The sequence below is a fragment of the Paenibacillus alginolyticus DSM 5050 = NBRC 15375 genome (genome assembly GCF_000422905.1).
GTDB lineage: Bacteria > Bacillota > Bacilli > Paenibacillales > NBRC-103111 > Paenibacillus_E > Paenibacillus_E alginolyticus.
On the sequence record NZ_AUGY01000038.1, the window covers coordinates 1 to 57,671 of the forward strand.

The 57,671-nt window shown below is 42.0% G+C and carries 62 protein-coding genes and 1 pseudogene; 51 read left to right on the top strand and 12 right to left on the bottom strand.

From position 1 onward, the window contains the following. The 22 genes from G519_RS0117425 to G519_RS0117530 all read left to right on the top strand — a co-directional run. Positions 1–1,907, top strand: a 1,907-nt coding sequence (locus G519_RS0117425) for a copper resistance CopC/CopD family protein (RefSeq protein WP_029195811.1), incomplete at its 5' end; no start/stop codon positions are given. 583 nt (positions 1,908–2,490) lie between these two features. Next, the gene (locus G519_RS0117430) at positions 2,491–2,943 is read left to right on the top strand and encodes a MarR family winged helix-turn-helix transcriptional regulator (RefSeq protein ID WP_029195812.1); all 453 of its coding nucleotides are present in this window, start codon (positions 2,491–2,493) and stop codon (positions 2,941–2,943) included. Continuing rightward, positions 2,933–3,247 carry a hypothetical protein gene (locus G519_RS0117435; RefSeq protein ID WP_029195813.1) on the top strand — a complete coding sequence of 105 codons (315 nt, stop codon included), beginning with the start codon at positions 2,933–2,935 and terminating at the stop codon, positions 3,245–3,247. The genes G519_RS0117430 and G519_RS0117435 overlap by 11 nt, the downstream gene beginning before the upstream one ends. Before the next feature lie 137 nt (positions 3,248–3,384). Next, complete coding sequence (locus tag G519_RS0117440) at positions 3,385–3,717, top strand: metal-sensitive transcriptional regulator (protein ID WP_029195814.1); 333 nt, start codon at positions 3,385–3,387, stop codon at positions 3,715–3,717. A gap of 16 nt (positions 3,718–3,733) precedes the next feature. After that, positions 3,734–3,937, top strand: a complete 204-nt coding sequence (locus G519_RS0117445; protein WP_029195815.1) for a copper ion binding protein — start codon at positions 3,734–3,736, stop codon at positions 3,935–3,937. A 96-nt stretch (positions 3,938–4,033) separates the two neighbouring features. Beyond that, positions 4,034–6,463 carry a heavy metal translocating P-type ATPase gene (locus tag G519_RS0117450; protein ID WP_029195816.1) on the top strand — a complete coding sequence of 810 codons (2,430 nt, stop codon included), beginning with the start codon at positions 4,034–4,036 and terminating at the stop codon, positions 6,461–6,463. A gap of 30 nt (positions 6,464–6,493) precedes the next feature. Continuing rightward, positions 6,494–7,108: a nitrite/sulfite reductase domain-containing protein gene (locus G519_RS0117455; protein ID WP_307720064.1), complete on the top strand. Its 615-nt coding sequence runs from the start codon at positions 6,494–6,496 to the stop codon at positions 7,106–7,108. Positions 7,109–7,132: 24 nt separating this feature from the next. Further along, positions 7,133–7,828: a response regulator transcription factor gene (locus G519_RS0117460; RefSeq protein WP_029195818.1), complete on the top strand. Its 696-nt coding sequence runs from the start codon at positions 7,133–7,135 to the stop codon at positions 7,826–7,828. Beyond that, on the top strand, positions 7,825–8,898 hold the full coding sequence (locus G519_RS0117465) for a sensor histidine kinase (RefSeq protein WP_029195819.1): 1,074 nt from the start codon (positions 7,825–7,827) through the stop codon (positions 8,896–8,898). The genes G519_RS0117460 and G519_RS0117465 overlap by 4 nt, the downstream gene beginning before the upstream one ends. A 103-nt stretch (positions 8,899–9,001) precedes the next feature. Then, positions 9,002–9,877, top strand: a complete 876-nt coding sequence (locus G519_RS0117470) for a hypothetical protein (RefSeq protein ID WP_029195820.1) — start codon at positions 9,002–9,004, stop codon at positions 9,875–9,877. 58 nt (positions 9,878–9,935) lie between these two features. Then, entirely contained in the window at positions 9,936–10,505 is a 570-nt protein-coding gene (locus tag G519_RS0117475; RefSeq protein WP_029195821.1) for a class I SAM-dependent methyltransferase, read from the top strand. A gap of 196 nt (positions 10,506–10,701) precedes the next feature. After that, positions 10,702–11,283, top strand: coding sequence for a response regulator transcription factor (locus G519_RS43390; protein ID WP_051253466.1), 582 nt, complete (start codon positions 10,702–10,704; stop codon positions 11,281–11,283). Then, positions 11,280–12,362, top strand: coding sequence for a sensor histidine kinase (locus G519_RS43395; protein WP_051253467.1), 1,083 nt, complete (start codon positions 11,280–11,282; stop codon positions 12,360–12,362). The genes G519_RS43390 and G519_RS43395 overlap by 4 nt, the downstream gene beginning before the upstream one ends. A gap of 93 nt (positions 12,363–12,455) precedes the next feature. Continuing rightward, complete coding sequence (locus G519_RS0117490; protein ID WP_029195822.1) at positions 12,456–12,665, top strand: hypothetical protein; 210 nt, start codon at positions 12,456–12,458, stop codon at positions 12,663–12,665. Between the two features lie 2 nt (positions 12,666–12,667). Then, the gene (locus tag G519_RS52205) at positions 12,668–12,940 is read left to right on the top strand and encodes a hypothetical protein (RefSeq protein WP_244280149.1); all 273 of its coding nucleotides are present in this window, start codon (positions 12,668–12,670) and stop codon (positions 12,938–12,940) included. Positions 12,941–13,028: 88 nt separating this feature from the next. Next, on the top strand, positions 13,029–13,193 hold the full coding sequence (locus G519_RS52210) for a hypothetical protein (RefSeq protein WP_244280150.1): 165 nt from the start codon (positions 13,029–13,031) through the stop codon (positions 13,191–13,193). Between the two features lie 615 nt (positions 13,194–13,808). After that, positions 13,809–14,150: an ArsR/SmtB family transcription factor gene (locus tag G519_RS0117500; protein ID WP_084160213.1), complete on the top strand. Its 342-nt coding sequence runs from the start codon at positions 13,809–13,811 to the stop codon at positions 14,148–14,150. A 338-nt stretch (positions 14,151–14,488) separates the two neighbouring features. Continuing rightward, the gene (locus G519_RS43405) at positions 14,489–15,877 is read left to right on the top strand and encodes an NAD(P)-binding domain-containing protein (RefSeq protein WP_244280151.1); all 1,389 of its coding nucleotides are present in this window, start codon (positions 14,489–14,491) and stop codon (positions 15,875–15,877) included. Positions 15,878–15,935: 58 nt separating this feature from the next. After that, positions 15,936–16,499, top strand: a complete 564-nt coding sequence (locus tag G519_RS43410; protein ID WP_051253468.1) for an MFS transporter — start codon at positions 15,936–15,938, stop codon at positions 16,497–16,499. 155 nt (positions 16,500–16,654) lie between these two features. After that, positions 16,655–17,194 carry a YdhK family protein gene (locus tag G519_RS0117520; protein WP_029195825.1) on the top strand — a complete coding sequence of 180 codons (540 nt, stop codon included), beginning with the start codon at positions 16,655–16,657 and terminating at the stop codon, positions 17,192–17,194. Between the two features lie 284 nt (positions 17,195–17,478). Then, positions 17,479–18,396, top strand: a complete 918-nt coding sequence (locus G519_RS0117525) for a YIEGIA domain-containing protein (protein WP_029195826.1) — start codon at positions 17,479–17,481, stop codon at positions 18,394–18,396. Positions 18,397–18,400: 4 nt separating this feature from the next. Further along, a complete protein-coding gene (locus G519_RS0117530) occupies positions 18,401–18,607 on the top strand; it encodes a capping complex subunit for YIEGIA (RefSeq protein ID WP_029195827.1) in 207 nt (68 codons plus the stop codon). A gap of 120 nt (positions 18,608–18,727) precedes the next feature. On the opposite strand, the gene G519_RS0117535 is transcribed toward G519_RS0117530, so the two are convergent. The 3 genes from G519_RS0117535 to G519_RS0117545 all read right to left on the bottom strand — a co-directional run bounded on the left by G519_RS0117535 (position 18,728) and on the right by G519_RS0117545 (position 20,550). Next, complete coding sequence (locus tag G519_RS0117535) at positions 18,728–19,069, bottom strand: four-helix bundle copper-binding protein (RefSeq protein WP_029195828.1); 342 nt, start codon at positions 19,067–19,069, stop codon at positions 18,728–18,730. A 258-nt stretch (positions 19,070–19,327) separates the two neighbouring features. Then, complete coding sequence (locus tag G519_RS47600; RefSeq protein WP_051253469.1) at positions 19,328–20,107, bottom strand: stalk domain-containing protein; 780 nt, start codon at positions 20,105–20,107, stop codon at positions 19,328–19,330. A 185-nt stretch (positions 20,108–20,292) separates the two neighbouring features. Continuing rightward, a complete protein-coding gene (locus G519_RS0117545) occupies positions 20,293–20,550 on the bottom strand; it encodes a hypothetical protein (protein WP_029195829.1) in 258 nt (85 codons plus the stop codon). A gap of 363 nt (positions 20,551–20,913) precedes the next feature. Here G519_RS0117545 and G519_RS43420 point away from each other — a divergent pair, with 363 nt between their 5' ends. Both G519_RS43420 and G519_RS0117555 read left to right on the top strand, forming a co-directional pair. Beyond that, on the top strand, positions 20,914–21,282 hold the full coding sequence (locus tag G519_RS43420) for a hypothetical protein (protein ID WP_051253470.1): 369 nt from the start codon (positions 20,914–20,916) through the stop codon (positions 21,280–21,282). Beyond that, complete coding sequence (locus tag G519_RS0117555) at positions 21,282–22,559, top strand: DNA polymerase IV (protein WP_029195830.1); 1,278 nt, start codon at positions 21,282–21,284, stop codon at positions 22,557–22,559. Before G519_RS43420 ends, G519_RS0117555 begins: the two co-directional genes overlap by 1 nt. 597 nt (positions 22,560–23,156) lie before the next feature. Here G519_RS0117555 and G519_RS50255 read toward each other — a convergent pair. After that, the gene (locus G519_RS50255) at positions 23,157–23,453 is read right to left on the bottom strand and encodes a hypothetical protein (RefSeq protein WP_127527704.1); all 297 of its coding nucleotides are present in this window, start codon (positions 23,451–23,453) and stop codon (positions 23,157–23,159) included. Between the two features lie 421 nt (positions 23,454–23,874). On the opposite strand from G519_RS50255, the gene G519_RS43425 reads away from it, so the two are divergent. From G519_RS43425 to G519_RS0117575, 3 genes are all read left to right on the top strand, one after another. Continuing rightward, on the top strand, positions 23,875–25,248 hold the full coding sequence (locus G519_RS43425) for a cation diffusion facilitator family transporter (protein ID WP_064743482.1): 1,374 nt from the start codon (positions 23,875–23,877) through the stop codon (positions 25,246–25,248). A gap of 63 nt (positions 25,249–25,311) precedes the next feature. Further along, on the top strand, positions 25,312–26,676 hold the full coding sequence (locus tag G519_RS43430; protein WP_036633266.1) for an MATE family efflux transporter: 1,365 nt from the start codon (positions 25,312–25,314) through the stop codon (positions 26,674–26,676). A 42-nt stretch (positions 26,677–26,718) separates the two neighbouring features. Next, positions 26,719–27,624, top strand: coding sequence for a hypothetical protein (locus G519_RS0117575; RefSeq protein WP_029195832.1), 906 nt, complete (start codon positions 26,719–26,721; stop codon positions 27,622–27,624). Between the two features lie 73 nt (positions 27,625–27,697). Here the strand turns inward: G519_RS0117575 and G519_RS0117580 are convergent, their stop codons facing one another. The 3 genes from G519_RS0117580 to G519_RS0117590 form a co-directional block, all read right to left on the bottom strand. After that, entirely contained in the window at positions 27,698–28,021 is a 324-nt protein-coding gene (locus G519_RS0117580) for a metal-sensing transcriptional repressor (protein ID WP_029195833.1), read from the bottom strand. 553 nt (positions 28,022–28,574) lie between these two features. Further along, positions 28,575–29,201, bottom strand: coding sequence for a TVP38/TMEM64 family protein (locus G519_RS0117585; protein ID WP_029195834.1), 627 nt, complete (start codon positions 29,199–29,201; stop codon positions 28,575–28,577). A 71-nt stretch (positions 29,202–29,272) separates the two neighbouring features. Then, on the bottom strand, positions 29,273–31,027 hold the full coding sequence (locus G519_RS0117590) for an ABC transporter ATP-binding protein (RefSeq protein WP_029195835.1): 1,755 nt from the start codon (positions 31,025–31,027) through the stop codon (positions 29,273–29,275). A 330-nt stretch (positions 31,028–31,357) separates the two neighbouring features. Between G519_RS0117590 and G519_RS0117595 the strand changes: the two genes are divergently transcribed. The 6 genes from G519_RS0117595 to G519_RS0117625 all read left to right on the top strand — a co-directional run bounded on the left by G519_RS0117595 (position 31,358) and on the right by G519_RS0117625 (position 35,967). Beyond that, a complete protein-coding gene (locus G519_RS0117595) occupies positions 31,358–31,852 on the top strand; it encodes a hypothetical protein (protein ID WP_029195836.1) in 495 nt (164 codons plus the stop codon). Between the two features lie 216 nt (positions 31,853–32,068). Continuing rightward, positions 32,069–32,410 (top strand): YolD-like family protein, encoded by a 342-nt coding sequence (locus G519_RS47605; RefSeq protein WP_161632932.1) that lies wholly within the window; start codon positions 32,069–32,071, stop codon positions 32,408–32,410. Positions 32,411–32,740: 330 nt separating this feature from the next. Next, the gene (locus G519_RS0117605; RefSeq protein ID WP_029195837.1) at positions 32,741–33,010 is read left to right on the top strand and encodes a hypothetical protein; all 270 of its coding nucleotides are present in this window, start codon (positions 32,741–32,743) and stop codon (positions 33,008–33,010) included. Positions 33,011–33,361: 351 nt separating this feature from the next. Next, positions 33,362–33,742 (top strand): hypothetical protein, encoded by a 381-nt coding sequence (locus G519_RS47610; RefSeq protein ID WP_051253472.1) that lies wholly within the window; start codon positions 33,362–33,364, stop codon positions 33,740–33,742. Between the two features lie 1,261 nt (positions 33,743–35,003). Next, entirely contained in the window at positions 35,004–35,456 is a 453-nt protein-coding gene (locus tag G519_RS0117620) for a hypothetical protein (protein WP_029195838.1), read from the top strand. A 19-nt stretch (positions 35,457–35,475) separates the two neighbouring features. Continuing rightward, a complete protein-coding gene (locus tag G519_RS0117625) occupies positions 35,476–35,967 on the top strand; it encodes a hypothetical protein (RefSeq protein WP_127527702.1) in 492 nt (163 codons plus the stop codon). Between the two features lie 206 nt (positions 35,968–36,173). Here G519_RS0117625 and G519_RS0117630 read toward each other — a convergent pair whose 3' ends face one another. After that, positions 36,174–36,440: a hypothetical protein gene (locus tag G519_RS0117630; protein WP_029195840.1), complete on the bottom strand. Its 267-nt coding sequence runs from the start codon at positions 36,438–36,440 to the stop codon at positions 36,174–36,176. 197 nt (positions 36,441–36,637) lie between these two features. Between G519_RS0117630 and G519_RS43445 the strand changes: the two genes are divergently transcribed. From G519_RS43445 to G519_RS0117660, 6 genes are all read left to right on the top strand, one after another. Continuing rightward, a complete protein-coding gene (locus tag G519_RS43445) occupies positions 36,638–37,102 on the top strand; it encodes a Holliday junction resolvase RecU (RefSeq protein WP_051253473.1) in 465 nt (154 codons plus the stop codon). A gap of 246 nt (positions 37,103–37,348) precedes the next feature. Then, a complete protein-coding gene (locus G519_RS51065) occupies positions 37,349–37,771 on the top strand; it encodes a hypothetical protein (protein ID WP_029195841.1) in 423 nt (140 codons plus the stop codon). A 31-nt stretch (positions 37,772–37,802) separates the two neighbouring features. Next, the gene (locus G519_RS0117645; RefSeq protein WP_029195842.1) at positions 37,803–38,258 is read left to right on the top strand and encodes a 3'-5' exonuclease; all 456 of its coding nucleotides are present in this window, start codon (positions 37,803–37,805) and stop codon (positions 38,256–38,258) included. Next, positions 38,239–38,352: a DUF3970 family protein gene (locus G519_RS53555; RefSeq protein ID WP_161632933.1), complete on the top strand. Its 114-nt coding sequence runs from the start codon at positions 38,239–38,241 to the stop codon at positions 38,350–38,352. The genes G519_RS0117645 and G519_RS53555 overlap by 20 nt, the downstream gene beginning before the upstream one ends. A 68-nt stretch (positions 38,353–38,420) precedes the next feature. Further along, positions 38,421–39,185, top strand: coding sequence for a PadR family transcriptional regulator (locus tag G519_RS0117650; RefSeq protein WP_029195843.1), 765 nt, complete (start codon positions 38,421–38,423; stop codon positions 39,183–39,185). Positions 39,186–39,482: 297 nt separating this feature from the next. Further along, positions 39,483–39,788, top strand: coding sequence for a hypothetical protein (locus G519_RS0117660; RefSeq protein ID WP_036633290.1), 306 nt, complete (start codon positions 39,483–39,485; stop codon positions 39,786–39,788). 126 nt (positions 39,789–39,914) lie between these two features. Here the strand turns inward: G519_RS0117660 and G519_RS47615 are convergent. Then, a pseudogene (locus tag G519_RS47615) lies at positions 39,915–41,252 on the bottom strand (copper amine oxidase N-terminal domain-containing protein). A gap of 215 nt (positions 41,253–41,467) precedes the next feature. Further along, positions 41,468–41,713 carry a response regulator transcription factor gene (locus G519_RS0117675; RefSeq protein WP_036633267.1) on the bottom strand — a complete coding sequence of 82 codons (246 nt, stop codon included), beginning with the start codon at positions 41,711–41,713 and terminating at the stop codon, positions 41,468–41,470. A gap of 230 nt (positions 41,714–41,943) precedes the next feature. On the opposite strand from G519_RS0117675, the gene G519_RS43455 reads away from it, so the two are divergent. From G519_RS43455 to G519_RS0117690, 3 genes are all read left to right on the top strand, one after another. Beyond that, positions 41,944–45,513: a DNA topoisomerase 3 gene (locus G519_RS43455; RefSeq protein WP_127527698.1), complete on the top strand. Its 3,570-nt coding sequence runs from the start codon at positions 41,944–41,946 to the stop codon at positions 45,511–45,513. Between the two features lie 69 nt (positions 45,514–45,582). Then, a complete protein-coding gene (locus tag G519_RS0117685) occupies positions 45,583–45,906 on the top strand; it encodes a hypothetical protein (protein ID WP_029195848.1) in 324 nt (107 codons plus the stop codon). Between the two features lie 320 nt (positions 45,907–46,226). Beyond that, positions 46,227–47,630 carry a helix-turn-helix domain-containing protein gene (locus G519_RS0117690; RefSeq protein WP_029195849.1) on the top strand — a complete coding sequence of 468 codons (1,404 nt, stop codon included), beginning with the start codon at positions 46,227–46,229 and terminating at the stop codon, positions 47,628–47,630. Between the two features lie 27 nt (positions 47,631–47,657). Here G519_RS0117690 and G519_RS43465 read toward each other — a convergent pair whose 3' ends face one another. After that, positions 47,658–48,356 carry an HD-GYP domain-containing protein gene (locus tag G519_RS43465; protein ID WP_051253475.1) on the bottom strand — a complete coding sequence of 233 codons (699 nt, stop codon included), beginning with the start codon at positions 48,354–48,356 and terminating at the stop codon, positions 47,658–47,660. A gap of 398 nt (positions 48,357–48,754) precedes the next feature. Here G519_RS43465 and G519_RS0117700 point away from each other — a divergent pair, with 398 nt between their 5' ends. The 5 genes from G519_RS0117700 to G519_RS51300 all read left to right on the top strand — a co-directional run bounded on the left by G519_RS0117700 (position 48,755) and on the right by G519_RS51300 (position 52,198). Beyond that, complete coding sequence (locus G519_RS0117700) at positions 48,755–49,225, top strand: hypothetical protein (protein ID WP_029195850.1); 471 nt, start codon at positions 48,755–48,757, stop codon at positions 49,223–49,225. Between the two features lie 45 nt (positions 49,226–49,270). Further along, positions 49,271–49,978 (top strand): hypothetical protein, encoded by a 708-nt coding sequence (locus G519_RS0117705; RefSeq protein ID WP_029195851.1) that lies wholly within the window; start codon positions 49,271–49,273, stop codon positions 49,976–49,978. A 42-nt stretch (positions 49,979–50,020) separates the two neighbouring features. Further along, positions 50,021–50,530: a hypothetical protein gene (locus G519_RS0117710; protein ID WP_127527695.1), complete on the top strand. Its 510-nt coding sequence runs from the start codon at positions 50,021–50,023 to the stop codon at positions 50,528–50,530. Between the two features lie 391 nt (positions 50,531–50,921). Beyond that, positions 50,922–51,950 (top strand): TIR domain-containing protein, encoded by a 1,029-nt coding sequence (locus G519_RS0117715; RefSeq protein WP_029195853.1) that lies wholly within the window; start codon positions 50,922–50,924, stop codon positions 51,948–51,950. Continuing rightward, entirely contained in the window at positions 51,947–52,198 is a 252-nt protein-coding gene (locus G519_RS51300; protein WP_036633268.1) for a hypothetical protein, read from the top strand. Before G519_RS0117715 ends, G519_RS51300 begins: the two co-directional genes overlap by 4 nt. Before the next feature lie 458 nt (positions 52,199–52,656). Here the strand turns inward: G519_RS51300 and G519_RS0117725 are convergent, their stop codons facing one another. Further along, entirely contained in the window at positions 52,657–53,742 is a 1,086-nt protein-coding gene (locus G519_RS0117725; protein ID WP_029195855.1) for a tyrosine-type recombinase/integrase, read from the bottom strand. A gap of 321 nt (positions 53,743–54,063) precedes the next feature. Between G519_RS0117725 and G519_RS0117730 the strand changes: the two genes are divergently transcribed. From G519_RS0117730 to G519_RS0117750, 4 genes are all read left to right on the top strand, one after another. Further along, the gene (locus G519_RS0117730; protein WP_029195856.1) at positions 54,064–55,029 is read left to right on the top strand and encodes a helix-turn-helix domain-containing protein; all 966 of its coding nucleotides are present in this window, start codon (positions 54,064–54,066) and stop codon (positions 55,027–55,029) included. A gap of 23 nt (positions 55,030–55,052) precedes the next feature. Beyond that, entirely contained in the window at positions 55,053–55,655 is a 603-nt protein-coding gene (locus G519_RS0117735) for a hypothetical protein (protein ID WP_029195857.1), read from the top strand. 270 nt (positions 55,656–55,925) lie between these two features. Beyond that, a complete protein-coding gene (locus G519_RS0117740) occupies positions 55,926–56,474 on the top strand; it encodes a hypothetical protein (RefSeq protein WP_029195858.1) in 549 nt (182 codons plus the stop codon). A gap of 388 nt (positions 56,475–56,862) precedes the next feature. Further along, complete coding sequence (locus G519_RS0117750) at positions 56,863–57,666, top strand: hypothetical protein (RefSeq protein WP_029195859.1); 804 nt, start codon at positions 56,863–56,865, stop codon at positions 57,664–57,666. The last annotated feature ends 5 nt before the right edge of the window (positions 57,667–57,671 follow it).

Consider the following 57,671-nt stretch of genomic DNA (forward strand, 5'->3'; position numbering starts at 1 on the left):
CCTTAGGATTTTCACATTTCTTAGTTCACAGTGAGGTTGTTATGCGTAACAGAGTTATTCCATTACTTGTATTTTTTGCTCTTCTTTTTCATACCCATATTGCTTTAGCTCATTCGCCCATTGAAAAAATGTTACCGCAAGCGGGAGCAGTGTTAGAAAATGCACCTACCCAAATTGAACTTTGGTTTGAGGATCCTGTTGAACTATTTCAAGGTTCGATTGTTGTAGTTGGCGAACAGAATAAAAATGTTACGCTTGAAAAACCTCAACTTGATCCAAACGATAAACGTCACGTTATAGCGATGCTTCCGAATCAACTATCTCCAGGTAAATTTTCAGTAAAGATTGAAGCCATTAGCTATGACGGACATCAAGTTAAGGAGAATTATCAATTTGAAGTTAAGAAGCCAGTTCGTTCACAAGAAGAGATGCTTCAAAATTTTAAATTGGAAAGGTCGAGTCCAGAAGATGGAACCATCCTATCTAAATCTCCTGAACAAATCGAACTTTGGTTTACAGATGCGACCAAAGTAACGGTTTTTGGTGTTTTTGATGACCAAGATAAAGTGGTTCCTATAGGTGAGCCGATTCAAGACCCTGCAAATCCCAATCACTTTACCGTAAAAATGAGTAGTCAGCTTCACAAGGGAACCTACTCTGTTCATTGGTATGCGACTGTAGGTCAGTTTGAGAAAAATAGTGTTTATTATTTCGCAGTTCAGAAGTATACGCCACTAAAAGGTTCTAATGGTATCTCAAAAGACTCTATATTTAGTCATGTTGGTTTTCTACAGTTTGCTCATTGGCTTGCTTTTGTAGGGCTGCTGTCACTGGCAGGTGGAAGTTTGTTTGAATTATTCGTGGCTAGAGGTAGAGGAAATGTTCCTCGTTGGAGAATGGCTTCAAATTTATTTTATGGTATGGCTTCCCTTGGCTTCATCGTTGAGTTCATTTTAAACAGAATCAATTATAAGCAAGTACAGTGGAATGAATTTTTCACGTTCTCATTTGTATGGATCCCGATCATTCAGATCATCCTTCTGACATTAGGATTTTGGATTTCCAAAGGAGTCTTCCGGTTAACATTACTTTCAACTACCGTGTTACTGTGGGCAATTACCGGGCATTCTTCCACTCCGAGCTACGGTGGAACATGGAGTATTTTATTGGATGGATTCCACTTGTTAGCTGTATCTGTTTGGTTAGGTGGTTTAATAGGCTTATTATTGATGATACCAAAAGAAAACTCATTGGATTGGCTTAAAGTCGTCGGAAAAACGTACTCAAAATGGGCATTAGGAAGTATCCTTACTATCGGTATATCGGGAGTATTGATGTCGAACAATTATGTAACCTCATATAGTATTGAATCTTTCCTCGCTAGCAATTGGGGGAAGCTCATTATTATAAAGATGGTTTTATTTATTGAAATATTATTCATTGGCTTTTTACAAATGAGATATTTAAAGAAAATATCTATAATGGGCTTACGCCTGTTAAAGCAATTGAAGATTGAAGTTTATGTCGCTGGTATCATCCTAGTTGTTGCTGCTGTATTGATTGACCTTTCACCAAAAGAGGCAGAACAAGGGGTATTTCCCAAAAGCGCAATAATAAAAGAAGTTAAAGCTACTATTGGAATTACTCCCTTGAAAATGGGGACAAATGAGATCTCTATCCGGTTTGATAATCAACCAGATTTTAAACAAGTACGTGTTAAATTAACGATGCCCCCTGACTGGATTGTCGAAGATAATGCGTTTTCGCTGGGTAACGGTGAATACCGTCTGACGGGAGATTTTTTGCACGCGGCTGGAGTTGTTCAAATGGAAGTTCATGCAGTCACGACTCAGGGGGAAGAAATTACTTTCCCATTTGAGATACGTGTCCCTGGAGTGATGTTTTAAGGCTAAAGAAATCCCTCACCTTTTGGGTTTATGGTGGGGGATTTTCCTTTGAAAAGGATTTTATTATGCTGCCATTGCAAAGGAGCGGCATTCTCTTGCACAAGCCAAACACATTTGGCCACACATTTGAGATTCGTGATCATTATGTCTCAAAAATTCATGGCCACACACCTCGCAAACATAAGCACAAAAATCACACATTGCTTTCATAACTGGGCTATGACTAGAAATAGACCTTGCACACATATGGCAGATTGAAGCACATTCAGTTAAAAGTCTAATTTGATGTCTTCGTAAATGAGCATCTGGTCTTTGAAGTAAGGAATGAACAGTATGTTCACACATAGCAGCACAGTCGTGAAGCATCTTTAACATCGCAGGCATCATTGTTTGAATTGGCATCTAAAGCACTCCTTTAAGGAACTAATAATTTACACTAAATAAAGTATTCAATGGGTGAATGTCCCGATACAATCGTTTAAGCTTTTTGGAGGATGATCAGTACTTTTACATTGTATTTCCATTTTCGGATTTTGTATGTATAATACAATATATGTATTATACACCAAAGGAGTTGGTTATTTTGGAAATAAACGATATTTTGGAACTTCGATTGAATGTACAAAAATTTATCAGGCTTTTTGGTTTATTAGAGCAAACTGTAACCCCATGTGGTTTTCAACTTTCAGTATCACAGGTATATGCTCTACAAGAAATGGAGAACTCAACTCTAATACTTGGGGAACTAGCAGATAGGCTGCATCTAGAACGAAGTTCAGTAAGCCGACTTGTTGATGGGCTAGTAAAGGGAGGCTTCGTAAGCCGGGAAATCAACGAACAAAATCGGAGAGAAATGTTAATTTCTCTTACAGAAAAAGGTGAACGGACAATTGAGCAGGTTCGTCAGCAGTCCATTCGATTTTATCAAAATGTTTTGCAATACATGACTGAAGCTGAGCAACAACTGGTTCATCAGGGATTTGAAAAATTTACAGAAGCTCTATTAAAAAACAAGGGGAAACAGGATGAAATATAAAAAAAGTCAAACAGCTACAAGTTTATTATCGTTTATTTTTTCTTTTCTGGCTTCATCCCATCACTGGCTTCATATGGGGATTTTACTTCTCTTTGGCGGCTCAACGAATATGATGGCGACAATGTCAGCAGCATTGTGGATTAGACGTATCATGATCATTGCAACTATTATAACAATGCTTGTATCGATGTATCGTTTATTAAAACATAAGTATAAGGTACGCTGGGTGATTATTATGACTATTCTCTCTGCCGCGATTTCATTGGGTTTTATAATGTATACACTTGTGAAGTTTGGTTGGTAAAGCCTGCTTGTTGTTTCAATATCAGCGTGGGTATAATTTCTAAAGGTGGGCTAATCAATTTTTATGGAAAAAATTTAAAAAGGGCTTGATATAGGGTATGGGGGTATGGTATATTCTAGATGTGAGGAGGAAATGATATGGAACAACATGATAAACAAGAATTACATGAGGACAGTTGTCATTCGGCCAGTGATCGAAAAAGTCATCATTCTGATAAAACAAAAAACAATTTGATTTCTAGGCTTAATCGCATCGAAGGACAAATTCGCGGTGTGAAAGGTCTTATTGAGAAAGATACGTATTGTGACGATGTGTTAAATCAAATCGCCGCAGTTCAATCTGCTTTAAACGGTGTTGGGAAACTGCTTCTAGAGCATCATCTAAACAGCTGTGTAATCGAACGCATTCAAGAAGGCGATAATGAGGTTATTAAAGAACTCATGGTTACCATGAATAAATTAATGAAATAATAAGGAGAGATTAGATATGCAAACAGTTACACTTAAAGTTGAAGGTATGTCCTGCGGTCATTGTGTGAATTCCGTTGAAGGCGCAGTTAAGAAACTTGGTGCTTCCGGCAAAGTTGATTTGAGTGGTGGATCAGTTACTGTAGATTTCGATGAGTCTAAAGTTTCATTGGACGCTATTAAATTAGCAATCGAAGATCAAGGCTATGACGTTGCGAAATAAAGATAAATGAGCCGCTGCATGCGGCTCCAATGTATCACCTATTTTTTTTCAATAAAATATACCCCATAGGGGTATGAATACGCTGGAGGGTATGAAATGGCGAAACCATTAGAGCAACAACAAGCGAGTTTGCAAATTACGGGCATGACATGTGCGGCATGCGCGAACCGGATAGAAAAAGGATTGAAGAAATTAGAGGGTGTTGCAGATGCCAACGTGAATTTTGCACTTGAGAAGGCTTCTGTAACGTACAATCCGAATCAGATCAGTGTATCTGCCATGGAAGAAAAAATACTGGATCTGGGTTACAGCACCGTGAAAGATTCAGTAGATTTTAATATCGTAGGTATGACATGCGCAGCGTGCGCCACACGTATTGAAAAAGGCTTAAATAAAATGCCAGGTGTTAGCAAAGCAACTGTTAACCTTGCATTAGAAACTGCTCATGTTGAGTTTAGCGCTGCCGAAGTTTCTGTAAGCGATATGGTTAATAAAGTTGATCAACTGGGATACAAAGCCATGCGTAAAGAGGAAGACGCAACAAAAAGTGATTATAAGCAAAAAGAGATACGCAACAAGAAAATACAGTTAGCGGTATCGGCAATCCTTTCGTTACCACTTCTATGGGCAATGGTGAGCCACTTTACATTTACATCGTGGATTTACTTGCCAGAGTTCTTGATGAATCCTTGGGTGCAGCTTGTACTTGCCACACCGGTACAGTTTATTATCGGTTGGCAGTTTTACGTAGGGGCATATAAAGCCCTTCGTAATAAAAGCGCCAATATGGATGTGCTTGTTTCTCTCGGAACATCAGCCGCGTACTTCTATAGTTTATACCTAACGCTGCAGTGGGCAACTTCAGTTGATGCCCATCACCATGCACCGGATATGTATTACGAAACAAGTGCGATTCTTATTACTTTGATTATTTTAGGGAAACTGTTTGAAGTGTTGGCAAAAGGGAGAACTTCTGAAGCCATCAAGAAATTGATGGGACTTCAAGCGAAAACAGCGTTAGTCTTTCGGAATGGTGAAGAAATAGCTATACCCGTTGAAGAAGTTGTCATTGGGGACATTGTTCTTGTAAAACCGGGTGAGAAAATTCCAGTCGATGGTGAAGTTGTAGACGGTTTGTCTGCTGTTGATGAATCCATGCTAACTGGGGAAAGTATCCCTGTTGAGAAAAAAGCTGGTGACGCTGTTATAGGCGCTACCGTTAATAAAAACGGCAGCTTAAAAATTAAAGCAACTCGTGTTGGGAAAGAGACAGCTCTTGCTCAAATTATTAAAGTTGTAGAAGAAGCCCAAGGCTCTAAAGCACCTATTCAACGTATCGCAGATGTGATCTCAGGTATCTTCGTCCCAATTGTTGTAGGAATTGCTGTTGTAACATTTCTGATTTGGTATCTCTGGGTTGCTCCTAGCGAGTTTGCAACTGCGCTTGAAAAGGCTATTGCGGTACTGGTCATTGCTTGCCCTTGTGCTTTAGGTCTTGCAACACCAACATCGATTATGGCCGGATCCGGTCGCGCGGCGGAATTTGGCATCCTGTTTAAAGGCGGGGAACATTTAGAATCGATGCAAAAAGTCCAAACCATCGTACTTGATAAAACGGGTACAGTAACGAAAGGCAAACCGGAACTTACAGATGTTCAAATTGAAAACATGCATGAAGAAGATACAATTCTTAGACTAATCGGCTCTGCCGAAAAGCAATCAGAGCATCCGCTTGCTGAGGCGATTGTTGCTGGGATTGTTGCTAAAGGTATCCTACTTAGCACCACGGAGCAGTTTGAAGCTATTCCCGGCTACGGAATCCGCGCCATAGTAGAAGGCAAGGAAGTACTAGTTGGGACCCGTAAGCTCCTGCAGCGTGAAGCCATCGACTTCGGTAAAGCCGATACTGTTATGGAAAAGCTCGAATCTGAAGGTAAAACCGCTATGCTAGTAGCGGTGGATAACAAGTACGCAGGTATGGTAGCCGTAGCGGACACGATCAAAGACACATCGAAAGAAGCAGTCTCTCGCTTAAAACAAATGGGCATCGAGGTCATCATGATGACAGGCGACAACAAACGAACAGCACATGCAATAGCGCAGCAAGTTGGCATCGATCACGTACTCGCGGAAGTTCTTCCGGAAGGCAAAGCCGAAGAAGTGAAGAAACTTCAAGAACAAGGAAAGATAGTGGCCATGGTGGGTGATGGCATCAACGATGCTCCTGCACTTGCGACTGCAGACGTTGGCATAGCTATCGGCACCGGCACTGACATTGCGATGGAAGCAGCAGACGTGACACTGATGCGCGGAGAACTTACAAGCATTCCAGATGCCATTTATATGAGCCGTAAAACGATGACGAACATTAAACAGAACCTGTTTTGGGCACTAGGTTACAATACGCTCGGCATTCCGATTGCGGCACTTGGACTTTTAGCACCCTGGGTAGCCGGTGCTGCTATGGCACTCAGCTCAGTATCAGTTGTGTTAAACGCTCTACGCTTGCAGAGAGTGAAGTTATAATCTGTTTTCATGAGAGGGGAAGAGATGCAGATGATGAAGTTTGCAGTTACCCCAGGGTTTCAAACTGGGGGAACCATCTTTAAGCCAGAACAATTGGCGGTTCTGGGATCGATCGTTGGTGAGAATGCTAAAATTGAATTAACGACATTTAAACAATTGTATGTTGAAATGCAAGAAGAGAAAATTGATGAAGTGAAGGAAAAGTTATCTGGCATCGGCTTAGAAATATATCCTACTGGCTTTGTGACCAAGAGCCTCATTACGTGTAACTTTTGCCGCGGGGCAGAAGATGCAGGGCTTGAAATGGCTGAAGCGTTAAACATATCGATCTCAGGGATCGAAACGCCAACACCTTTAGAAATCGGATATGCGGGTTGTGCGCTCGGAACGAGCGAGCCGCTCTTGAAAGATATCGGTGTGGTCAAAATGAGAGATACGTTTGATATTTATGTCGGCGGCGAGCCCAAATCGTTAAAACCATCTTTTGCGGTCTTGCTATTGTCCGATGTTCAAGCAGACAGGTTGATTCCGATGGTTCAAAAGCTCATCCATCATTTTCAACAACATGGCAAAATGAAGGAAAAGTTTTCAAAATTTATCAATCGGGTAACAATCGAGGCATTGCGCGAGGCAATTGCAGAGTGAGCGTAACGGGGGTCTGTTCGATTTATGAAGGCAATTTTAATCGTTGATGATGAAGAAAAGATTCGTGAAGTTATTGCATCCTATTTGCAAAATGAAGGATATGCTATTATTCAATCCGGCACAGGGAACAAAGCACTTGAACTCGTTCGCGGCGGAAATGTTGATCTTCTTATTTTAGATTTGATGCTTCCGGACATGTCCGGAGAAGATGTATGCAGAGCGATACGTCAGTTTTCTCCTGTTCCTGTCATCATGCTAACAGCGAAAGTTTCTGAAGATGACCGCGTCCAAGGATTAACACTTGGTGCCGATGATTATGTCGTGAAGCCATTTAGCCCACGTGAATTAACTGCAAGAGTAAAAGCCATTTTGCGTCGCACGCAAGATGATACGCTTCTTGCAGAAATCATTTCGTTTCATAATGACGACCTTGTTATTCGGCCGATGAAACATGAAGTCTATAAACTGGGGAATCTTATAAGTCTGACTCCTAATGAATATAAATTGCTACTGATTTTGGCACATCATCCAAACCGAACCTTTACACGGGAGGAATTAATTCAAAAAGTGCTCGGTTTTGATTTTGAAGGTGATACTCGCTCGATAGATCAGCATGTCAAAAACCTCCGTCAAAAGATAGAATCCGACCCCAAGAAGCCCCAATACATCGTTACCGTCTTTTCCGTAGGTTACAGGTTTACTGGAGGCGAATCATCATGAAAGGATTATACGCACGAATCACCATCGCATTTATTGGGATTGCCTCCGGTGTTTTGCTTATTTCAACCATAGCGTTTGTTTTGGCGACACATTACCACTTCTCGTTGTATCAAGATCAAGCTATGGATACTAATATGAACTCCCCAACGTTTGACACCCATTTTGAGCAGGCTTTAGTACAGTCTGTTCTTGTGTCTGCCATTATTGGTATTATACTCTCGGTTCTGTTAAGTCTTTTTGTCGCTAAGCGGATCACAGCCCCGCTGATACAAATGAAAAAGGTAGCAGAGCGAATGGCAAATGGAGAGCTTGGAGTAAGAACGACAGTCAAAGGCAATGACGAGATCGCCGATCTAGGGGGCTCCCTTAATCACCTTGCCGAACAGCTCATGCACCAGGAGCAGTTACGTAAAACGATGACTGCTGATGTGGCTCATGAATTAAGAACACCGATTGCAACACTTAAAAGCCATATGGAAGCGATGATTGATGGCGTTTGGATGCCAACTCCAGAGCGCCTAGAGTCTTGTTATGAGGAGATTGAACGTTTGCGGTTTCTTGTTGGTGATTTAGAGCAATTAACGGAAATGGAGTCCCCACATTTCAAGCTGAAGCTGCATAAAGAAAATGTTTCAGCAATTGTTAATCGTAATATCGAAGCATGCCGGGCTTCTTTTGATCAAAAGGGAGTTAACCTTTTATTTGAAGGTTTAACAAACGTTGAAGCTACCTTGGATAGGCAGCGTCTGGGTCAAATTGTGGTAAACCTTTTAACGAATGCGCTAAAGTTTACACCCCAAGGGGGAAAAGTATTTGTTGAAGTGAAGGAAGAAGAACACGCTGTGGTTATTATAGTATCGGATACTGGGATTGGTATGAATGAAGATGATCTACGATTTGTATTTGAACGTTTTTACCGTGTTGAAAAATCCCGCGATCGTAAATCAGGAGGGAGTGGGATTGGTTTAACTATTGTAAAAAAATTAGTGGAAGCACATGGAGGAACCATTCGAATGGAAAGTCGGGTTGGTGAAGGAACATCTGTAGAGATACAATTCCCTAAGATTTAGTGCCGATCCTCACAAGATCTACACAAGTACCTTTTATAATAAGGTGATAAAAAGAGGAAAGACTTTGAGCTACGCTCAAAGATCCCTATATTAGGAGGAAATCATGAAAAAAGTAGTAATTTCGATTTTACTTACGGCTGCGCTCTTAACGGCATGTGGAAAATCAGGCAGTTCCATGGACCATTCTTCGCATAGCGGAACGGCAGGATCAACGAATAATGCCGCGCAAGGCGGTACAGCGGGAATGGATCATAGCGGCATGGCCAAAGAGGCAACTTCCACACAAGCAGGAAATGTCCAAGCACAGTTTAAGCTTTCTAGTGATAAGACAATGCCGAACCAAGATTCGACGATTACAATTAAAATTCAGGATAAAGACGGCAAATCGATTGATAAATTTGATACTGTACATGAAAAACAGATGCACTTTATCATTGTCAGCAAAGATTTATCTTTCTTTAATCACATTCACCCCGATTACAAAGGAAACGGTGAGTTTACCGTTACCACACAATTCCCGACTGCAGGTGATTTCAAGGTGATCGCCGATATCACTCCAACGGGTATGGGAGCAATGAGTAAGAGCCAATGGATTACGGTTCAAGGAGCACTGCCTGCTCAAAAATCAATTGAACCTGATGCTACATTAACTAAAGTGGTTGACGGTAAGGAAGTCACGCTTTCGATTGATCACCTTATGTCGGGCATGGAGCTAAACTTGAACTTCAATATTAAAGATGCTCAATCGAAGCAGCCTGTAACAGACCTACAGCCTTACCTAGGAGCAGTTGGACACGTCGTGATCTTAACGCAAGATGCAGAAAATTATCTGCACGTGCATCCGACAGATGAAAAGGCGTCAGGACCGGATGCCAAATTTATGACGACGTTTCCGCATAGCGGCGTATATAAGATTTGGGGACAATTCCAGCAGAACGGTAAAGTATTTACCGTACCGTTTGTAGTAAAAGTACCGTAATGTGATTGAAGCCCAGTTTCCCCAACTGGGCTATTCATACATTTTGGAGGGATGACAAATGGACGATCTTCGATTTGATCCAGCAAAAAAAGATTTATTAGATTCACCAGACAGAAGAAAATTGCTGCCCCCAGAAAAGTTGTTATCGATGCTACCGATCAAGAATAATCACGTTATTTTAGATTTAGGCGCTGGAACGGGGTATTTTGCTATTCCAGCCGCTCAGCTGACGCGGGAAACCGTATTCGCCCTTGATATTGAACCTGAATTGCTAGCTGATTTAAAAGCTAAAATGGAAGAACAAAACATACCAAATATTGAATTACTTGAATCATCAGTAACCAACATTCCACTTCCAGATCATTCAGTAGATTGCGTAATAGCCTCCCTTGTATTACATGCTATAAAGCCCTTATCTTTAGGTATAGCCGAGATTAAACGAGTCATGAAGGATGAGGGTTATCTATTGTGTTTTGATTGGGAACATAAAGAGAGCCCGATTGGACCTCCAATGAATATTCGGGTTTCCTCAAGTGAGATGGAAGAGGAGCTAAATAAAGCAGGTCTTTCGATTACGAAACGCCTATCACCAACCGATTTTCTGTATATTTTTGTAGTTCAGAAATGATCAAAAAAAGACGCTCACCTGAAGTTTAGGGTATTGAGCGTTTTTCACTTTGATTGGATATTTGGATTATTATGTCCACTTTCTGTTCATAAAAAGATGATAGTATAGATGTAATTGAATTAGGGGGCCGATAAGTGAACAAGCAAGTTAAAGTTCTTGTCATTGAAGATGATCCTTACATTTCGCAAACGATGGAATGAAAGGATTAGAACTGTTTTATGATAATCCTCCTGATCTTGTCATTCTGGACATTATGATGCCTGAAATGGACGGTTGGGAAGTTTGTAGGGAAATAAGGAGATTTGATAAAACTCCTGTTATCATGTTGACCGGGAAAGGAGAAAGTTCCGACAAACTTAAAGGTTTCGACCTTGGCACAGATGATTACTTGGTGAAACCATTTGATCCTAACGAACTGATGGCAAGGATAAGAGCGTTATTGCGGCGAGCCAACCCGATGTTAGATGCAAATGAGATCATTGAACTTCCATTATTGAAGATTGATCTTGGGCAATACAAAGTGATCTGTGATAACCATGAGATCGTGTTACCACCCAAGGAAATGGAGTTGCTGTATTTTCTCACCGTACATTCAAATCAAGTGTTCACACGTCATCAGTTGTTGAATCAAATATGGGGTTTAGATTATGAAGGGGATCCGAGAACAGTCGATGTGCATATTAAAAGGATTCGAGAAAAATTAGGGGATTCCAACCCTTACTGGAAGGTGAAAACCATAAGAGGAGTAGGATATAAATTTGAGGTGGACAACCAGTGATTCGAAAAAAAACTATTTTTTTGAAGCTGTTTATCACGTATATCGTCATTTTATTTGTATCGCATTTCGTTCTTGCTATTGCTTCTTATTTGTTGTTACAGAACAATCTGACTAACATGCATCAAAATTTAAATCTTAACCAATTACATACGGTGGTTTCCTTGTTTGTAATGTCCTCGATTATTTCTATTGCAATTACAGGCCTATTTGCCTACTACCTTTCTAAAAAAATGACCGCTCCACTCCGGGAAATGAATCGAGCTGCCCTCCATATCGCTAGGGGACAATTTGATCAAAGAATTAAAATCAAGACGCGCGATGAGCTGGGAGAATTGGGAGAGACGTTCAATTATATGGCTCAGGAGTTGGCCGGCTTGGATCAAATGAGAAAGGATTTTGTTTCCAATGTTTCCCATGATTTGCGTTCCCCTCTAACATCAATTCATGGATTTGTCAGGGCATTTCTGGATGATACGATCCCGGTCGATCGAAAACGCCACTATTTTACGATCATGAAAGAACAAACCGAGCGAATGATTAAGCTGGTCAATGATCTTCTCGATATGGCCCGAATAGAAACAGGTCAGCTCGAAATACATCATGACATCTTTAATTTGTCGGAGCAGGTTCGGCAAGTCATAGCTCGCATGGAACCTGAATTTGTGAAAAAACAAGTCAATGTGGAATTGATATCTGAAGAAGCACAAGACATCTACGTATTTGCTGATCCGGATCGGATTGATCAAGTGATCGTCAATTTGATTCAAAATGCCGTGCAATTTTCCTCACCCGATTGTTCTGTCGAAGTAATTTTGGAAAAAGATGAACAAGCGGTAGTTTCTATTCGAGATTACGGACCGGGAATCAGGCAAGAGGAGATTGAATCTATTTGGGAACGATTTTATAAAGCAGATAGAGCCCGAAATAAAAAAACAGGTACAGGGATCGGCTTGTCCATTGTTAAGCACATATTAGATCTTCATCAAAGTCCCATTCATGTAAAGAGTGAAGTGGGTAAGGGGTCAATCTTCACTTTTACGCTCCCTATGGCTCCGAACTTATCTAAAAAACCTGAATAAGAGTGATTTTCTCCGTTCACCTCCTGTTCATGAAACATTGCTATACTGGATTCTGAACCAAATGATCATGAAAATAAAGAGGAGGATTTCTCAATGAGTAAATTACCAGAATCCAATGAAGACACCAGTGTGGAGCACGGACCCGGATCACCCCCCAGCACACCACGATGGGTGAAAGTGTTTGGCATCATTGCCCTCGTCTTGGTCTTGCTGTTTGTCATCCTACACCTTACAGGCAATAACTTTGGTGGCCATGGTGGACACACAGCACACTCCAGCGTCAAAGAACAAGGAGTGAAATAGCCATGGCTATGAGACCCCACGTCCGCAAGTTCGCGCTTACCGTACATGTCACTTCCTCGGTAGGCTGGCTTGGCGCAGTGGCTGTCTTCCTAGTTCTCGCCATCGCTGGTTTGACTAGCACGGATGCTCAGCTGGTGCGCGCCGTCTATCTCGCGATGGAGTTAACCACCCGGTTCGTCATCGTCCCGATGTGCCTCGCTTCGCTGCTAACCGGGCTTATCTCGTCACTGGGCACCGAGTGGGGGCTTATTCCGGCACTACTGGATCCTGATTAAACTCCTGATAACCATTCTTTCCACGATCGGCTTGCTTGTACATTTACAGCCAATTAGCTACTTAGCAAGAGTTGCAGCAGAGACAACATTGTCAAGTAGCGATCACCAGGTGCAAATCCAACTCGTGGTCATTGCTGGTGCAGCCATGCTGGCGTTGCTCGTGGCCACGACGTTATCGATGTACAAGCCGCGGGGCATGACCCCGTACGGATGGCGAAAGCAGAACGAGAAGCGTATTAGGTCGCATCCTTAGAAACAGCCGACACAGCTGACATACGCTAGACCAGAGCAGGGGTGGAGTGAGAGTAAGAGGGCTTACGAGCTTGAACCAAGGTTCCCCAAAGGCATTGAATATAGATTTTGAATGCCCCGACCTATTCAGTAATTCAAGAGCTATTAATTTCCCATTAATCGCAATAGCCGGAACATATTGAATGCCGTAAGCTTTGGCTTTATCCTCAGATTCAGTAGGACCACTTTTTTTATTTAAATCATAAAATAACATCACATTTTGAGCACACTAGATCATTAACTTGCTGTACAACACCATCACATAAATAACAACCAGCTGTAAATAATATTTCGACTTTTGCGAATTAACATTTATCTAATCCTGGGAACAACTTTTCGAAGTGATTTCCAGAATCATTGGAAAGATATAGTCATCCTGGGATCCGAGAACTATCACCTTATCGTCGGATGGATGAGTTGCCAATCAATGTGCTAATGCCCCGATACACTGGGACATACATAAAATTACTTTTATGATTTAATCAAAAAAAATTGATTAAATGATTGCATTCTGATTGACATTGGTATATATTGTTATTAAATCAAAAATAATTGATTAATGAATCGGGTGAAAACAATGAAAAGCATAATCCCAATACATGAAGTAAAGATAAATAATGCGCCGAACGATTCATTTTTTGAAACGTATGAGGCAAAGTTTAAAGCCTTGGCAGATCGTAAGAGACTGCAAGTCATGTATGAGTTAACACAGCGGGGAAAAACGTGCGTTTGCGACCTATGTGAAATCGTTGAAATGGCTCAATCCAAGTTGTCTTATCACTTGAAGATCCTTTTAGATGCCAATCTAATTACAAAAGAAATCATTGGCACCTGGAGCTATTACGAGATTAATAATTCTGCAGTGAATGGATTGCTTTCAGAAGAACTATGCTGCATTTTTAGACCGAGTCGATCTTAATTTTTTTTAGATTATACATCAATTTTTTTTGATATATATATCAATATAATTTGATTAAGGAGTGGTTTTTGCATGTTATTTCACGATATCAACCCGCAACTGATGTATGTAGAACAGCAAGGTAAACAAGTAATCCGAGCGAAACTGGCTCAAGGTCAGGGACAAAAACAATTTAGCTTTAGTCTCAAAAAGTTCGTAAGCTTATTCCGAATTAACAAAAATCAAAGTGCCTGCTGTGCTTGTGCTTGCTCTTAAGAGTGAGTAAGTTTGCGTCTTTCGAAAATAGCTTACGTCTTAATTGGATGATAAAGAAAAACTATTATATGGAGGTATCTTCAATGAGTGAAAATCCAGTTCTATCTAAAGCGAAATTACCTGTAGCGATCATAGGTGCTGGTCCTGTTGGCCTTGCCGCAGCGGCACATTTAGTTACACGAGGAGAATCTTTTGTATTGTTTGATGCAGGGAACGAGGTGGGGGCCAGTGTCCTAAAATGGGCTCATGTACGTCTCTTTTCTCAATGGGAATACAATATAGATAAAGCAGCGCGGCAGCTGCTTGCTTCACATGGTTGGATAGCTCCGAATCATTCGGAAATCCCTACTGGATTAGAGATGGTTGAAAACTATTTTAAGCCTTTCGCCGAGTTACCTGAAATCAAACCGTTCATAAACTTGAACATGAAAGTGACTGCTGTGAGCCGCAAAGGCTTGAATAAGGTAAAAACACATGGCCGCGATGATCTTCCGTTTGTTTTGCATGCCCAGAAGAATGGAGAGCGCTTCTTGGTTGAGGCCAAAGCTATCATCGATGCTTCGGGTACTTGGACAAATCCGAATCCAATCCTTTCTGAAGGGGTCTGGACGTCTGAGGAGCTGTCTTTAAGCAAACAAGTATTTTATGGTATACCTGATGTTCAAGGTGAGCATAAAGATCGCTATAGTGGAAAGAAAGTTCTTGTTGTTGGTAGCGGTCATTCCGCGATCAATACACTTTTGGAACTCGGAGAGCTTAAGCGGCAAGTACAGGAGACTGAAATTGTCTGGGTACTAAGAAAATCTAGACTAGAGGATGTTTACGGGGGACAGGAACAAGATCAGCTTGCTACGAGAGGAGAACTCGGAACGCGTATTCAGAAGCTAGTTGAGTCAGGTAAAGTTAAAGTGATGACGCCATTTCATATTCAAGAATTAAAAAAGGATGGGGAAAAAATTCAGGTTATTGGTTCTTTAAACAGCGAATTGACTCAAATTGATGCGATTGATGAGATCGTTTCGAATACAGGTTCCCGTCCTGATTTTTCCTTCTTAAGAGAAGTTAGGGTGATTGCAGATCCAGGCTTGGAAAGCGCGATGCAGTTAGCGCCTCTAATCGATCCGAATGTTCATAGCTGCGGTACGGTTAGACCACACGGGGAGAATGAGCTAAGACAACCCGAGAAGGACTTTTATATTGTTGGATCGAAGAGCTACGGTAGAGCACCGACCTTCTTGATGGCGACAGGGTATGAACAAGTGAGATCCGTTGTTGCAGCTTTAGTTGGCGACCGTGAGGCAGCTGAGAGGGTTGAACTTGAACTGCCTGAAACTGGGGTATGTAGTGTCAAAAGTAGCTCATGCTGTGAACCTAAAAAAAGTGAACCAGTGGTAGTAATATCTGATAAAGTAAGTTCATGTTGTTCACCAATTACCAAACCGGTGGCATCGAAATCTTCATGCTGCAGCTAGATTACATCGGCGTTGTCTTTAGGGCAATGCCGCTTTTTATTTTGAAAGGAGAAGTTCATTGATCAAAAAGCAAACTAAAGAAAATACACATCTCAAAAATATTATTATTTTGGCACTCATTACAGCGGTCTCACTATTTGGTGATTCAATGCTCTACGTTGTATTGCCGATTCATTGGAACGATGTGGGACTTACATCCCTCATAGAAGTTGGAATTTTGCTCTCGGCAAATCGTTTTGTGAGATTACCGCTCAGTCCCTTGATTGGATGGTTATACAACCAAATCAGTATCAGAAATGGTGTGTTTTTGGCCGTATTCATAGCAGGAATGACTACGTTACTTTACGGATGGGTAGAAGGTTTTTATAGTTGGCTTGTTCTACGGTGTACTTGGGGTGTGGCTTGGTCCTTATTACGTTTGGGCTCCTACTTCATGATCCTCGAACTATCGGATGACCAAAACAGAGGTTACTTCATGGGAACTTACAACGGGCTTTATCGAATAGGCAGTTTAGTGGGCATGCTTGCAGGTAGTATTTGTGTGGAGTTGTTTGGACTACGGGCTGTTGCTTCAACTTTTGGTGTTCTGGCATTCCTTGTAATGACCGCTAATATGATTTAGCGGTCATTGAAATTAAATAAAGTATTAGACCGGCAGGAATATTAAGCTAAGAGGGAGTTTGAAAAATTACTTATACCTTTGTTTGCAAACATACCTTAGTGGGCACATTATTTGTATAAGAATATAAATTCAAGAAATAGAGGTATTGTATTCAAATGAAAAAGCAACTGATATTTCTTAGTATCGCCACAATTATTGCTTTAGGTGGATGTGGAAATAATACAAGCCAACAGCCTGTAGCAAACATGAACCATTCAGACATGAAACGTTCTAGTTCAAGTGAAGTCCCGAAAGGTTTAAAAGAAGCAAAGAATCCAACCTATCCAATTGGAAGTCAAGCAATTATCCAGGCAGACCACATGCCAGGTATGAAAGGTGCTAAAGCAACTATTGTGGGTGCTTATGATACGACAGCCTATGCTGTTTCATATACTCCGACAACTGGTGGACAACCAGTAAAAAATCATAAATGGGTTGTTCGTGAAGAGATTAAAAATGCGGGCAACGAAACTTTGAAACCAGGAACAGTAGTTACCTTAGAGACAGACCACATGCGAGGTATGAAAGGTGCAACTGCAAAGATTGATTCAGCCGAAACTACTACTGTGTATATGGTTGACTACACTCCAACAACTGGTGGAGAAACCATAAAAAATCATAAATGGGTAACAGAAAATGAACTTTCAACTAATTAAATGATTGAACAAGTTAGAAATTAAAATTATTTCTTGAACAATTGGAAGCAATATGCTGTAAGTAAGAATGATGCGATTAGTTCGGTTTATTAGAACGCAGAAGCAGGGTGACGATATTAATCCCTCGGCTTCTGCGTTTCTTTGTGTAAATGTAATGTTGGCAAGGAGTTTTAACTTTGATTCCATTCATATCCTAACAATTGTTCCTATGTGAAGGTAGGTTTATTTTTTCGAAAAAAAGTCGATTCTGTCTAATAGCAAAGAAGCTATGAGGAGGTTAGTGAATGGGTGGTCGAGAATCAATTATTTCAATGGATAATATTACATTAATCCTGACAGCAATGGTTATGGGAACGTTAGCTAGGATCTTAGTTTTAAAAGAGGACTATAGACAATATCCATCATATCCAAATGGCTATATGATTCACATTTTTATTGGCTTCATTGCCTCCACGCTGGGGGCGGTGTTTGTGCCGGCGATTATGACGAGTAATTGGACAGCGGTCACATTCTTGTCTTTAGCTATTCAACAGTTCCGGGATGTTAGAAAAACCGAACAGGAAAGCTTGAAAAATTTAGAAAATACTGAGTTTACACCTAGAGGAGACGCGTATATCGATGGTATTGCTAAAACATTTGAATCTCGTAATTATATTGCATTAGTTGTCTCGATTTCTACGGCTGCTGCTATGCAGATTTACAAACCACCAATGTTGATATTAGATGTTGGGCTTGGAGCAATCACGGGTTTTATCATTTTATTCCTCTTGAAGCGATTTTCTAAAGGTAAAAAAGTTGGGGATATCGCGATAATCAAAGTAGGCCAAATTGAAGTAAAAGAATCTGAATTGTTTGTCGATGGAATTTTTGTTAGCAATTTAGTTGGAACGGATAATGCGCAGAAGATGCTTCTGGAAGAAGCATTTGCAGTAACGATTGAACCGAATGAAGATCATTATCGGATCACCTTAGACAATTTCGGGCAAAGAAAAGCCATTTTATTTGAAGCTACACGTACAATGGGTGTCAAACGATATCACTACACCCGTAAAGATTTTGAAAGTGGTAAGACGATCATTGTTATCGTCCCGCTTATCCGGGACATGAATAAGCTAATACAAGCAGTAAAAAAAACACCTTTGCTCGAATCAGTTAAGAAAAGTCATGCACTTATGGACACGAATGTAACGTCAGGGGAGTGAAAATATGGGTAGAGATAGTGCACAGAATGAAAAGAACAACATTATTGCGGCTGTAACTCTGGACCATCATAAAGTTTCTTGTGGTAATTCTTTTGTTGTAGAAGCTAAAAATGAGGACGAACAAAAACAAATTATGCTCGATATCGCTAAGGCCGTGAAAGGGGATGTAACTAAAACAAGCAACGGAATTTACCTGATTCTCAAAGGTTAAAATTAAAAAAGCTTTGACGCCACACGTTAAACAACAACCGCTAATTCTTACGTATGGATGAGCAAGAGAATGATTAATAAACCAGTATCCTCATAAAGAAGATACTGGTTTATTGTGCTATTATGCCATTTTGCGGCATTCTTCAGCACATTCGCGGCAAATACGAGCACATTCTTGGCAATGAGTGTCTTTGAACATCTCACATTCTTTAGCGCAAGCATCACAAATAGTTGCACAGACTTGACAAAGCGCTTTGGCAAATTGACTATTTCGTGCCATATACTGCACAGCCTGAAAACAAATTTCTGCACAGTCATTTAATACTTTTATACAGTTCGTACGTTGTTGCACGTCTTGTTCTTGCAAGCAAGCTGCAAAACATTCTTCACACGCTTGAGCACATTTAACGCAAGCCTGAAGACAAGCTTCGAATGTTTTTGGTGCTGTTGATAACACTGTCACTATAATCACCTCCTTCTTGAACCTTTATATTGTTTCAAGAAGTATGGTGATTTATGCTTGCACTAACGTAATGCAGGAAAGAATTCTTTTTCGTTTTTAACCTCCATTTCCATAACTAAAACAACAGTTGATGAACTGATGTTCCGACAGGGACGAATAGCCGACTTAGAGTAAGAAATACTGCCAATTCGATGGAATTTATGTTTAGCGTATATTTTCGTTAAAATGTTGGCGGGACCCCTATTATCTTAAATATTACTATTGAACACTCTTAGCGAAATGACCGTTCGTATAGTCATACTCATTAAAGAGCCCTACGCTGCCATAAGGAATGATAAGTTTATTATTATCCAACTCCACCTTTTGTTGAATCATTTCGGATAGCTCGAGTTTTAATGGATTAATTTTCGATACGTCGGAAACCGACGTATATGAGAATACCCACACATGGCCGGTCACCAGTCCATCGCCTGCGGTAAGTACGATCTCTGGGTTACCATCCCCATCAAAATCATGAAGCGTTGCGTGGATACTAAAACCATCATTTAAATCGCCATAAGGTTTAAATATGTCGGCACTGCTGCCGTTATCCAATTCCAATGGCCAGCCAAACTTATCTTCATTAAAGATTACATTCATTTTTGTACCATTTGGATGATCACGCCCAATAACAACGGTTGCGCTTCGGTCTTTAAACTGTACTGATAAGTTTGCGTCTTCCTCCCCGTCTTTCCAAGCCACCGAGGCGTCACCATTATCCGCTGGTACAAATCCAGGATCGTTGATGCTTGCAGTACTCGATGCCTGGTCCCATCCAACTTTTTTTCCTAATAGATCGGCCACATCACGTAAAGGGATATAGGTTGTACCGTTATATAGAATATTGTCACTTGCTACTTTTTTACCGTTCACCATTAGATTGACGTTGTTGAATAAAACTTCAATTGTACTTTTGTAGCCAGCAGCTAGAGCCGAGCCGCCAACTAAGAGTGAGGTTAAAACAAATCCGATTACCATTCCTTTGAGTTCTTTACGCACGTGACTTCCTCCATTTGTCTATTTGAAATGTATATGTCTTGCTATATATCGGATTTAAATGCAATAAATTGAATGGTTGAACTCTTGTTCTTTGTTAGCTTACATTCAACATTCAAACGATGGGAATGAGAACCTGGATAGTTGAGCATGAAATACGCTCTCCCATATCTCCCATTGTTCGATTGTTAATTCTCCAACAATTTATAATCCAGAGGGTTCAACTGAAGCATATAAGTAGTTAGACGATATCCCTTCCTCGCCAAACCACATAGGACATGGATGATCCTTAATGACATATGCGGCAATGCCAAATATACTTGCCGAAGTTGTTCCCATGTCGTCCCGATAAACTCATGGAAATTTAAACAATACACTCTATCTACAGAAACGATGCCTTTTTCGTTTGCTGCAAGCTCATTATTATCATAAAAGCAAATATCCATTAACCGCTCTCCGTTTCAATGTTCTCCCGCTATTGATTCATAATTGACTCAAAATAATCCCCATTGGTTGATACCATTTAAATTCAACACATTGCTACGTTATCCTGCCCGTCCATGCATCCCTCGAACTGCACCACAGAGCATGAAAGTTAATTCGTTCTTTCATGGTAGTTGAGCGATCAGGACCACGTTTTAAACAACTCATTAATCATATTAAATAATTTTATTATAAACATAACAACTTTATTAGTTATATAACTGTTCGCATTTGTTCATTCCCATAAAATATCTCTTGCATAAAGAATACGTGTTCGGTATATAATATTAAAACACAAACAAATGTTCTTGTTTTGAGGTGATTAAATGGGTGTCATTACAAATATTGAGACCGACGAGGATATTCAATTAATCAAAGAATTTACGCTGCTTCCTATTTTGCTCGATATGTTGGCGAGGGATTCGGAGGAGCTCAAGGTTCACAAAGATAAAATTGTATATGGTCATGTTCTGTTTTACTTAAAGGAAGTTGAGAATGCTATTTACCCTGAATTGCAAAATATAAAAAGTGCCATGAAAAAGCGAGATATCAAAGTGCTGAATACATCGACCAATTCATTAGGTATTAACATTGAATATAAAGTTCGTGGTTACATCCACCATTTCACGATGCTTCGAAGTTTGATTAAGGCTGAACTTATGACAACACTAATGAGAATGCGGAGGTCATTGTAATGGTAAAGAGAGAAAAAAGTGATCGTACGATTTACCTCTCGGATTGCCAATCATTTTACGCAAGCGTCGAAAAGGCTTCTCATCCAGGTCTCGAAAATCTCCCTGTTGTAGTGGCCGGAGACCCGGCTAGAAGATCAGGTATTATTTTGGCGGCATGCCCAATCGCTAAAAGCTTTGGAATTAGTACCGCCCAACGTCTTGGTGAGGCACTTCAATTGTGTCCAGATGCGATTGTAATGCGGCCGCACATGCAGCGCTATATTGATGTATCACTTGCGATTACGGATATTTATAAAGAGTACACAGATCTAGTGGAAGTGTTTTCGATTGATGAGCAGTTTTTGGACGTGACAGGGTCGCTCAATCATTTTCGTTGTACTCCAGAAGAACTGGCAGTCATGATTCAAAAGAAGGTCGCGGCATCGATGAATATACGAGTTCGCGTTGGCATCGGTCCTACAAAAATCCTTGCTAAACAGGCAACGGACAATTTTGCCAAAAAGAACGCAAGTGGGATATTTACACTAGGAAAAGAGGATGTTGAGAAAGTTCTGTGGCCACTAAGTGTTGATAAGATGTATGGTGTTGGGTCGCGCATGACGAGACATTTTGTCGCACTTGGCATGACTACGATTGGTCATGTCGCGCGAACTCCATTGGCTGTCCTTAAGCGGAAGTTTAGGGCTCGGTTCGGTAAACAATCGGACATTCAAGCGGAGGTTATGTGGCGTACAGCTAACGGTCTCGACGATAGTCCAGTGACACCAGGAACGTTCAATGTAGCTCCTAAATCAATCGGTCACGGAATGACCTTGCCGCGGGATTATACGACGGCAGAAGAAGTGGATATTGTACTCTTGGAATTGACGGAAGAAGTTTGCCGCGATGCGCGTGCGAAGGGTTATTCGAGCGGAACCGTACATGTATTTTGTATGTGTTCGCCTTACGATGCACCTACCGGCTTTAGTCAGCAGCGCAAGATGCCTTTTACCACGAACAATACACTAAAAGTTTTCGGGTCAGTTCGCGAAATATTTCATCGCAATTGGAACGGCCATCCAGTGCGTAAAGTTGGTGTCACACTCGGATCACTTGAGGACGAGGAAATCACACAGTTGGATCTCTTTGAAGACGTAACAAAGCTACGCAAACTCGATAGCGTCTTGGATGGGATTAAAGACCGTTTTGGGAATACGGCAATTATTCGCGCTTCGAGTTTAATGAAAGCTGGCTTAGCAGCAGATAGAGCTGGCAAAATTGGAGGTCATTACAGATGAGTAAGAAATTAGAATTGAATGGACTTTGGGAGTCTAGTCGGATGATGCTTCCTGTATCTACGGGAATTTGAGCATAATACAATATGAGCATAAATTATAAAAAAAGCCAATCTATTTGGCTTTTTTTTATTTCCAGCAATCTCATATTGTTCATAAATGTCCCCTGCATTAACATGGCAATTAGCAACATATCCAATGGATGATTTCAAGCAATTTGAAGTGCATAATTAGGAGCTGAACTATGGAAGGAAACTTGATAAATGTTCAATCCCCAAAGGTTTTGCCTATTAATCGTACAGATACTCGATTTGTTGTCCGAAGTGTGACGATAGACTTAGGGTTGTATCGGAACCGAAATATTTATCGCAAGCAGCATGCTGTGATTGCGGTTAAGAATTATCAAAACAATAAGGAGATCCTACACCCTCTCACTCAATTTATTTTTTATCGGTGGAAGGGTAGATCCTATAACACCCAGAGATCCCATGCAAAAAATATAACAACGTATTTGAATTATGTATTGATTGAGAACAAACTTAAGTTTAAGATCAACTCGTTGTCGGAACTGAGATTGGAGCATGGTACTAATTTCTTAAATCATTTAACCTTGAAGGGAAGAACAAGAGATACCGTAAAATCTACGGAACGGACCCTTACTGCTGATGTAATATTAGATTTTTTAATGTTAACAAGTCCCCCTATCCTAATACCTCCAAAGCATTGCATGTAAACTCCCAGAGCTATAGGATTGGCTACTTTAACTGCTAATTCTAAAAAAGGTAATATAAACTCCTCAGGTATCATATGTGCCACGCTACTTCCAGTTTTCTTGGAAGGATATATTACTCCATTAAATGGTGAGACAACATATTTCTTTCCTCTGTCGTAGTGCATCGGAGCCTTTTGAAATTGTTCTGCAGGAATATTAATTAAATCATTTGAAGAAAGGTATAAGTAGAACTCCTAAGAAACATCATCAAAATTAAATTACCTATATACGTTTCAGTAAAGAGTAATCTATCCGGGAGTTGTCTTTGAATCCCTGTTGCTATGAGAGCCTAATCCATTTTTTTCGCTCTTCCGCGTGGTTCTCTTGAATCACTTCGCTTGACGTGGCTTCAGGTTGTGATGCGAACGACCCCACTCCTTTATGTCAAATATACAGAAGCAAAGTAATGTCAAACAGCGCACACCGTTCAATTGGTGTGCGCTGTTTAAAGTATGGATAAAAATCATTTTGACGTATCCCCCCTAGGGGGATATAATTGGGGATATATTTTTCTTATATTACCCGAGGTTAGAGGAGGCATTATTAATGGGAGCTGGACATTCTCATGGGGATCATGGGCATTCTCATGTCGGCGTAGACTCAAGCATTGTAAAAAACAAAGAAGCAACTAGAGTACTGATGATTTCACTGGTGGCGATGTTGATTACAGCAATTTTTCAAGCCATCATCGTAGCTGTTTCTGGAAGTGTCGCTCTTCTAGCGGATACGATTCATAATTTTGGAGATGCGTTAACATCAATTCCCTTATGGATTGCTTTTGTATTAAGCCGCAGACTACCTACGAAGCGCTTTACGTATGGATTAAATCGAAGTGAAGATTTAGCCGGTCTTTTAATTATTATTGTTATTGCGATTAGCGCGATAGTGGCTGGATATGAATCTATACAACGTTTATTCAATGGCTCTTCTGTAACAAATCTTTGGGCTGTCGCAATTGCATCTATTATTGGATTTTTAGGTAATGAATTGGTGGCTATCTACCGAATCAGGATGGGTAAAAAAATGGGAAGCGCGGCTCTCGTAGCTGATGGACATCATGCACGTGTAGATGGCATTACCTCTCTAGCTGTATTAATTGGAGTGATTGGAACATGGCTAGGATATCCTATTGTAGACCCTATTGTTGGACTAGGTATCACGATCACTATTATTTTTATCGTTAAAGATTCTGTGAAAACGATCTTCTCGCGCCTACTAGACGGGATGGAACCGAAGACCATCGATCTAATTACTGCCTCAGTCGAAGATGTAAAAGGTGTCGTCAGCGTTACCGAAGTAAAAGCACGTTGGTTTGGGCATGAAATCACGGCAGATATCAGCATCGCTGTAGAATCTGATATGTCGATTACAGAAGGACATGATATTGCCAAAGATGTCATTGATCGTTTACAGCACGATGTGGAGCATATAGGGATCATTCATGTTCATATCGATCCAGAAGAAGAGCCTGGCGCAGACTTTCACTCTCATGGACATGTGTCAACATACCCTTTTGAGTGGGCAGGTATTTATGAACTTTCCACCGGCGATTATGAATATACACTTGATGCAGGACCAGATCCTGCTATGCTCATTTCTTTCCTACCTTTGTCCGAATCTACGCAAGATGTCTTCGAAGTGGCAAAGCTAGATGCAATCAGGGTTTTTAAGGGCACTTCGCAACCATTAGCAAGTGGTAGCATACTTCAACCAAGCTATGATCACACTCAGTTACTACTGGATGGGGATGTAACTTTTGTGGTGCGTATCACCAAGCCAGGTTCTTACGCATTATTCACTGAGCATCATCCTGACGAATTTGCTGCGGTATTGCGTCATAACGGATCGACCATTTCTGTATCTCTAGAAGAAGCCTTTCCCTCAGCACATGCACATGAGCATGGACATTCACATGGCTGATTCCCATAAACACGGACACGTTCATGCTAATATTCATTATTTCGGATTGAGGAGGTGCGGCTAATGTCAAAAGCGATTCCTATCGGAGACACAAGTCGGAGAAATAAAATTAATGTCATCCTAGCTCTGGCCGTACCGGCTATGATTGAAAATTTTCTGCAAACCGTTGTCGGTTTTGTGGATACGTTATTTGTATCCAAGATCGGTTTAAATGAAGTCGCTGCAGTCGGTGTGACAAATGCCATTATTGCAGTGTATATTGCGGTATTCATGGCAATGGGGGTAGGCACATCCTCCATGATTGCCCGCAGCGTGGGTGCTGGTGAAATAGAAAAAGCTAAAGCGATTGCGCGGCAATCAACGTTAATCTCTGCGATTTTAGGATTAATCTTCGGTGTTGTAACCTTATTTTTTGCAGAACCTTTATTACGTCTTATGGGTGCCGAGCCAAGAGTGTTGGCGGACGGGGTCATCTATTTCCGTATTGTGGCAGTCCCTTCCCTCTTTTTATCCCTCATGACCGTTTTTGGTAGTATCTTGCGCGCCGCAGGTGACACTAAAACTCCAATGAAAATAGGCGTTTGGGTAAACCTGATTCACATAGGTTTGGACTATATATTAATTTTTGGCCTGGGTGGATGGGCTGGATGGGGGATCGCTGGAGCTGCATGGGCAACGGCGATTGTCCGAGTTATTGGATCCGTTGCTTTGTTTCTCTATATCCGTAAATCGAAGCTTTCTTTTTCTCTTCGCAGAGGGTCTTCAAACGAATTTATTTTGCCGCTATTAAAGCTTTCGGGACCAGCAGCTGCCGAAAGATTAATTATGAGATTTGGTCAAGTATTGTATTTTGGCTTAATTGTACGGCTTGGTACAGACGTGTACGCGGCACATGTTCTTGCAGGAAATATTGAAATCTTTTCTTATATGCCAGGATATGGATTAGCTATAGCAGCCACCACACTAGTCGGCCAGCATTTAGGGGCAAATCGAAAGCAAGATGCTTACCAATACGGCCTACTAACAACATGGATTGCAGTTGTTTTCATGGCTTTCGTCGGTGTCCTCTTGTTCTTCTTTTCACCGTTGGCAGCCGGTTGGTTTACAGGTGATAAAGACGTAATTGGAATGGTAACAACTGCGCTTCGCATTGATGCATTCGCTCAACCGTTTTTGGCGATTGGTCTGGTCATCGCTGGTGCTCTACAAGGGGCAGGAGATACTAAAAGCCCAATGTATAGTACAGCGATTGGCATGTGGCTAATCCGTGTTCTTGGGGTTTATGTGTTGTGCATCTATTTAGGAATGGGAATCGCTGGGGTTTGGTTGTCAATTGCCATTGATCTTCTAATTCGAGCTATCTTCTTACTTTTCCGCTTTAAAAGGTATATGGGATCCAATCGTGTGAATCAAACCCATATTTCATAAAGTTGAAAAATCACAACCCTCGAACAATATAGGAGGACACGAATGAATGAGTTTTATGAGCAATTGAATAAAGAACGTGAAAACAACAGATGGACTGAATGGGAAAACCATCGATCAGAAATCACCAACTTAGTTCATCTTGCGACTAGGCAATTGCCTCACCAGTCCAGTGCTATAATTTTGGGTGCTGGTAACTGCGATGATTTGGATCTCATTTCACTCATTGGAAATTATGATAATGTAGCGTTAGCGGATGTCGATTTACCTGCCATGATGAATGCTGTCTGTCCCTTGGAAATGACCATGAGAGATAAGATCAATTTAATAAGCACAGATTTCACTAAACTAGATGAAATTAATTTTTACCGGAATCTGAAAGACCTGTTCGACAAAAAGGTCTCAGCCGAACATATTATCGAATTTTTAAACTGCTGCATCAGCCAGTTAGACGAGATACAGATATTAACTCATTTTAAAGGGGAATTCCAAGTTGTTATTTCTTCGGCCCTGTATACCCAGTTATTTTACATGAACGCCTTACAAATATTTGCGCCTTATGTTGAAGGGTACAAGCAAGAGGAAATTACTACAATCATGGATGGCTTATTGGAAATACGAAATGTAGTCATCCAAAATTATAACGATCTTCTCGTTGAGCTTGCCGCCCCTCATGCCGTTATTGTTGTATGGTCGGATGTACTGAAGATTAGTCCTGACAATAGCTTTCTGGAAGCTGTGAATTCCTTCCCAACTGAATCTGAAAAAATCAAATTTATCATAAATGAGGTAAAGAGAAAAGGAAGAATGGAAGGGATGTTCGGTCTACAAGATATCCAAAATCGACTTGCAATCAAGGGGAGAAACTTTCACTATTGGATATGGCCATATAGTGCAAAGAACCATTGCCTTACGTTTGGGATTTCAGGAAGATTAAGTAGTTTGGAATAAATAGGTAGACATGAAGGATATAAGTATGTAAATAAGAGGCCCTAGCATGTGACGCTAGTGGCCTCTTTTATAGTTAGCGAATGTAGTTGTCTAGGGCTTTTTGTAAATCAGTTAACACTTTATTCCGGTGCTCATCCTGTACTGAAGATACTACACAATGCTCCAGATGATCCTTTAATATCACTTTGGCAACTCCGTCCAGCGCCTTTTTTACTGCGGCGATCTGAAGGAGGATATCTGGGCAATCTCTGCCGTTATCAGACATTTCTTTTATAGAACGAACATGGCCCTCAATTCGAGCTAGTCGATTAGTTACTTGTTTTCTTTGTTTATGAGGGTGTGTGTGACCGTGACTATGTTCGTGTTCCTCGTCGTGATTATGTTCGTTGTCGCTCATGAATGCCCCTCCTTCTACTATCGCTTATTTTATCCCTACTCTATTCAGGTGTCAAAGATAACAAGTCCCTAGTCCTAGGTGAGAAGTCCTTTTTCCCAATTATCGGTGAAGCAGAGAGGGCCGTTCAATGCACCCAGCATATTATGATTGTTTGTTTCATATAGCTTAAAGATGTTCAGATCAAAATAGTAGAAAGAGTACAATAGGACCTGCCTGCTCAAATGTATCTACGGCGAGCATGGATGCATCCAAATAATTAGAAGTCGCTTTTACAAGAGCCTAGCCAAGTACAGACGAACAAAAAAGTTACCCTTGTTGGGCGTTATCCTACCTTTAAATCGCTTGGGAAGGTCTCTGTTGGTTTCGATATTCGCAATCCCAATCCTACTCTTGTTGATGGCTTATATACGAAGGATGGGCAATTTACAGGCGATTACACATTTACAAAAGCAGGAACATATACAGTCTACATTCATTTTACTTAAATAATATTCATCTTATGGACAAGCGAGAAATTAAATTTGTAGATTAAATAAACAGTTCATCATTTTAATCACGCGGCACTTCGGCGGTCATAAAAACGATATATTAAATACACGGCACCAAGAAATAATAAATAGATTCCTGAGATGCTCAGCCATTGTTGGGTTCCCGAGGAAACATTATCACCTACGTAAGCAAAAACTAGCATGGGAGGAATCTTTCCGATGACGGTTGCAAGTAAGAATGATTTTACTGGCAGGTTGAACACTCCTGCATAACAATTAATAAAGACGGAAGGCATAATTGGAATGATCCTTGCTATTAAAATAGACCAGAACATATGCTTTCGAACAACTTTATCCCAATTCTGCATGCGATTGGATTTTTGTAAATATCTCATACCCTGGGCCTTAAATAAATAGCGAAATAGATAGTACATGATTACAGAGGCGAAGGATGATGTTGCAAGACTAAGTAGCCCTCCCCCAGCAAATCCATATTTGGCTCCTAAGATTCCCCCGACAACTCCGAAAGGAAGGATAGGCACTATGGCTATCAAAACGGCTCCAAGAAAAACAACAAGCAGAGGTGTCCTATCTGTTGTTTGAATCCATTCTATGAGATCCCCTTTATTGAGGTAAACCCATCCAATGATTGATATATATAGAACAATGATGTAAACATGTTTAGAATGCATGAATTACCAATTCCCTTCCAGTTGAGCACTGCAGCAGCGTTAGGCACATTAGCTTTTCTAGATGCTTAATATCATGAATGGACTCCACTTAAATTTTGCACATTAAACAACCGGTAGTAAGCTCCGCCTTCCCTCATTAGCTGCTCATGGGTTCCTTTTTCTTTAATCTGGCCATTTTCAATCAGAACAATCTGGTCGGCATGGGTAATCGTAGATAGTCGATGAGCAACTATTAAGGTGGTTCGGTCTTTCGCCAATTTGGCTAAGGATTCTTGAATTAAATGTTCCGATTCTAAATCAAGGGCTGATGTTGCTTCATCCAGAACTAAAATGCTCGGGTCTTTAAGGAAAACTCTAGCTATAGCAACGCGTTGTTTCTGTCCTCCAGATAACTTTACTCCACGCTCGCCAATCTCTGTGTCATACCCACCCGGCAGATTTAAAATAAAATCATGTGCGTTAGCTGCTTTTGCTGCATGTATAACCTCTTCTTCTGTAGCATTTGGTTTCCCAAACAATATATTTTCTCGAACCGTTCCACTAAACAAAATATTATCCTGTAACACCATCCCTATTTGGCCGCGTAAGCTCTGTATTGTAATGTCCATAATGTTCGTATGATCAATCCGAATGCTCCCTTCCTGAATATCGTAAAATCGAGGGAGCAGGCTAATTAGCGATGATTTTCCACCGCCGCTCATTCCTACAAAGGCAATTGTTTCACCAGCTTGAATACTTAGTTGGATGTCTTTGAGTACCCAATCAGATTCTGGATCATATCTAAAACTAACATTTCCAAAATCAATTTTTCCTTTTATTTGTTGTAGAGGTCTTGCATTAGGTGAGTCAATAATATCATAAGGTTCATTCATTAGTTCAACTACCCGGTCTAACGATGCACTTGCTTGAGTTAATTCAGTCGAAGAATTTATCAGACGGCGAAGCGGATTGTATAAACGATCCAGAAAAGCATAGAAAGCGATGAATGCTCCTACAGTTAAATTTCCTTGGATTACTTGATAGCCACCATAAGCTAATACAAGCAATGGGGCAATATCTGTTAGTGTATTAATAATGGCGTTTGTTACAGCATTCCACTTCGTTAGAGCAAGTGCACGCTCTAGGAACTTGTTGTTTCTTTGTCCAAATCGATCTTTTTCAACAACTTCTAAAGTAAAGCTTTTTATAACAGGCATTCCATTTACACGTTCATGTAAATATCCTTGCATTTCTGCAAGGGACTGTGAGCGAGCTTTTGTTAACGTTCTAAGCTTTCTATATAACTGTTTTACCGAGAATGCATACAAGGGGAAAACGGCAATAGCAACAATAGTCAGCCAAAAATCCATATGAATCATAAACCCAATTGCAATCGTTAGTGTAAATAAATCAATCCAAACATTCATAAGTCCGGTTTCGACTATACTTTTTGTTTGCTCAGCGTCATTGATCATTCGAGATATGATTTCGCCCGTTTTGTGATTTTGATAATAGCGTAAGGATAGTTTCTGAATATGTGAATAAAGATGGCTGCGTAAATCGTAAAGAATGCGGCTAGTTGTTAATTGTGCATAGTACTGTCGTAGATATTCAATGGGAGCCCTTACTACAACAAACAAGACAAAAGTTCCTAAGAGCACCTCAACTAGCTTGTGAGCCTTCTCTGCAGAAGAAACAGAACCTAACAACAGATTATCAATGATATATTTCATTATTAAAGGTAAGGTTAACGGTATTCCGAATTTCACCATACCAATCAGTATGGTAATGATGACAAGCTTCCGATACGGTTTAATAAACTTCAAATAAATCTTGAAATTGGACATATCAACACTCCTTATGTAAGACATGCAACATGATGAGATAGAATCTTTTTATTAATATTGTGCCCTTTGTGAACAATACCTGCCACCATATAATATCCCCCCGTAGGGGTTATGTAAATAGGGATAAGTTCCAAAACTACGTATAAATCGTCTTCCACTACAAAATTTCTTTATATTACTTAAATACATCGAACGGCAACCCGATCCTTGGTAAATTATGCGGAAAGGACTTGCATTAAGAATGTATGTTCGGTATATAATAAACAATAAGAATGTACGTTCGACAATTTCGTCAGGATAAATATCAGGGTTTAATGAGGTGCATGAAAGGTGAGTAAGAAACTTGAAAAAAACGGTCTTTGGGAATCTAGTAGGATGATCTTACCGCAGCATAAAGAGCAAGCAATGTTGATGAGGAATGGCAGTGCTCCACTAACACTTGAACCACCGACTACAAAAGAAATTGAAATTATGCGGAACCATATTGTACTATCATTTACACTTCAGGTGATTGAAAAAAAGAATATTGAAATTGAAATGTCATCTCAAACCCTCAAGTTATTGTACTCGGCAACAACACGTTTGTTAGCTAAAAATATAAGAGAGGATGTGAAAAAAACAAAGAAAATCCTTGTTGAAAAAAATATTAGCGTATTCGAAAATTCAAAAGATGAACATGCAATTTATTATCGTTTTGTTTGTCGTGGTCATAAAGATGAGTTAGTGATAACCAAAGAATTTGTGCGAGCAGGGGTCAGTGCTAGGATTGGAGGGTACATACAAAGTCTTGTTAGTATCCTACAAAAGGTGTCCGAAAAAGAATAAGTGCATGGCCAAGGGTTTTTCTCAAACCAGCTGATTAGGATATTTGAAGAAGGATTTGGGAGAATAAGTTTTTGCTGTTGCATGAAAAACGTTGAGCTAGTGAGCATAATTAATAATGATTTTTGCTCAAGATGAATAATGTACAATTATAAAAAGCTTAGAAAAGGCTTATTTAATAAGGAAATATAGATGAAAATAAATTAATGTACAATATATTTGCGTAGATTCCTACCTCAACATAAAGAGTCAGCAATTAGAAATCAAAGAGAAAGTCAACGTATTTTGCGTCCTATACGTGATGAGCAAGAAATACAAAACATATCAGCCGTGCTGAGTTTGTCGCAGATGTATAAGAAACCAGTTGTATTAACTTTATATGAAGAATTTAAAACTCGCTCAATTACCGGTATCGTAGCACGCAGTAAGCATGGTGAATTTCGATTAGACATAGTGGAGCCTTTTAGCAGGGCAGTGGATTGGGAATGGATTGGTTACAGAGATGTTCTGAAAGCAGAATTTAGCAATGAATGGACAGAAGATGTAATGATCGATTCATAAGTTTTTAGTAGAACTGATCTTATTGTAACTACTGTTGGACCTTTGGGATACCACATTGCCATTACTGTCACACTTAAACTGCAGAAGCACTCGGCCTGAGTGCTTTTTTCTATTTAGGTTAGGCATAGATTTTAACCGATAAATTAGAGGAATGCCATAGATCGCGGGAGTATTTTTATTGGATCCTCGTTAATCGCCTTAGTTCCCAAGTTCTATTCGTACGTGAGACTGGTTATGATAGCATGTAGAAATAATGGATAAATATGGTATATTGCGAACGCTATAAAAGGGGATCTGACGAGTGCACATCGTCGGGTGCGAGCAAACGAAATGAAACGGCTACACTCGACGCGCGTCGTCGGAATTCCCCGGTATCACCGATATTGGCAGACTACAGGGCAGACGGAGCTGATTTATTCGAACAATGTCTACGACGACGATATTGAAAACACGAATGTTGTTGGCTTCAGCGCGCTTAACGCACGCTATAACGTAATGAGACATCATATGATGATAAAGGTACATGAAGCAATTGATTTGCACGGCCGGGTAGGCACGAACGACAGAGGACAGCAGCTGGTATTTCGCGGTAGGCAATAGACAAGCGTCTTGAGAAATCGGTGGCAGGGGGGACAGCAACCGGTGATAGCTGTCCCCCTAAGCAGTTTTGAAGACCTTCAATACGAATTTAAATTCGGAAGCAAATAAAAAACGGCGCCTTCTATTTTAACACCCCATTATTTGTCCTGACCCTGACTACTACTCAGACCAGCTGCTATTGTAGTAAAAGCACCTGCTAAAACTGTTAAGACCAAGATTGCGATTTGGGTTTTATTCATGTTGTAGTTTCTCCCTTGAAATTTATTTACGTTTCATAAGGTAAATATTAATATAAAGGTTAAAAGGCTTGGTGTACCCAGGGTACACTTTGTAAAATGAGGTATCTATTCAATGGATAAGGATCCGCGGGAAAATGAATTAATGCCAGTGACGACGAGTATTGCTTACTCGGGGGTATTAGAAAAAATATCAGCTGCAAGCAAATATAAACTAACTGAATTAATGTCCACACTTGGGTTTAGTCAACGGAATGAATTTAGATATTACTTGAATAATTTAATACTGACTAAAGGTCTTGAGGGTTCTAATATTATTCAAGATGCAAACATGGATAAAGGATATTATTATAAAATCCTCAGGGGGAAAAAAAGTCCAAGCAGGGATAAAGTAATCCAATTAGCCTTTGGGTTAGATCTAACTTACGGAGAAACGAATGAGTTGTTAAAAAAGCCGGCCATAAGAAGTTATACGCTAGAAATAAGCGAGATGTAGTTATTATGGTTTGCCTTAAAGACGGTATAGATCTTTTTGAAACAAATATTGTTCTACAGGAGCAATGGTTACCAACTTTCTTCAAAAATGAATGAGCAAAAAAGACGGTTAGCTCGTTAATGGTCGCCGTCTTTTTTGCTGAGATGATTTTTTCTATTCTATGTAATTCTCTACATTGCCTCTAGTGAAAAGGGGCACCGGCTGCGAGCTTGCTTGAAACTATATATAAACAACTCGACATAATGAAATCGAAACGCAATTTCCCCAGAACTTACAACGATTTTATTTCATTATTCTACTAAACAAACAACGTGTTAAGAGGAATATAGCCTTTACCCCTAACGTGCTTTCTCCTCCTTTCCCGCCGATTTTGTGGTTCTTTCGATATCACTTCTACTTCTTTAGCCTGTGTGATTGCTCGATACCCTTAACAACCCGGTTTTTAGTTTTTGTAGCAGAGTTCTGCTACTTTTGTCGGACCGCTGGCAGACCCTCGTCGCGCCGCGCGCTCCCACCCCCACCAACCAAAGGCGATACTAGCTCCGGATCTAGGAGCAGAATTGCAAGAAGGTTACTAGGTACGGACCTAGTGCAACCAGGACCAAAACCGGTATAAAGGGGAAGGAAAAGGCGGAATAAAGGCGAAGTAGAAGCGGAGCGAGGGACATTGTTCTACCTAACACGTTGTTGGTTTGGAGGAATTCCATGATGTGTGCAGAGGAGACTTGACTTCATCAATGGTTGAAAGTCGGCCTGGTCCGCTATCGCCTCCTCCCCCCTTGCCGGTTGGAGCGGGTCAATATCGGGTACAGCCGACATACGTGTAAAAATAGATCACTAGATGGTGATTTATTCCAAACATACATAATCGACTTAATTTAATGTATTTTGTGTGATTGAATCGATACATAAAAACATTCGACCACCTTTTTTTCGGATAAACCCCAATAGGGATAAGTGTTCTTGGGTTTATCTGAATCATACATAATGTAATTAAGTGTGATCCGGAATTGGTCATTACACGATAATAAGGCAGTCCACCAACATTTTAAACAAATTATAAGCTAAGGACGTTAGGTGCAGAAATAGGTGATATGCCAAGTTCACCGACTCCCCTTAAAATAAAGATCCGACCGCCTATATTACAAGACGTCCGGTTCTCAGTTCTGAAATGGCTTGTTGGATGACACACTCAGCAGCAGGTAATTCAACCAATTTTGTCGAATCAACTTTCTTATAAAATAAAAAGGAGAGAATGAAAATGGAACGGACAAATTTTACAATTAATGCAGCAGATTATAGTGGTCAACCAATTACAATAAGCTGCGACGGTGTTGATGATAACAAGTTGGCTCATTTTGGCGGATTGGATTTGGCAGTTAAGGCAGCACGGCAGTTAATCTCTTCAACGCAAGGGCCGATGTCATTCCCAGAGAAAAATGGTGATTATGACATTAGGAGTAAAGTAGTTGCTTTATTACTTAATGAAGTAGGAGAATTGATTCGTAACACATCAATGGAGCCAGAGTTTCTTGATGGTGTATCTAATATTGAATTGGTAAAGGATTTTATTATTGAATCTTTACCTAAAAATAGAGAAATCAATAAATTACTCGAAGAAGATGACTTATTGATAAAACAATATAAAGAGTCTGTCGAGGAAGAAGAAAACGAGATATGGAACAGCATCATGAATGATATTACGAAAAAGTGATGAGAGTGGGTTGATTTACATGAGACACTTAAGATATACCATAACAATTCAAGAGCTCAAGAAATTAACCGATTCTGCTTCAATCAAGCGCTATAATGAGTATTGGGACCCGAGAGTCGGTGATCATTTCGTTATCCAAGATTCTGATGAAATCCATGTTGTTCACGGTGATAACGTTGATGAAGGCGAAGGCGATGATTTAGATGGGTATTGGTTAAGTTACATAAATGATGAAGGCAAACAATGGGTAAGCATTGAAGAATGTCTACCTATAGTGAGCATCCAGCAGATGATGGAGATGATTGATTTATTTGATTATATTCAGATCCAGAAGTTATCTGGCGGTTACATAGATGCTAAGTGGATGGTAATAGTAGGACCTGATGTTTTCATTGGTGAGGATGATGAGGAACAATTAGTTAGTGTAATGTGGAAAGCACTGATCCATTATTTATCCATTGAAGATAAGCACCCCCATGCGGTGCTTTTTTTATTACCCATCAAGGGGTAGTACCAGTGATGCTGTCACCAAGTGCCAACTTGTTGACAACGGCAATTGATAACAGTATCCAGCCTATGAGCTAATTTTACATGTATGTCGGCTGTACCCGGGGATGGGGCAGGCATGATGTAAAGGCGTGCTTAACCGAAAGGGTAGGAAGCGTGCCGCGCCACTATTCAGGGCGCGGCAGCTTAACTGTTAGGAAGCTAAGGAAATCAGATTGTTTGCAGCCAAGTGATGGCTTGAGACGTATACTTGCGCGGACGGCGGGCCGGACATCTGAGCGGATCCAGAAGTCTGCGTATAAAGGCAACGTGTTGCATCACCGCGCTGAGTGAACGCTGGATTTGCGGAAAGAACCATTTAATAACGGCTGCAGTTTGTTTGCATGTGAGTGTTCTAAACTGGGGGCGGTTTGCGAAGAAAGCATACACCGCATCTTCGCCGTATTCATTGTAAAGATCGTAATTATTAATGGCCATTTGTTGATTTCTCCCTTAAAAATTTTTTTTATTTTTTTCTCGCCATATCTTTATATAAAAAATCCGATTTATCTTTAACAAGAAATATCCCGTGGCGGAAACTAGTGGTCGCCTTGTCATCAGCACCAGAAAGAAAGGGCCTTTGAAATTTGCTGGCCGATCGACATCTCACCGAGAATAAGGGAGAGGTGAGGAGTATGAGATACCATCAGCCGCGTAGAGCGGTTGTGAATTACGGCGGCCGCGGGATGGCATTTGAAGAATTGATCTCGTGGGTGAATGAATCCTACGAAGCGAAGTGCATTGCGACCATCGAGAAGATCCCGACGCCAATTACTATCATTCGTTCGGAAGGCGCCAGGATCAAGGACGGGGTCTACTCCAAGAAGAGCTCCGTCGACTATACCGGCTCATACCGAAGTCGCCCCGTATGGTTCGATGCCAAATCGACCATCAACAAAACATCGTTTCCGTTAGACTTCGTGGAGCAGCATCAAGTTGAACGCTTGATCCGCCATGACGCCAATGGAGCGATTTGCTTCTTTCTGTTCTGGTTCACCGAGCTGGATCGGTATTATTTGATGCTGCTCAAATCGTACCTTGGTTTATTGGAACCGGAGGGGGTCGGGTGTAAGGGGATCGAAAAGCATTCCTTTGTCTGAATTCGAGGCGAACGCCCTTCGAATTGAAAAAAGTGGGCGGGGGCCACTCGATTATCTCGCTGCCGTTGATCTATTGATCGACGCAGTCGCCGCACCGCCAGCATAATATCCGGCGTTGGTCTACTGGTATATTTTGTAGACTAGGTAGACCAGTTTTCTAAGTAAACCAACGTGAATCCATATACACATTTGCCCCTCAACTGCTAAAATAGTAGTAGAGTCGGGAGAGAAGGGGAGCGAGAACGGATGAGGGTAGAACAAGCGAATGTTGACATTCAGCAGTTTTCGAGTTGGCGAGAAGTCCCGGAACGTTTCGCAAGTAAAACCACTCTGCGCAACCAAGGACTCGTGCCAGGGCCGCTTCGCGCCAACGTATACCAACGATCGAGCAAATCCATCATTGAGCTTTACTACATAGATGAGGCTACCCCACGAAAGGTGGCAACCGAAAAACAGATGGCCGCCATCGAAAAGGCGAGAGCAGCTCAAATCGCTAATCGAACATGTGCCGGCTTCAAGGCTGTAATGAATAGGAAGCGGGATTTATCGGGCGGTTTATGTTCATACTGCCGCCACGAATTATTCCTCGATAACGCAAAGAGCCGGGCTCTTCAGAGGATGTCCCACTGGATTCAGCATAAAAACGATTACGCTGTCCTCGAGCAGTGATTCAGAAATCATCGAGATAGCCATCGTCGATTTGGACGAAGACATCCTCTTTGAATCGTTCGTCAAGCCTGTAGAACCGGTTTCGACCGAAGCATTCGAGGTTCATGGCATTTCTGACGAGCTGCTGAAAGCTGCTCCAAGATGGGCCGAAGTGTGGCCAGCTGCGTGCCATTATCTCGAAGGAAAAACGCTCCTAATCTATAACGAGGCGTTTGATCGTGACCGTATTTTTGCCAATTGCATCCGCCACGAGTTGTTAATGCCATCGCTGCTGTCCGAATGCGTCATGGAGACGTTTGCCCGAGTGATGAAGAGCTACAGCCAGTACCACGATGACTTTACCTGGATCAGTTTGAGAGATGCAATGATTGCTTGTGATGTGAAAAGTGCTGGAGAGCATCGAGCCTCCGCTGACTGTATCAATGTCGTTCAGCTCATTCGAAATGTCGTTGCTCGGGGGGATAGCCATGCTGAAGATCAGGGCTAAAGGAACCCCAGAAGAAGTGGAGCGGTTCCTGAATAACTTCAAGGACTACTACCGGGTCATTGAACAGTCCAAGCCATACCCCAACCGGATCTGAAGCGACGTTCGGGTATACGTTAAAGTGGGCACCGCACAAGATGCCCCAGCAAGAGAGGAAGTTAGAAAATGCCGATCAAGAAAAACCCGGTAAACGCCCCGGACCGCCTCGGAATCAGCAAGGTGGACCTGTTGTATCTCATCGTCTTTCACCAGCTTGCAAAGGGCAGCATGAGCAGCAAAGACCTCATTGATGTAATTAAGGCGGATCTGGCCGCGTTCGACCAGAAGCGAGCCTTGTCCCACATTTATGATGTCCTCCAGTCTATGGAATCCTTCGGATGGATCGCTAACCTGGACGGCCGCGGACGGAATAAGACATTCGGGCTGACGGAATCTGGTAACGCAAAAATGAAGTGGTTCGAGTCCACGTACCTTGAAACAGTGAACAAAATGTATGAGATGACAAAGCATTTTGTTCGTTATCTTCAAGGTGATCCAACGCATCCCGCTCCGGAGCTGACGGATGAGGAAATCAAGCTCCTAAACCGTATGATTAGCGTGAAACATACGGTCCGATATTTATTCTTGGATATGCTGGATCATAAGCAGAATGTGACCGGCAAGCAATTCCTAGAGACGATGGAGCAGGTACACCGCTGGAAGGTAAACGACGCCTATTTGTATCAGCTCCTTCGATCCATCGAAGGTCCTGAAGGGTGGGTAGTTGGGGATTGGGACGACAACCGCCGACGCAACGCCTTCTATTACCGGCTGACTCCTGAAGGAAAACGGATGATGCCGATCGAAGGAGAGAATACAGACTCATTAATGAAGGACGTAATGAAATATACGGGTAATATCTTGCGGTTATTTGGCAAGCGCGTCAGCTAGGAGAAGGAGGGAGGAGACCGCATGGGGCTAGAGGTATTATTGCAGCAATACGGGATTGCCATCGATGAACTCGTCACTTTTATCAACATGCAAGGCGGGCGCCCGATCCACAACCCATTATTATGAAGGAAAACTGCCAGAAGTGCGGCACCCTTTTTTTCTCCAACACGCAGGATCATAACATGCGAATCGCTGGCGGCCATGCCACACGCTGCCCAGGCTGCAGGGAGCTTGAACGGAAGGATATCCGTAGGCAAAACAGTAGGAACTATCGAAGCAGGAAGGGGCGTGGATAAAATGGTACAATTTGTTATGTCGATTACTCACCAACTGTATTACCGGACAAGAGATAAAATATATCGCGTTTATGAAGGCATGCCCTGGTTCGAGATTAGTCAGGAAGAACTTATGGATGAAATGCGAAGGTTTAAACAAACCGATGAAAAGTACATGGTGATCTACGATTATCAAATCATGAACAAGCTGGATTATTGGGACGCCCATCCGGAAAAGATCACAAAAGATGAGTTGGACTTCTGGCGCTTGTACGGACTAATCAATGAAGAGCAATATCTCCACTTCATCAATCAAAATGCCTCATAGAATAGAGGGATATTCAGCGATAAAATACAATGAATTATAAAGTGGTGAAACACCTCATTGCCAAAAGAACCGAAAAAAGAGTTGAGCTCGCGATCATTGAGCTCAACTCTTTTCTTCATCAGCAACTTATCTTGGGATCGATGTGAGCCGAATGGATTTTTCATTACGATAATCAATTGTGGTCCATAAATGCACTTCATTATCGGTCAGTGTAATCGTTTCAGGAACAGAAGATTTATATCCGGTATTGAACGACGAGGAATCCGCTTCGAATTCTTCGTTAAATACGTTGACGACATATGGATTTGCAAGTGAGGTACCGACCCCCACTGCGTAGAACTTACTCTTCTGATAAAAAATTCGGGAAGAGAGCAAGACGGGGCTAATATAAGCCTCCTTGCCGTCATTATCATAGATCATGTCACCGTTAGCCGTATCAAAGGCTTTCACACGCCAATTGCTCGTGAAATAAATTTGTTTCTTCGATTTCACGTAGAAATAATCGGATCCGCCATAGCTATCGTTCACATATATCCTTCGCTTCTTGTCGGTAAATGTGACAGGATTAGCGATATCATTCAGTAGATACACACTGAAATTAGTAGTATTATCCGTTCCGATCATAAAGCCCTCGTCGTCGCCGGTGGAGATGTATTTAAACATTTCGGATGATTTTCGAGGCATCTTGACGATATACGTATCTGAAGTGATCTCTCCTTTAGGGCTGACTACAATTTGCCTGATGCCTTGCTCATCCCGAATAATGAGCTGGTTTCGGACAAATAATGCTGTATTGAGTCGCATGTCACCTAATCTTGAGTCCTTGCCTTCCTTTGGAATGGTCACAATTGTCTTATCCGTTACCGCCCAGGCATCCTTCGTGCCTACGCTGAGGCTATACGTGATTTCATCCATCCAGCCATCTTTTTTCCATAAATACAAATTCCCGCTATCTTCCACAAATTCCATGGAACCCATATAGCCGACATCTTTCCCATAAGAAGCACCACCAAACTGTTTTGTTACAGTCGCAGCACCCGATGATTTGATGCTTACCGTATGCGCCTGGCTATCCCAATTAACTACGTTCCCTGTTGCCTCACTTACAAAACGCAAAGGCACAAACGTATTGCCGTTGATCACGATGGGGGCGATAGACAAGGGAGTAGCCATCCCGTTTACGGTAGCGCTATTTGAGCCGATGACGAGCTCAATTAAAAGGGAATCTTTTTTCCCAGTAATTGTTTGTGTGGTCGAGTCCTACGTAATCGAGAGCCCGAGCTTTTCAAAAATGGGGCGAAACTGGACCATCGTCGTTCCGTTGTCAATGTAAGGGGGTGCGTCCATCACCAGTTCGCTTCCGTTTACCTGAACGTGAATGGCCTCATCTGCAGAAGCTGCAGTTGGTAATACGGACATGGAAATCATGAGTGCTGAAATAATACTTACGGTCTTTCGTTTCATTCGATATCACCTCTACGTAGAATGGGGGTTATGTACTGGGAATATACAAATTGTGACTTTGTATACTCCACAATACACCAAATAATCAATATGTACTATCTTTCGCTCTCAACTTTGAGAAATAACGATTACCTTAACGACGCTGGCCACCTGTTCTGCAATCAGCACCTTTTGAACGTAGTTATTCAAACAATTACTCCCTCAGATATTCAAACTCAAATTGAGATAGCTTGAATCCCGATCGCCATCATTTTTTTGGCTGAATCCATTCCCGTTTTCTCCATCATTCTTTGAATATGGTTTCGTACGGTTCGCTCGCTTATATCCAACGCATCTGCTATTTCCTTATTTGAATAGCCATTCAAGATCAGTATGTTATAGATCTCTGTTTCCCGCTGCGTAAATTCAAAACGCTTTGAAACATAAAGCGTCACGGGGGATAAGATAAGTGTCAAGCTCATTGCAAGCCTCCTTTAATTAACGATATAAATAAAAAATAATTAACGATATAAATAAAAAAAGTCACAGGATTATCCTGTGACTTCGGGTGCTTCCGCGAAGGTAGTTTGAATGTTTAAATTAAGTCAATTATACCATAGATGAACCGTGGTATGCTATAATAACCTACAAACGAATACGAATCAGGGATGAGGAAGCACTTCACCGTAACCACGGGTGGAGTGTTTTTTCTTTGTTAAGGAGGGCATATATGAAACTCGTCATCGCCGAAAAAAGAGATCAAGCAAGCAAATTGGCAGCGCCTTTCCCGCATAAAGAGAAAGATGGCTGCTTCGAGATCGATCCATGCCAAGAATTTCCGAAGGGCGGATTTATTGCATGGGCGGCAGGACATTTGGTGGAGCTGGTCGATCCAGAGAAATACGATACTAAGTACGAGAAATGGCAGTTTGAAGACTTGCCGATCATCCCGGATAAGTTTGAGTATGCGGTTACAAAGGAAAAAGCCAAGCTTTTCAGCAAAATTAAGTCCTTGCTACATGACGCACGCGTAACCGAACTGGTCAATGCTTGCGATCCGGCCAGAGAAGGTTCGCTCATATTTCACGCAATTACACGGTTAGCAGGAAACCGGAAACCTGTAAAGCGCCTTTGGGCAAAATCGCTGACAAAGCCCGCCATAAAAAAAGCGTTCACCGAACTTCTTCCCGAGGAAGCCAAAATCGGATTGTACTATGAAGCCGATGCACGCCAAAAAGCGGATTGGCTTGTGGGAATGAATCTTTCCCGCGCATACACAATCAAGATGAAAGAGAAAAAATATGCAGGTCACGTCTTCAGCGTTGGTCGCGTTCAAACCGCGTTGCTTAATCTGATCGTGAAACGCGAAGTGGAGCGAGAAACCTTCGTCCCTACGCCATTTTGGGAGGTATATGCAGACTTCGACTTCCAGGGGGATAAGTATCGGGGAAAGTGGTACTCCGGAGACCGCGAGCGGATCGAAGACCAGAATAAGGCACAAGCCCTTGCTCTTCATTGTGAGGGAAAAGAAGCAAAAGTTGAGCGTATCGAAGTTGACCAGGTTGAGGAACAGCCGCCTCAGCTCTACAGCATGTCGTCAATCCAGACTGAAGCAAACGAGTTGTTCAAATATTCACCGAAGCAGACGGACACCGCGCTGCAATCGCTCTATCTGGCCGAATACATTACTTACCCGCGGACGGATTCAAACTACATTACGGAAGATGACGCCCAGCCGCTACCGGGCATCCTGGAACAACTCGGGCAACTTGACCCATACCAGAAGTTCGTTCCGAAACCAGTGCAAACGCTGATCGGCAACAAGAGATTCGTAAATGCCGAGAAAGTATCGGACCACTATGCGCTACTTCCAACTGATAAGATTCCGGACCTGAGCTCGCTTACCGAGGATGAGCGAAATATATATGACCTGATCGTTCGAAGGGTTATTGCAGCTCACTACGAATCGGCCATTGACGAAAAAACGACGATCCACACATACATTGATGAACGTTTCTCCTTTAAGACCAAGGGCAAACGAACCATTCGCGAAGGCTGGCGTGTCGTATACAAAAACCTTAATGGGGAAGTGGCAGTCGGTGAGGAAGAGCAAGAGCAAGAGGAGGTAGTGATCCCACCTGTTACTCTGTATCAAGTCGGAACGGCAGCTTCGACTGAAACCAAAGAAGGAACAACGACGGCACCGAAGCGATATACAGAGGGTAATCTGATACCGCTGATGAAGAGTGCAGGGAGAACGATCGAAGACAAAGAACTCGTGAAGGTGTTGAACCAGTCCAACGGACTCGGTACCGAGGCGACCCGCTCTGGCATCATACAAACGCTTAAGACCCGAAAATATATTGAAATCAAAACGAACTTGGTCTATCCAACAAAACTTGGTCGGCTATTGATTCAAGCTCTTGGCGACTCTGAACTGGCGAGCGCCGAGATGACGGCCAAGTGGGAAATGAAGCTTTCAGAGATCGGAGCTGGCAAAGCATCCGGAAGCCAATTTGTAGAGGACATTAAGAAACATACACGATCGCTTGTTGAAGAATGCGGCCCGAACGTATCCCGCATGCCACAAAACGAATGGAATGAAACCGAGCTGACGAAAGGCACGCCTGCGGACAAACCGGTGAGGAACGTCGATGGAGGAAATAGGAAGCCAAAGCAGCAAACACCCGCCAAACCTGCTCCCGCTGCTTCCCAAAAAAGCGAACTCCGTCCACCAGCAACGCAGGCTGCGCCTTCGAAACCGGTGAATAAGGAGCCGGGAGCTACCCTGAACGAAGCGGTGATGGCAATCTCTTCCGGATCCTCCGCCTCCGTATATCTCGGGAAATGTCCGGAGTGTGCTGCGGGCCAAATTGTAGACCGTGGTAACTTTTTCGGGTGCCTAGGTTATTCGGAAGGGTGCCGCTTCACTTTTAATAAAGTGATCTCCGGCATCACGATTTCTGGTGAAATCATGGCCGAGTTGCTCGAAACCGGTCAGACACCGCTCATCACTGGATTCAAAAAACGGGGGAAAGAAAACGAGACATTTGATGCCGTGATAACGCTGAAGAACGGCAAAATCGAATGGAAATTCCCCAACTGGAATGCAATCAAATTGCCTACGCGATTGCTCCTTCCGGACGAGGCCGACAAGGAACTCTCGCCGCAGCAACAGAAGCAAATTCGGGATCTTGAAACAGCGTGCTATACCTTAAAGCTTCCCGCCAAGGTGAAGAACGTTGTCAACGGTCCGATTATTACCCGGTACGAGCTCTTACCAGAATCAATGGATATTAACGTGAGGAAATTCAGTACCTTTAAGGCAAACTTTCAAATGGCGCTTCAGGCGGAAAAAATCGCGATGCAGATCCCGATTCCTGGGACAAAACATATTGGTATTGAAGTGCCGAGCCCGACGCCTTATGTCGTCAATCTGAGGAGTCTGCTAGAACACAAGGAATACTTAGCGAAGAAAGAGAGTCTGTCTTTCCCGGTCGGTACAGACCTTCACGGGAAACCGGTCTTTGCGAACCTCGCTGAGATGCCTCACGTATTGATAGCGGGAACAACCCGATCAGGTAAATCGGTATGCCTGAACAGTATCATCGTCAGCTTGTTATATGGGAACACCCCCGATGAGCTCAAGTTTGTGTTCATCGATCCCAAACGGGTAGAACTGATCGCGTATCAGAGCCTTCCGCATCTTATGATGCCGGTTATCACCGACATGAATAAAGCGCAGGACGCACTGTTTTCGGTTATCGGGGAGATGGAAGCCAGATACGAGATGTTTAAGGATATGCGGGTGAATAACATCGCAGCTTACAATGCGAAGATCATGATGGAAGAGCCCGACCACCCCAAGATGCCTTACACCGTTCTGGTCATCGACGAGTTTGCATCCTTGATGCTGACGGCCAAAGATAAAGAGCTTGAGACGATGGTGATCCGCTTGTCGCAAGAAGCGCGCGCTGCGGGAATTCATATGATTCTGGCAACACAAAGACCGGTAGCGAAGGTGTTCTCCCCGACGATTAAAGCAAACTTGCCGACACGCATTTCATTTATGGTGACATCGACGGCAGAGAGTATGGTTGTCCTGGATGAACCGGGCGCCGAAGGGCTACTTGGCAAGGGTGATATGTACTTCAAATACCGCAACATGAAAAAACGGTTGGTCTCCCCCTTTGTCAGCACTCCGGAGATTAATCGGGTCGTTTCCTACATTCTCATGAAGTACGGGAATTCCTCTGTCGGCAATACTGTTAGCCTTTACTAAATTTGCAAGCAGTGTGGCTTGCAATCAATAATATGAGTAACAAATCTCTATTTCACTGGAGGGTGCCCGATGAACGGTATCGACTTTTCTAAATATTCGGCGGCGATGACCATGATCAAAGAAAATGAGTTGGAGGAGGAAGTTGGGGAATACCCGATGGTATTCATGGGTAAAGATGAGGCAGCAGTGAATCTCGCCGAGATGATGCTTCTATGCCGGGCTGCAATATCCGATTCAATCCCGCTTCGTCAGCGCTCCAAAGTCAGCGCAAATTATTATTTCAGTCAAGTTCGAAGCAAATCGCACATCCTAGCGCAAGTGGAAGCATTGGCTGAATATGGGATGAGTTTTGAGGACCTCGACAATCTAATGTCGCACCAGAATCGACTGTAAGATCGTTTCATCTGCATCAAGAACCTGCTTCTCCTTTATGGAGGGGGGCAGGTTCTTTCTTTTTACACCCTACTAACCAGTTTCTATTCCCACAAATTCACAATGGAATACTTAACATTTACTTAACATTCGCAATGTACAATCATTATTTAAGGGTGATGCAAATGTTTTTGTCTCCAGTTACTTGAAACCGCAAAGGAGTTTTTATCGATTCTTTATCTGATTTTTACAAAACCTTATTAAAAATGCTTTTTCACATATGTATCGAATAGTATAATAGACCTATAAAATGCAATTTAGCAAGAATTGAGGAGTAGATCGTGAGTGTACAAAACTCATTAGTTATTTCTCCGGTAGACTATGATCCGGTGAAGGTTGGAGAAGCGCTCAGGCGCATCCGTAACCATAAAGATATATCCCTATTAGAATTATCGACTAGAACGGGGATCCCTCAATCGAAACTCAGTTATATCGAAAACGGCAAATATAAGAAAGTTAAAATTGAGGATATCCGAGTCATTGCAGAAGCCCTTGATTCCGGCTTGAAAGAATTATTAAACCCATCGACAGAACGTGATGCGCCTGATGACGGGCGTATTGAACGAGAGATTGAAACTATTCGCAGCTATCTTTTGCTCGGCCGCTACATTGAGGTTGCCGAGATGATTCGTATCCTTGAAACAGATATTAGTCCTGGGAACAAATATTTCCCGTTTCTCTTGAAAGCGAAAGGCGATTACTCTCGCCTTAATGGTGACAAAAAGAATGCGCTGCGCCAATACGATAAGTTGGAGGCGCAAGCTCCTAGCTCCTACGAAAAAGTATCCAATAAAACCATGCTCGAGGCGATCGTCGCCTCCATTTGTACGCTATACGAAATGGGGGAGGTTGCTTCAGCGATCGATAAGAGCATAAAAGTTATTGATCTATTGAACAAGAGCGAAAACGAGCCTCCTCATTTCAACCGGTATAAGGCCATTATCTATTATAACCTCGCCATTTTTTACACTGCATCGTTGCAATTTTACTTAGCTAAAAACATGGCGGAAAAAGCAATTGAATATTCCAACACCGACGGAATTGGACTGGAATCACACATTAACTATTTGAGAGCCATTGTCCTCTTCTATCGAATGGATTGGAGCGGGTCGGAACAATGTCTCTATGAGGCGATTAAAGACTTCCGCCTGAAAAACAACACTAGGCTGTTAACGAAAGCGTTACTGGCGCAGCACGCTTTTATCTTAAGTCGGCCCCGAGAATACCACGGGACATTAAGGGCTTTAGAGAACATCATTCTTCAAGGAACCGAACCATGCGGAGAAACCTGCAAGCGGAATCCGCTGTATCATCAAATATTGAATTCGACAATCGAAAAAAATATATTAGACCTCAATTTAGATCGAGCCAACCAGCTGCTAGATGCAATGTACCGATTGGGACATAGCAATTCAAAAACAAGGTACTTGCAGGCAAAATATTTCGAAGCTAGAAACAACCATGAACAGGTTGTTTCTGCACTTAAGAAAGCAACAGAAGAAATAGAGTTCGATCAGGAAACCTCTAATTATGAAAAGGGCATGATTGCACTTGAATACCTAAATCACACGGTATCAGGAAAAGAGAAGGATCTGATCAGCCTAACCCAGAGAAACTTCCAACAATCGGAGTTGCCGCAGATGCCGTTCATTCTAAACGATCTACTCCCATCCCCGATAGATTGAGTAAACAAAAGTCCTCTCAGCAATCCGCTAAGAGGACTTTTGTTTATTTATCAATCCAATATCTTGAAGCTGGTACGGCAGTGGGCAGAGCATGCCTCCTTTCAGCACAAAGTCCACAAACACCCTCGCGAGCTGCGGATCAAACTGTCTGTACGCATTATTCAGTATTTCCCTTGCTGCAGTGGACTTGTCTTTGGCGTTCTGATAAACGCGATTAGAAGTCATTGCGTCAAAACAATCGGCAACTGTTACGATCCTTGTAGCCAAAGAGATTTCTTCGCCGGCCAAACCATCGGGGTAGCCATTCCCGTCATACCGTTCATGATGATGCAATACAATGTCATGGATATCCGGCTTCATGAGCTGATCGTAATCCCTTAGAAAATTAAATCCAACCCTCGGGTGCGTCTTCATGATCGTCCATTCTTCCGGGGTCAACTTACAGGTCTTTTTCAAGATCGTTTCTGGAATCTCGATTTTACCGATATCGTGGAGCAAGGCGCCGATATAGATATTATTTTTTTGTTCGTTACTTAAACATAACATCTCAGCGAGCGTATAGGCGTAGTTGGCTACGTTGATTGAATGCGACCACGTAAACGAATCCGACTCTTCGATAACCCTTATAAGGAGTTGGATATCTTTTAGAGTCTTCAGATCGTAGGTACCGCCAGATTCAGAAAAATCACAAGTATTCACATCAGACACCTGGTTCGAAATGTCCATTGATTTTCACCTCAACGATATCGCCATAAGACGGAAATATGATATGAGAGCACTTTTTTAGTACAAACTAAAAGCACCGCAGCTCAGACGAATAGTGTCGTCTGGCCGCGGTGCTTCCGAGCCCTCAAATTCTCACTTTAATTACCATAATTATATCACGTTTCCATTGTTTGACCCAAACAAAAATTTACCTTATTCACGACTTTCCATTAATTTTATTGACATGCACAAAGAGAGATTAGATAATTAAAATAATAAAATGCGATTCGAAATTGACCGAAGAAGCACTTCTGGTTGCAGGGAACTCCCCTGTCCAGAGGTGCTTTTTCATTTCGTAGGCAAAGGGTATTGCAAAAAATGAAAGGCACATGGAGCCCATGCTACGATGGAGGTGTCAGATGCCAATGAATCGAGGAGGGACTAGTATTATTCATATACGAGCGCTTGAAGCAGAGATCGTTGAAGCCATTAAATCAGGACACGAGATCCATCATATTCGGGACCAAATTCAGAAAAAGCCCCGATATTTCCGGAATACGATTACGCGTATGGTGGAACTCGGAATTCTTGAAAAAGTTGAAAAGGGAATGTATGCCGTTAAAGTCGAAAAATACACCGTGAGACCGGATTCAGAAGTAATCGAAGAGCGTAAGCGGAAAACTAGAAGTATCATTAACAACAACATACCGGCCCTTGGAGACAGAGCTATTTCGCTGATCCAGGAGAATTATCCCAAAATGCTTCGTTCCTCTCTACTTAAGTTACTGCATAAAGCAGGATATCACCTTACCAAGTTCGAATTAAATCTCATCATCATGAATGAAGGACTCGCGAGCTGCACTATGGATGTTGACCAAGGGATCGCATAGGTAGCTTGCCTAAATAATATCGATCGAAGAAAGGAGGGACTGGGTATGCCTCAATCCTCAGAACGTAGAGATGGAAAGCGAATCGAAGTCGTGGAGTACACGAAATTTCAATACCTTCCGCATGAACTCGATATTGCCGCTGTCGAGGCATACATTAAGGCCCTCAATATTAATTACGACCGCAATCTTCGGATAGTTGAAAAAACGGGAATAAAGCAGATTCGACTAACAAATCACGCTCGCCAGCGGTGGGATTCACGTGTGGGCCCAACTAATGTTTCGAATGGGGACTTAATGGAGCTTATCTCGACTATGTGCTTTCGCCTTGGCAGAATCGAGCTTCTTTCGAAGGACTGCGGTTTGATCGACAATGACATCGTGTTCTTCTATGAGAAAGTGGAAGATCAGATGAACATCATTACATTTTACGGCAGAATGAGTCAACGGCCGGCTCTAGCCGACGTGAAACAATTGAAGCTATTTAACTATCGAGAGTTGGACGACGTTAACTTCGAACTCCAGTCTGACGAATTGGACGTTCAAATTCTCCCGCCAATTCCTTACAAGCGAATGGTCTACAAAGGGACATTTGTATTGTATTGTCTCGATGCGTACGACAATCAGAAAGAAGTTGTTTTTCACTTAACCGAAACATCTCCTAAGAGTACCAACGATATTGTCTTCCGCATCGAAGACGAAGGAATTAAACATAGCAAGAGTACCATTACCGCTCTCCGGATGATGCGGTATTGATCGGGTGGTCCGTTTTACAATTCATTTTTAGTGAGGGGCGAAATGATGGAACTATTCAAGGGAAGCTCGCTGAGTGTCCAAGAAGAAGTTAATGGCTATTTGTCAAAGATCGAAGGTAGGTTGTTGTGCCGCTCGAGACGAACCGAGACAGCATATTATCCGAAATATAACAACATGGCAGCGCATCTCAACATACATATTTGTTTCACCGGTGACACTTGGCACCAGATATTCGGTATGGCCAATAATGAATCCGGTATTGCAATGGCAAACATCAAGAACGGGGAAATCAACCTGGAAGCCACCATGCGGGAAGCCGCACAAACAGCAATCGAATTATTTGGGGAATACGGGTACAAGGCCGTGCGAGCGGTCTTGATGGACTTCGGAAAGCATTTAGCTGATGCCATCGGAGAGTTTGAAATCAAGTTTGACAGTACATATAACGAAAATGGCTTAGACCTGAACGTCCGCCACATCGAACTGGAGATCCTGCAAGATGTAGATTGGATCGAAGAATTGATGGAAGGGTCGGGCATGCTGCCGCGATAATTAAAATTAAGTCAGCCACCGGGGCAATTCGCCCCCTTTCATTTTATTCTTATACCTCCAACCGGTGTTTCAATGGCCACAACTCTCCGAGCATCTATCGTCGACGTGCTGATCCCACGCCGGGAGTTTATCTGCAGCAGGTCTTGTACCGGCACCACCTCCAGTGTACGCCTGAATTATTTTGCTAAATGCTGCGCTTCTAAAAAACTGAAATGGCAACAAGTAAGGTGATCCTTGTGAGATCATATCTATTACTAATTCGAGCCATCCGCCGTTACTCGCGTTCTTGTGAAGGGAATACAGTTAGGAATTGAAGGAAGGAACCTTTCCACTATTGTTCCATTAGTGGTACAATGGTGGTTATTATTTACTCCTAAGGGGATCTGTTCTCATGGCTAATCCACCAAAAACCAATACCTTTATTGGTTCATCTAGGGAAGCAATGCAACTAGCTAATGCCGTCCACAGTCAAATCAGTTTTCACACTCAAGTAACTCCTTGGTATACAGGCGTGTTTAACGGGAATGAGTATACGATGGAATCGCTGGAGAAGGAACTGGATCAACATGATTTTGGCGTATTTATATTTGCTCCGGATGATGTTGCACTGCATCGAAATAACTATGTCTTTATTACCCGTGATAACACCTTGTTCGAAATGGGACTTTTTTGGGGAAAGTTAAGACGAAATCGTGTTTTCGCCATCGTCCCCAATGAAGTAAAAGAACGGGATGATCTGATTAAAGGGGAGACCGTAGGGGACTTTCATCTGCTATCGGATCTTCAGGGCCTTACACTTTTTAAGTATGAGCTTCGTACGGATGACCGCCACGAAGCCGCAGTCTCTGTAGCATGCCAACAAATTATTAAAAAAATGCAAGAACATGGGTTTTATACAGACCCGCGGGATCAACTTGCACAGAAAGAATTGGAGCTTCAGCAGAAGCAAAGCCTTTTACACTTTTTCTGGCAATACAACCGGAACGTTACGGTTCCCGGTACTAAAGAGAAATATGAAGCCTTGAGTGAGGCTGTTCGTAATTCGATCCTGCCCCCGGATGGATTCCGCGTTACAGGCTCAGCCTTTTGGCAAAAGAAAGACAACGATGGCATCGGACAAGTCGGGGGGAACGTAGGGAAGAACAAATTTTATCCCTTTAGTGCTAATCATGGGAAGGCGGAGGGAGAAGAAATCATCCTTGTAGTGGATGTGTATTTAAGTGGAGAATGGTCGTTCTACAAGGACGAAGATGTTGCGCAGCTATATGTGCTATGTTATCCTATAGGTACTAAGCATGTTCTTTCCGTCCACTTCTCAGGGAACAAGCAGCTTACAGACACAGACCTTTCGTCAATTGTGAATATGAATAACGATCTGCTACGTACCATTAACCACTTAATTGGAGGGGATTCCGAATGAAACGTGATATGAATAGAACGGGGCGTTATGGAGCCAAATCCGGCCTTAACATGGTTGGTCGTACCGTATCGGCAAAAATAGGTCGCCTCACTGATGGAAAACATGATGGCGATACCTTTAAAACTGTAAGAAAAAATGGTAGCACTAAAATCAAAGTTTATATTGGACCTTCAGTCGAAGGCTCGGATAAAAAATATGTAAAAGTTCTTAGCGGTAATGTTGATCGAAGAAAACCATCGTTTGCATAACTCAGGAACCCCCAAATTTGTCGGGTAACATTAAAACAGTCTGATTAGTATCCGCCTAGATGGCGGATTTTTTATTTTTATTTTATCGGATCTAGGCCAAGAATATTGTCCGATTGCCGATAAAGCCACATTATAAATATACCGTAGGGCTTACCGCTACCGGGCAGGATAATTCAAACCTATGGAATATATTAACCACACGGTTAATTAGAAGAAATTGATCGAGCGATATTTCTTAGCAAACTTAGAGGAATTTCTTCGGGATGCGTTACGTAGTAGAAATTTATCCCGACAATATTATGAAAAGAGCAAAAAAGAATTAGATAATATGCTGGAGATAACATCAAATGCTTACCTATTGTTACCGAGAGCACAATAAAAAGAAGAAGGCAGCCTAACCATAATGGATCGGCTGCCTTCTTCGCTATATTGCTGAATACCAGTATATAGTTGATCACTTAAAGTTCAAGATCAACATAATCGCTCACATCCCGCTCCTTCTTCAATTGCCGACTCAGGTAATTCTCCTTCGTAATCTTTGTAGACGAGTGACCTATAGTTTCAGAAATCCAGTCCAAGGGAGCGCCATTCGCAAAAGCCGTTTGGGCGTAGAAATGTCTCATGTAATGCGGAGTGACCCGGTGCCCTTGGATCGTGGTTAGCCCTGCTACTACCATACACTTTGAAAGATAAGTGGAAAGACTCGATAGGTTATATCGTCGACCTAATCGATTCGGATAGAAGGCGGTTTCATCCTCACCATTCAGCTCTGTGCTAAGTCCAACCCGCTTCCGGTATTCCATCAAGGAAGCAAGGACGTATTCTTTGATATGGACATGCCTCTTTTTATCTCGCTTGGTTATAGTAACGAGGTAATGTTTCTTCTCTCGCCGATCGAAGTATAAATCGCCCCAACGGGGAGTAATCACCTCATTTAATCGCATCCCGCTAGTCCCGAGAAGCAGAAGGAGGGACTGGACCTTCGGATTCTCTCGATAGAAGCCTATGGCCTGCTTGAGATCCGCTTCGTCAACATCCCGCTCCGGAATCTCCTCTTTCTTTTTTTTCACCGACCGGAGTCCGCGCGTGACTTTCTTTTTAAGATATCCTTCCTCGAAGCACCAGCTCAAGAAAGAATAGATGATGACGACTTTTTTCGCCCTCGTAGTGGATTTGGTGTATTGCATCTCCAGATGTGATTGAAAGGTCTCCATATCGAAACGAGACAGATGCCGGATGTCGTCTTTGCCGATCGCCATCACATACTGCAGGAAGGCGATCAGCACCCGCAAGTAATCTTCCTTGGTCTTATCCTTCCTCTCTTTCTCCGGGTTGTGAACGTAGAGATATACCATGCCAAGATTTGAAACCCCGGAGTAATCATAATTGCCTTCTTCGTCTTCCTCTGAAGACACGATTTCACGAAGTGAAATGTAGTGATTCATGTCTATTAATGTATGAACAAGCTGATTATCGTCTATACCACTTGACAGGAGAGTAGTGCTAAAAATCATTGATTCATCCAATGGAATAATGCTATTCAAACGTTATCACCACCTGAGTCAATTTACATACTTCTATTCTAACAAATTAAACCTTCAAATGAGCTATAAATATGAAAATAGTGCAAAAGATATGTTCAGCATAAAATAACGGTACATTCTTTTGTTTTGAACATAATTGTTGCATTTAATAAAAATGTGGCTACCAACTTTAATGTTTATGCGATTCTTTTCTTATGTTCTGATTGTTATCTTAAAATCATTATTATTTTAACGTGTATTTGTCAGCCTGTGTTAAAATGGTATATATGAGATTTGCTTTGAGATTATCGTCAATAAGGATAAAGGGCGTGAACAAAAGTTATGAGTGAATATATCAGTTTAACTCAAGCGGCAAAGGAGATTGGAATTACTCCTACATCACTTTATAAGATCATCAACCATGAGGATCCGATGAAAAGGTTGGAGCCGGTGAATAAAGCAACGCATCGAGGAGATGGAGGATATCGCTTTCGCCTTACTGATGTCCTTGAGTTCAAGAAAGGCTATGTTAAAACGGATTTAACTTCGATGGAGGCTGCGCGGCGGATCGGTAGGTCCACCACATTCGTACATAAGCTTATTCGTGACGGCCTGATTGAGTTTTACGAGGAAGAATACCGTGGGAAGCGGACGTATTTTATCAAGGAAGAGGACTTGGAACAATACATCGAAAAAAATCCAGACGCAGGCAAGGTTGAAGCGATATACGATAAACGAAATGGGCTTTTCTTGTTTCAGCCATTTGGCAAAGATGGATCTCTTGCTCGAGTTGTTGAGTTGAAGCGGGTGAATAACCGTAAGGTTGAGGCTAGGCTGAAAACCAGCGACGACCAGCTGCTGACTTTTGAGGAGGCATCGAAGCAAGGGTGGGTCCCGCTTCTATCCATTACCGAGAGGAAGCCTATAAATGGGTATGGCTATGCCCGCTTTGAATTTCCTAACCCGAAAGCGCCGGACTCGGTTATCTACACCGCCATCGAGGAATTATTTAAGCAGGCTGGACCTGCCAACATGAAGATCGCTCGTGAAGATGGAAGGATTAAAGTCGAAGTGCGGAAGTGTGTTCTTTTTGGGGTCATGCCGGCTTCTCATCCGGATCTGATCGATAAACTGAGACTCTTCATAAAGTCCGGAGAGATCATTTCAAAATACGACGGAACGCTTATTGACACCGGACTGCTACCAATTAACATTTATCTAACCGAAGCCAAGAAGCAAGACCTGATCCGCAAGGCGGAGGAGAATAACATGTCATTACAGGATTGGATTATGGACCGGATCTGTTAAACAAGAAAAAAGGGGGACAATTCTTGAGAAGTTATGAAATCCGGCAAATTAATACGGACAAAATCCAACTCATCCTTAGAAACGACCAACAGGTATCAAGGATGCTTACCATCAAGATCGGGGACAGGTTTTGGATCCAACCAGACAACCCTAATAAGCTAAAGCATCGTGGTAGAGAGTGTATCATAAAAAATTTCCATAAGGACGATCTTGGCAACTATGTTCAGGCGGTCGTCAGCTTTCTCGATAATAACCGTACAGCCAGAGTCGATTTAGAGGATCTTGTTGTGGAATACAACGACGGATCCGTCGGCCAAACTGACGAGCTGATAAAGAGCAGTGATGAAACGCCTCGTTATTTACCTGAGAATGTACCCGACTCTTTGTTTACACGAAACGAACTCAAATCGATGGGTCGTATTCCGAACCAAGAGTCTGCAGCTTATGTTTCCTATCCGGAGCAAAAGAGGGAATATCCCTTATTCCAAATCGAGGAGACGAAGCTCACAAAAAGACAAAAAGGGTTTTCATTAGTACCGAAAGATTACACTATCGAAGAGGTACTAGATAAGCGAAAGCACGCGTTAAAAGTTAGATTATTGCAAGTAGGTAATCAAACTCACTAAGGGAAGGGTATGCGGAAAACCGGGTTAAACGAAATAAATGGAAACATTACCTCTCAACCGTTAATGACCCATCAATGCTTTCCGAAGAACGCGTTCAATACCCCTTGAATACAGATAAATATCACTAGATATGCTATACCTCCTATACACCGATATAGGGGGTCTTTACTTTGTGCCTATACATCAGAAATAGGGGTGCCCATAAATTTTATTATTAGAACAGATGTTCCTACAATGAAAGTAAGTCATAATATGTATGGTGGGATAAATGTGGGAACGATGTTTCATATCGGCCAGAAATTCACTTTGATCCAAGGGGACGCGAATTCCGGTGCTATTATAGAGGCATTAACAGATGTAAACGGTCAAGGGGCCGGCTTCGCTCTCGTACTGTATATGCCACGAGCGACAGATGAGGAGATCCGATTATTCAACTCGGAGCGGGTCAATGTCCGAATCATCAAGGAAACCAATTCATTTTCTTTGTCGATATTCCGCTTCGGAAATACCCCGCTTATCTATGAGGCGGCGTTCGATCCGACACTTTACACCGACAATAGAGCGATGCAACTGGCTCTCGAAAGTAACTTCTTGTATATGTTCATCGTAGATACGGATGACGATAACCGTATAAAAGCCATGAGAGCCGGAAGCTTCCCTCGGATGATGCGAACCAAACTGTTATCTGTATGGACAAATGCAGTCAAGCAGTCAGGATTCAGGGACAAGTATCAAGCCTGGGTTCACGATCTCTGGAGCAGGTACACCACAAAACAACTATGGAAAATAGCGGATTATTCAGGATGGATTGGCGATTAAATTAGTGTTGATGCGGAAAGAAATATTGGTTGACAGAAAGACGTCTTTGGTCTTTGGATGGTGCTCTAGTAATCCATCCATCTAGTTTATATAAGACTATTACTGGACATGCTGATCATAAGGAGTGATTAGCATGTTCGGAAAAAAGAGAAAGAGTAAGTCATATCTTAGCGTAACTGATAGAAAGGTAATTCGCAGCTCCAATGGCCGTGAAATCGTTGAAATAGACTTGAAAATAAATAAACCCATCCCCCCTGCTTCGCAAGGTACAGCACGACTTCGGGGGAAGCAGTGAAAAATAGCCCCTGTAACTTAGGGGCTATTTTTATTGCTCGCCAAAAAATTCCAATGTATAGTAAAGGTGTAAGGAGGAGGATCACCACACAAGATGATGAGAAAATTTGGACGAGCCCTATTCGGAACTATACCCGGTAGAATACTTATCGGCGCTCTTATTATTATGGGACCGGCATTGGTTGAAGAGCTATTCGCTCTTAATGATCTTCTCACCAAGCCGTTTAAACTTTTGGTTGAATGGAAAGCAGAAGGTACGCTTGCAGGACGAGCCAAATTCGTAGTGCTTCTCATTCTTTATGCGTCACCACTAGCTTTCATTACTGCCCTCTTGTTTAAAAAAGACATAACGGAATCAGAAGCACCGAATGAGGAACCTTATCGCTCCCGCAATAACTATGCAAAGATGATCGCTGAGGTCAAGGAAACCGTAAACAATCGGCAGGCACCAATGGAACTAAAAGCGGATAAAATTGAGGGATTATTTCAAGCACTTATTGATGATGTCTGTAATCTTTTTCAAATTCAGCAATCTGAAGTTCGAGCAGTACTGGTCGTAAACAATAACCGAGGCAAGCATAAACTTACAGGTTGGCGATGGGGGCGCTCTTGCTCTACTGACCAAGAAAGAATGGACCACAAGGCAATAGACAAGTTCCTAGAGACAGAGAAGACGTATCCGATTTGGGAAGAAGTGAAGGAGCACTTTGACCATACAGACTCCGATACACTTTTATTTTTCAGAAATGATGGGACTCTTCGACTGGGCTGCCTAATAGCTATTGCGAATTCGATCGATGTAGAGTCCCATATTGAAGAATGGGAGCAGATAGTCAGACCGTTCACAATGCTTGGCCATATGGACAAGCTGGTACAATTTGTCGTAAACTATAGATAAAGGAG

What these genes read in the sequence shown, in the direction of transcription:
- G519_RS0117750 (WP_029195859.1), top strand. Translation starts at nt 56,863, where the DNA reads ATGATGAGAAAATTTGGACGAGCCCTATTCGGAACTATACCCGGTAGA.
- G519_RS0117705 (WP_029195851.1), top strand. Translation starts at nt 49,271, where the DNA reads ATGCCTCAATCCTCAGAACGTAGAGATGGAAAGCGAATCGAAGTCGTG.
- G519_RS43445 (WP_051253473.1), top strand. Translation starts at nt 36,638, where the DNA reads ATGAGATACCATCAGCCGCGTAGAGCGGTTGTGAATTACGGCGGCCGC.
- G519_RS0117715 (WP_029195853.1), top strand. Translation starts at nt 50,922, where the DNA reads ATGGCTAATCCACCAAAAACCAATACCTTTATTGGTTCATCTAGGGAA.
- G519_RS51065 (WP_029195841.1), top strand. Translation starts at nt 37,349, where the DNA reads ATGAGGGTAGAACAAGCGAATGTTGACATTCAGCAGTTTTCGAGTTGG.
- G519_RS0117470 (WP_029195820.1), top strand. Translation starts at nt 9,002, where the DNA reads ATGAAAAAAGTAGTAATTTCGATTTTACTTACGGCTGCGCTCTTAACG.
- G519_RS43405 (WP_244280151.1), top strand. Translation starts at nt 14,489, where the DNA reads ATGAGTGAAAATCCAGTTCTATCTAAAGCGAAATTACCTGTAGCGATC.
- G519_RS43465 (WP_051253475.1), bottom strand. Translation starts at nt 48,356, where the DNA reads ATGGACATTTCGAACCAGGTGTCTGATGTGAATACTTGTGATTTTTCT.
- G519_RS0117445 (WP_029195815.1), top strand. Translation starts at nt 3,734, where the DNA reads ATGCAAACAGTTACACTTAAAGTTGAAGGTATGTCCTGCGGTCATTGT.
- G519_RS43390 (WP_051253466.1), top strand. Translation starts at nt 10,702, where the DNA reads ATGAAAGGATTAGAACTGTTTTATGATAATCCTCCTGATCTTGTCATT.
- G519_RS0117585 (WP_029195834.1), bottom strand. Translation starts at nt 29,201, where the DNA reads ATGCATTCTAAACATGTTTACATCATTGTTCTATATATATCAATCATT.
- G519_RS0117675 (WP_036633267.1), bottom strand. Translation starts at nt 41,713, where the DNA reads ATGAGCTTGACACTTATCTTATCCCCCGTGACGCTTTATGTTTCAAAG.
- G519_RS51300 (WP_036633268.1), top strand. Translation starts at nt 51,947, where the DNA reads ATGAAACGTGATATGAATAGAACGGGGCGTTATGGAGCCAAATCCGGC.
- G519_RS0117620 (WP_029195838.1), top strand. Translation starts at nt 35,004, where the DNA reads ATGGAACGGACAAATTTTACAATTAATGCAGCAGATTATAGTGGTCAA.
- G519_RS0117520 (WP_029195825.1), top strand. Translation starts at nt 16,655, where the DNA reads ATGAAAAAGCAACTGATATTTCTTAGTATCGCCACAATTATTGCTTTA.
- G519_RS0117530 (WP_029195827.1), top strand. Translation starts at nt 18,401, where the DNA reads ATGGGTAGAGATAGTGCACAGAATGAAAAGAACAACATTATTGCGGCT.
- G519_RS0117730 (WP_029195856.1), top strand. Translation starts at nt 54,064, where the DNA reads ATGAGTGAATATATCAGTTTAACTCAAGCGGCAAAGGAGATTGGAATT.
- G519_RS0117710 (WP_127527695.1), top strand. Translation starts at nt 50,021, where the DNA reads ATGATGGAACTATTCAAGGGAAGCTCGCTGAGTGTCCAAGAAGAAGTT.
- G519_RS0117490 (WP_029195822.1), top strand. Translation starts at nt 12,456, where the DNA reads ATGAGTAAATTACCAGAATCCAATGAAGACACCAGTGTGGAGCACGGA.
- G519_RS0117650 (WP_029195843.1), top strand. Translation starts at nt 38,421, where the DNA reads ATGCCGATCAAGAAAAACCCGGTAAACGCCCCGGACCGCCTCGGAATC.
- G519_RS43425 (WP_064743482.1), top strand. Translation starts at nt 23,875, where the DNA reads ATGGGAGCTGGACATTCTCATGGGGATCATGGGCATTCTCATGTCGGC.
- G519_RS0117590 (WP_029195835.1), bottom strand. Translation starts at nt 31,027, where the DNA reads ATGTCCAATTTCAAGATTTATTTGAAGTTTATTAAACCGTATCGGAAG.
- G519_RS0117660 (WP_036633290.1), top strand. Translation starts at nt 39,483, where the DNA reads ATGGTACAATTTGTTATGTCGATTACTCACCAACTGTATTACCGGACA.
- G519_RS0117555 (WP_029195830.1), top strand. Translation starts at nt 21,282, where the DNA reads ATGGTAAAGAGAGAAAAAAGTGATCGTACGATTTACCTCTCGGATTGC.
- G519_RS0117605 (WP_029195837.1), top strand. Translation starts at nt 32,741, where the DNA reads ATGAAACGGCTACACTCGACGCGCGTCGTCGGAATTCCCCGGTATCAC.
- G519_RS43430 (WP_036633266.1), top strand. Translation starts at nt 25,312, where the DNA reads ATGTCAAAAGCGATTCCTATCGGAGACACAAGTCGGAGAAATAAAATT.
- G519_RS0117460 (WP_029195818.1), top strand. Translation starts at nt 7,133, where the DNA reads ATGAAGGCAATTTTAATCGTTGATGATGAAGAAAAGATTCGTGAAGTT.
- G519_RS0117580 (WP_029195833.1), bottom strand. Translation starts at nt 28,021, where the DNA reads ATGAGCGACAACGAACATAATCACGACGAGGAACACGAACATAGTCAC.
- G519_RS43420 (WP_051253470.1), top strand. Translation starts at nt 20,914, where the DNA reads ATGGGTGTCATTACAAATATTGAGACCGACGAGGATATTCAATTAATC.
- G519_RS52205 (WP_244280149.1), top strand. Translation starts at nt 12,668, where the DNA reads ATGGCTATGAGACCCCACGTCCGCAAGTTCGCGCTTACCGTACATGTC.
- G519_RS0117625 (WP_127527702.1), top strand. Translation starts at nt 35,476, where the DNA reads ATGAGACACTTAAGATATACCATAACAATTCAAGAGCTCAAGAAATTA.
- G519_RS0117455 (WP_307720064.1), top strand. Translation starts at nt 6,494, where the DNA reads ATGATGAAGTTTGCAGTTACCCCAGGGTTTCAAACTGGGGGAACCATC.
- G519_RS0117475 (WP_029195821.1), top strand. Translation starts at nt 9,936, where the DNA reads ATGGACGATCTTCGATTTGATCCAGCAAAAAAAGATTTATTAGATTCA.
- G519_RS0117700 (WP_029195850.1), top strand. Translation starts at nt 48,755, where the DNA reads ATGCCAATGAATCGAGGAGGGACTAGTATTATTCATATACGAGCGCTT.
- G519_RS0117685 (WP_029195848.1), top strand. Translation starts at nt 45,583, where the DNA reads ATGAACGGTATCGACTTTTCTAAATATTCGGCGGCGATGACCATGATC.
- G519_RS0117435 (WP_029195813.1), top strand. Translation starts at nt 2,933, where the DNA reads ATGAAATATAAAAAAAGTCAAACAGCTACAAGTTTATTATCGTTTATT.
- G519_RS0117465 (WP_029195819.1), top strand. Translation starts at nt 7,825, where the DNA reads ATGAAAGGATTATACGCACGAATCACCATCGCATTTATTGGGATTGCC.
- G519_RS0117630 (WP_029195840.1), bottom strand. Translation starts at nt 36,440, where the DNA reads ATGGCCATTAATAATTACGATCTTTACAATGAATACGGCGAAGATGCG.
- G519_RS0117500 (WP_084160213.1), top strand. Translation starts at nt 13,809, where the DNA reads ATGAAAAGCATAATCCCAATACATGAAGTAAAGATAAATAATGCGCCG.
- G519_RS0117525 (WP_029195826.1), top strand. Translation starts at nt 17,479, where the DNA reads ATGGGTGGTCGAGAATCAATTATTTCAATGGATAATATTACATTAATC.
- G519_RS0117440 (WP_029195814.1), top strand. Translation starts at nt 3,385, where the DNA reads ATGGAACAACATGATAAACAAGAATTACATGAGGACAGTTGTCATTCG.
- G519_RS0117450 (WP_029195816.1), top strand. Translation starts at nt 4,034, where the DNA reads ATGGCGAAACCATTAGAGCAACAACAAGCGAGTTTGCAAATTACGGGC.
- G519_RS53555 (WP_161632933.1), top strand. Translation starts at nt 38,239, where the DNA reads ATGCTGAAGATCAGGGCTAAAGGAACCCCAGAAGAAGTGGAGCGGTTC.
- G519_RS47610 (WP_051253472.1), top strand. Translation starts at nt 33,362, where the DNA reads ATGGATAAGGATCCGCGGGAAAATGAATTAATGCCAGTGACGACGAGT.
- G519_RS0117575 (WP_029195832.1), top strand. Translation starts at nt 26,719, where the DNA reads ATGAATGAGTTTTATGAGCAATTGAATAAAGAACGTGAAAACAACAGA.
- G519_RS50255 (WP_127527704.1), bottom strand. Translation starts at nt 23,453, where the DNA reads ATGCACTACGACAGAGGAAAGAAATATGTTGTCTCACCATTTAATGGA.
- G519_RS0117545 (WP_029195829.1), bottom strand. Translation starts at nt 20,550, where the DNA reads ATGGATATTTGCTTTTATGATAATAATGAGCTTGCAGCAAACGAAAAA.